This window comes from Abiotrophia defectiva ATCC 49176 (genome assembly GCF_000160075.2).
GTDB classification, from domain to species: Bacteria; Bacillota; Bacilli; order Lactobacillales; family Aerococcaceae; genus Abiotrophia; species Abiotrophia defectiva.
The window spans coordinates 173,015-230,685 of sequence record NZ_KI535340.1; the positions used below are offsets into that span (position 1 = coordinate 173,015).

At 46.1% G+C, this 57,671-nt stretch carries 49 protein-coding genes, 2 other RNA genes, 1 pseudogene and 1 riboswitch (2 of these 53 running past the window's edge); of the genes and pseudogenes, 9 read left to right on the forward strand and 43 right to left on the reverse strand.

Features of this window, described 5'->3' with window-relative positions; translation table 11 throughout:
• The 3 genes in view from GCWU000182_RS00820 to GCWU000182_RS00830 are tightly spaced (at most 46 nt apart) and all read right to left on the reverse strand, a layout consistent with a single transcriptional unit that may run on beyond the window.
• Window positions 1-12 carry the beginning of a gamma-glutamyl-gamma-aminobutyrate hydrolase family protein gene (locus GCWU000182_RS00820; protein WP_035363823.1) on the reverse strand. 720 nt of this gene lie to the left of the window's left edge, so 12 of the gene's 732 nt are visible here — the first part of the coding sequence; its start codon is at window positions 10-12; the stop codon falls past the left edge of the window.
• Window positions 13-58: 46 nt separating this feature from the next.
• Window positions 59-397: a glycine cleavage system protein H gene (locus GCWU000182_RS00825; protein ID WP_035363825.1), complete on the reverse strand. Its 339-nt coding sequence runs from the start codon at window positions 395-397 to the stop codon at window positions 59-61.
• Between the two features lie 24 nt (window positions 398-421).
• Complete coding sequence (locus tag GCWU000182_RS00830; protein WP_023390829.1) at window positions 422-1,618, reverse strand: FtsW/RodA/SpoVE family cell cycle protein; 1,197 nt, start codon at window positions 1,616-1,618, stop codon at window positions 422-424.
• A gap of 226 nt (window positions 1,619-1,844) precedes the next feature.
• Between GCWU000182_RS00830 and GCWU000182_RS00835 the strand changes: the two genes are divergently transcribed.
• Complete coding sequence (locus tag GCWU000182_RS00835; RefSeq protein ID WP_023390830.1) at window positions 1,845-2,540, forward strand: histidine phosphatase family protein; 696 nt, start codon at window positions 1,845-1,847, stop codon at window positions 2,538-2,540.
• 130 nt (window positions 2,541-2,670) lie between these two features.
• On the opposite strand, the gene GCWU000182_RS00840 is transcribed toward GCWU000182_RS00835, so the two are convergent.
• The 5 genes from GCWU000182_RS00840 to GCWU000182_RS00860 form a co-directional block, all read right to left on the reverse strand.
• Window positions 2,671-2,946 carry an HU family DNA-binding protein gene (locus GCWU000182_RS00840; RefSeq protein WP_023390831.1) on the reverse strand — a complete coding sequence of 92 codons (276 nt, stop codon included), beginning with the start codon at window positions 2,944-2,946 and terminating at the stop codon, window positions 2,671-2,673.
• Window positions 2,947-3,083: 137 nt separating this feature from the next.
• The gene (gene der / locus GCWU000182_RS00845; RefSeq protein WP_023390832.1) at window positions 3,084-4,397 is read right to left on the reverse strand and encodes a ribosome biogenesis GTPase Der; all 1,314 of its coding nucleotides are present in this window, start codon (window positions 4,395-4,397) and stop codon (window positions 3,084-3,086) included.
• Between the two features lie 77 nt (window positions 4,398-4,474).
• Complete coding sequence (rpsA, locus tag GCWU000182_RS00850; RefSeq protein ID WP_023390833.1) at window positions 4,475-5,728, reverse strand: 30S ribosomal protein S1; 1,254 nt, start codon at window positions 5,726-5,728, stop codon at window positions 4,475-4,477.
• Between the two features lie 158 nt (window positions 5,729-5,886).
• The gene (cmk, locus tag GCWU000182_RS00855; RefSeq protein ID WP_023390834.1) at window positions 5,887-6,558 is read right to left on the reverse strand and encodes a (d)CMP kinase; all 672 of its coding nucleotides are present in this window, start codon (window positions 6,556-6,558) and stop codon (window positions 5,887-5,889) included.
• Window positions 6,559-6,652: 94 nt separating this feature from the next.
• The gene (locus GCWU000182_RS00860) at window positions 6,653-7,330 is read right to left on the reverse strand and encodes a LysM peptidoglycan-binding domain-containing protein (protein ID WP_035363828.1); all 678 of its coding nucleotides are present in this window, start codon (window positions 7,328-7,330) and stop codon (window positions 6,653-6,655) included.
• Between the two features lie 191 nt (window positions 7,331-7,521).
• Between GCWU000182_RS00860 and GCWU000182_RS00865 the strand changes: the two genes are divergently transcribed.
• Window positions 7,522-7,734, forward strand: coding sequence for a ferredoxin (locus GCWU000182_RS00865; RefSeq protein ID WP_023390836.1), 213 nt, complete (start codon window positions 7,522-7,524; stop codon window positions 7,732-7,734).
• 49 nt (window positions 7,735-7,783) lie between these two features.
• Here the strand turns inward: GCWU000182_RS00865 and GCWU000182_RS00870 are convergent, their stop codons facing one another.
• From GCWU000182_RS00870 to GCWU000182_RS00920, 11 genes and pseudogenes are all read right to left on the reverse strand, one after another.
• Window positions 7,784-8,371 carry an ECF transporter S component gene (locus GCWU000182_RS00870; RefSeq protein ID WP_023390837.1) on the reverse strand — a complete coding sequence of 196 codons (588 nt, stop codon included), beginning with the start codon at window positions 8,369-8,371 and terminating at the stop codon, window positions 7,784-7,786.
• A gap of 105 nt (window positions 8,372-8,476) precedes the next feature.
• A riboswitch (FMN riboswitch) is annotated at window positions 8,477-8,603 on the reverse strand.
• A gap of 242 nt (window positions 8,604-8,845) precedes the next feature.
• A pseudogene (locus GCWU000182_RS00875) lies at window positions 8,846-9,544 on the reverse strand (pseudouridine synthase); the annotation flags it as partial.
• Window positions 9,545-10,183: an SMC-Scp complex subunit ScpB gene (gene scpB / locus GCWU000182_RS00880; protein ID WP_023390839.1), complete on the reverse strand. Its 639-nt coding sequence runs from the start codon at window positions 10,181-10,183 to the stop codon at window positions 9,545-9,547. It abuts the pseudogene before it with no gap.
• Window positions 10,184-10,993 carry a segregation and condensation protein A gene (locus GCWU000182_RS00885; protein WP_023390840.1) on the reverse strand — a complete coding sequence of 270 codons (810 nt, stop codon included), beginning with the start codon at window positions 10,991-10,993 and terminating at the stop codon, window positions 10,184-10,186.
• On the reverse strand, window positions 10,968-11,378 hold the full coding sequence (locus GCWU000182_RS00890) for a hypothetical protein (protein WP_023390841.1): 411 nt from the start codon (window positions 11,376-11,378) through the stop codon (window positions 10,968-10,970). Before GCWU000182_RS00890 ends, GCWU000182_RS00885 begins: the two co-directional genes overlap by 26 nt.
• 38 nt (window positions 11,379-11,416) lie before the next feature.
• Window positions 11,417-12,217 (reverse strand): purine-nucleoside phosphorylase, encoded by an 801-nt coding sequence (locus GCWU000182_RS00895; RefSeq protein ID WP_023390842.1) that lies wholly within the window; start codon window positions 12,215-12,217, stop codon window positions 11,417-11,419.
• Between the two features lie 26 nt (window positions 12,218-12,243).
• A complete protein-coding gene (deoB, locus tag GCWU000182_RS00900; protein ID WP_023390843.1) occupies window positions 12,244-13,413 on the reverse strand; it encodes a phosphopentomutase in 1,170 nt (389 codons plus the stop codon).
• A 79-nt stretch (window positions 13,414-13,492) separates the two neighbouring features.
• Window positions 13,493-14,401 (reverse strand): site-specific tyrosine recombinase XerD, encoded by a 909-nt coding sequence (gene xerD, locus GCWU000182_RS00905; protein WP_023390844.1) that lies wholly within the window; start codon window positions 14,399-14,401, stop codon window positions 13,493-13,495.
• Window positions 14,385-15,299 (reverse strand): S1 RNA-binding domain-containing protein, encoded by a 915-nt coding sequence (locus tag GCWU000182_RS00910; RefSeq protein WP_035363832.1) that lies wholly within the window; start codon window positions 15,297-15,299, stop codon window positions 14,385-14,387. The genes xerD and GCWU000182_RS00910 overlap by 17 nt, the downstream gene beginning before the upstream one ends.
• Before the next feature lie 210 nt (window positions 15,300-15,509).
• Window positions 15,510-17,072 (reverse strand): ribonuclease Y, encoded by a 1,563-nt coding sequence (gene rny, locus GCWU000182_RS00915; protein ID WP_035363833.1) that lies wholly within the window; start codon window positions 17,070-17,072, stop codon window positions 15,510-15,512.
• Window positions 17,073-17,447: 375 nt separating this feature from the next.
• Complete coding sequence (locus GCWU000182_RS00920) at window positions 17,448-18,434, reverse strand: aspartate-semialdehyde dehydrogenase (RefSeq protein ID WP_023390847.1); 987 nt, start codon at window positions 18,432-18,434, stop codon at window positions 17,448-17,450.
• Between the two features lie 135 nt (window positions 18,435-18,569).
• Between GCWU000182_RS00920 and ssrA the strand changes: the two genes are divergently transcribed.
• Window positions 18,570-18,933, forward strand: a transfer-messenger RNA (tmRNA) gene (gene ssrA, locus GCWU000182_RS09735).
• Between the two features lie 51 nt (window positions 18,934-18,984).
• Here ssrA and GCWU000182_RS00925 read toward each other — a convergent pair.
• The 4 genes from GCWU000182_RS00925 to GCWU000182_RS00935 form a co-directional block, all read right to left on the reverse strand.
• Window positions 18,985-20,142: a THUMP domain-containing class I SAM-dependent RNA methyltransferase gene (locus GCWU000182_RS00925; RefSeq protein WP_023390848.1), complete on the reverse strand. Its 1,158-nt coding sequence runs from the start codon at window positions 20,140-20,142 to the stop codon at window positions 18,985-18,987.
• A 124-nt stretch (window positions 20,143-20,266) separates the two neighbouring features.
• An RNA gene (gene rnpB, locus GCWU000182_RS09740) (RNase P RNA component class B) lies at window positions 20,267-20,660 on the reverse strand.
• Window positions 20,661-20,674: 14 nt separating this feature from the next.
• Entirely contained in the window at window positions 20,675-21,037 is a 363-nt protein-coding gene (gpsB, locus tag GCWU000182_RS00930; protein WP_035363835.1) for a cell division regulator GpsB, read from the reverse strand.
• A gap of 233 nt (window positions 21,038-21,270) precedes the next feature.
• Window positions 21,271-21,693: a ribonuclease HI family protein gene (locus tag GCWU000182_RS00935; protein ID WP_023390850.1), complete on the reverse strand. Its 423-nt coding sequence runs from the start codon at window positions 21,691-21,693 to the stop codon at window positions 21,271-21,273.
• A 105-nt stretch (window positions 21,694-21,798) separates the two neighbouring features.
• Between GCWU000182_RS00935 and GCWU000182_RS00940 the strand changes: the two genes are divergently transcribed.
• On the forward strand, window positions 21,799-22,776 hold the full coding sequence (locus GCWU000182_RS00940) for a hypothetical protein (protein WP_023390851.1): 978 nt from the start codon (window positions 21,799-21,801) through the stop codon (window positions 22,774-22,776).
• A 66-nt stretch (window positions 22,777-22,842) separates the two neighbouring features.
• Here GCWU000182_RS00940 and GCWU000182_RS00945 read toward each other — a convergent pair whose 3' ends face one another.
• Entirely contained in the window at window positions 22,843-23,244 is a 402-nt protein-coding gene (locus tag GCWU000182_RS00945; protein WP_023390852.1) for a DUF2187 domain-containing protein, read from the reverse strand.
• 191 nt (window positions 23,245-23,435) lie between these two features.
• Here GCWU000182_RS00945 and GCWU000182_RS00950 point away from each other — a divergent pair, with 191 nt between their 5' ends.
• From GCWU000182_RS00950 to GCWU000182_RS09535, 4 genes are all read left to right on the forward strand, one after another.
• Window positions 23,436-23,708, forward strand: coding sequence for a hypothetical protein (locus tag GCWU000182_RS00950; RefSeq protein WP_023390854.1), 273 nt, complete (start codon window positions 23,436-23,438; stop codon window positions 23,706-23,708).
• A gap of 92 nt (window positions 23,709-23,800) precedes the next feature.
• The gene (locus tag GCWU000182_RS00955) at window positions 23,801-25,156 is read left to right on the forward strand and encodes an MATE family efflux transporter (protein WP_023390855.1); all 1,356 of its coding nucleotides are present in this window, start codon (window positions 23,801-23,803) and stop codon (window positions 25,154-25,156) included.
• Between the two features lie 163 nt (window positions 25,157-25,319).
• Entirely contained in the window at window positions 25,320-26,306 is a 987-nt protein-coding gene (trhO, locus tag GCWU000182_RS00960; protein WP_023390856.1) for an oxygen-dependent tRNA uridine(34) hydroxylase TrhO, read from the forward strand.
• 33 nt (window positions 26,307-26,339) lie between these two features.
• Window positions 26,340-30,836: a transglycosylase domain-containing protein gene (locus tag GCWU000182_RS09535; protein ID WP_023390857.1), complete on the forward strand. Its 4,497-nt coding sequence runs from the start codon at window positions 26,340-26,342 to the stop codon at window positions 30,834-30,836.
• A 111-nt stretch (window positions 30,837-30,947) separates the two neighbouring features.
• Here GCWU000182_RS09535 and GCWU000182_RS00970 read toward each other — a convergent pair whose 3' ends face one another.
• From GCWU000182_RS00970 to GCWU000182_RS09540, 11 genes are all read right to left on the reverse strand, one after another.
• Window positions 30,948-31,865 carry a PTS system mannose/fructose/sorbose family transporter subunit IID gene (locus GCWU000182_RS00970; RefSeq protein WP_023390858.1) on the reverse strand — a complete coding sequence of 306 codons (918 nt, stop codon included), beginning with the start codon at window positions 31,863-31,865 and terminating at the stop codon, window positions 30,948-30,950.
• Window positions 31,866-31,879: 14 nt separating this feature from the next.
• Window positions 31,880-32,695, reverse strand: a complete 816-nt coding sequence (locus GCWU000182_RS00975; RefSeq protein ID WP_023390859.1) for a PTS mannose/fructose/sorbose transporter subunit IIC — start codon at window positions 32,693-32,695, stop codon at window positions 31,880-31,882.
• A 14-nt stretch (window positions 32,696-32,709) separates the two neighbouring features.
• Entirely contained in the window at window positions 32,710-33,699 is a 990-nt protein-coding gene (locus GCWU000182_RS00980; protein WP_023390860.1) for a mannose/fructose/sorbose PTS transporter subunit IIA, read from the reverse strand.
• Between the two features lie 304 nt (window positions 33,700-34,003).
• On the reverse strand, window positions 34,004-37,939 hold the full coding sequence (gene addA / locus GCWU000182_RS00985; RefSeq protein WP_023390861.1) for a helicase-exonuclease AddAB subunit AddA: 3,936 nt from the start codon (window positions 37,937-37,939) through the stop codon (window positions 34,004-34,006).
• Window positions 37,936-41,472: a PD-(D/E)XK nuclease family protein gene (locus tag GCWU000182_RS00990; protein ID WP_023390862.1), complete on the reverse strand. Its 3,537-nt coding sequence runs from the start codon at window positions 41,470-41,472 to the stop codon at window positions 37,936-37,938. Before GCWU000182_RS00990 ends, addA begins: the two co-directional genes overlap by 4 nt.
• A gap of 61 nt (window positions 41,473-41,533) precedes the next feature.
• Window positions 41,534-42,775: a peptidase T gene (gene pepT / locus GCWU000182_RS00995; protein WP_023390863.1), complete on the reverse strand. Its 1,242-nt coding sequence runs from the start codon at window positions 42,773-42,775 to the stop codon at window positions 41,534-41,536.
• Window positions 42,776-42,787: 12 nt separating this feature from the next.
• Window positions 42,788-43,594: a Nif3-like dinuclear metal center hexameric protein gene (locus tag GCWU000182_RS01000; RefSeq protein ID WP_023390864.1), complete on the reverse strand. Its 807-nt coding sequence runs from the start codon at window positions 43,592-43,594 to the stop codon at window positions 42,788-42,790.
• 7 nt (window positions 43,595-43,601) lie between these two features.
• A complete protein-coding gene (locus tag GCWU000182_RS01005) occupies window positions 43,602-44,327 on the reverse strand; it encodes a tRNA (adenine(22)-N(1))-methyltransferase (protein WP_035363837.1) in 726 nt (241 codons plus the stop codon).
• 154 nt (window positions 44,328-44,481) lie between these two features.
• Window positions 44,482-45,066: an energy-coupled thiamine transporter ThiT gene (locus GCWU000182_RS01010; RefSeq protein WP_023390866.1), complete on the reverse strand. Its 585-nt coding sequence runs from the start codon at window positions 45,064-45,066 to the stop codon at window positions 44,482-44,484.
• A gap of 14 nt (window positions 45,067-45,080) precedes the next feature.
• Window positions 45,081-46,763, reverse strand: a complete 1,683-nt coding sequence (locus GCWU000182_RS01015) for a ribonuclease J (protein WP_023390867.1) — start codon at window positions 46,761-46,763, stop codon at window positions 45,081-45,083.
• A gap of 154 nt (window positions 46,764-46,917) precedes the next feature.
• Window positions 46,918-47,475: a TetR/AcrR family transcriptional regulator gene (locus GCWU000182_RS09540; protein WP_023390868.1), complete on the reverse strand. Its 558-nt coding sequence runs from the start codon at window positions 47,473-47,475 to the stop codon at window positions 46,918-46,920.
• Window positions 47,476-47,621: 146 nt separating this feature from the next.
• Here GCWU000182_RS09540 and GCWU000182_RS01025 point away from each other — a divergent pair, with 146 nt between their 5' ends.
• Window positions 47,622-48,743: an alpha/beta fold hydrolase gene (locus tag GCWU000182_RS01025; RefSeq protein WP_035363839.1), complete on the forward strand. Its 1,122-nt coding sequence runs from the start codon at window positions 47,622-47,624 to the stop codon at window positions 48,741-48,743.
• A 134-nt stretch (window positions 48,744-48,877) separates the two neighbouring features.
• On the opposite strand, the gene purB is transcribed toward GCWU000182_RS01025, so the two are convergent.
• The 8 genes in view from purB to GCWU000182_RS01065 are tightly spaced (at most 28 nt apart) and all read right to left on the reverse strand, a layout consistent with a single transcriptional unit that may run on beyond the window.
• Window positions 48,878-50,182, reverse strand: coding sequence for an adenylosuccinate lyase (gene purB / locus GCWU000182_RS01030; protein WP_035363841.1), 1,305 nt, complete (start codon window positions 50,180-50,182; stop codon window positions 48,878-48,880).
• A gap of 28 nt (window positions 50,183-50,210) precedes the next feature.
• A complete protein-coding gene (gene purD / locus GCWU000182_RS01035; protein ID WP_023390871.1) occupies window positions 50,211-51,446 on the reverse strand; it encodes a phosphoribosylamine--glycine ligase in 1,236 nt (411 codons plus the stop codon).
• Window position 51,447: 1 nt separating this feature from the next.
• Complete coding sequence (purH, locus tag GCWU000182_RS01040) at window positions 51,448-52,977, reverse strand: bifunctional phosphoribosylaminoimidazolecarboxamide formyltransferase/IMP cyclohydrolase (protein WP_023390872.1); 1,530 nt, start codon at window positions 52,975-52,977, stop codon at window positions 51,448-51,450.
• Between the two features lie 13 nt (window positions 52,978-52,990).
• Window positions 52,991-53,563 carry a phosphoribosylglycinamide formyltransferase gene (gene purN, locus GCWU000182_RS01045; protein WP_023390873.1) on the reverse strand — a complete coding sequence of 191 codons (573 nt, stop codon included), beginning with the start codon at window positions 53,561-53,563 and terminating at the stop codon, window positions 52,991-52,993.
• Entirely contained in the window at window positions 53,560-54,564 is a 1,005-nt protein-coding gene (gene purM / locus GCWU000182_RS01050; RefSeq protein WP_023390874.1) for a phosphoribosylformylglycinamidine cyclo-ligase, read from the reverse strand. Before purM ends, purN begins: the two co-directional genes overlap by 4 nt.
• The gene (gene purF, locus GCWU000182_RS01055; RefSeq protein ID WP_023390875.1) at window positions 54,557-56,011 is read right to left on the reverse strand and encodes an amidophosphoribosyltransferase; all 1,455 of its coding nucleotides are present in this window, start codon (window positions 56,009-56,011) and stop codon (window positions 54,557-54,559) included. The genes purM and purF overlap by 8 nt, the downstream gene beginning before the upstream one ends.
• On the reverse strand, window positions 55,998-56,705 hold the full coding sequence (purC, locus tag GCWU000182_RS01060) for a phosphoribosylaminoimidazolesuccinocarboxamide synthase (protein WP_023390876.1): 708 nt from the start codon (window positions 56,703-56,705) through the stop codon (window positions 55,998-56,000). The genes purF and purC overlap by 14 nt, the downstream gene beginning before the upstream one ends.
• Window positions 56,706-56,708: 3 nt before the next feature.
• A protein-coding gene (locus GCWU000182_RS01065) for a phosphoribosylformylglycinamidine synthase (protein ID WP_023390877.1) crosses the window boundary here: on the reverse strand, window positions 56,709-57,671 show its end. Its footprint extends 2,715 nt past the window's final position; 963 of the gene's 3,678 nt are visible here — the last part of the coding sequence; its start codon lies beyond the right edge, outside the window — the gene reads right to left on this strand; the stop codon is at window positions 56,709-56,711.

Genomic DNA, 57,671 nt, shown 5'->3' on the forward strand with positions numbered 1-57,671 from the left:
TACTGGCCGCATGGTCATTCCTTCTTTCTATATCTAGCTAGAGAGCTAGTGAGTGGGGTTATTCCTCTTCAGCGAGTGCCTCAAAAGCCTGAGTATCCACTTGGCTTAATTCAATTAGCCAGTGGTCCGACGGATTCTTAGAATCCAAGAGGCCAGGATTTGTCTCCGCTGCCTCGTTCCGCGCTACTACCTGACCTTTGAGGGGACTAGCGACCTCAATGGCCGCCTTAGAAGCTTCTAAATTAACTAGGGTATCATCGACATCTAATGCTCCTAGTGGTGCAATATTGGCGTAAGAGATATCGCCTGCATCACATTGGAGCTGGTCTGTCATGCCGATACGGTAACGGTCAGGGCCAACTACTTGGACCCAAAGTTGATTGCCATAACGTTTCATAGTACTTAATCCTTTCTTCATCGGTTAGAATTCTGAGTCGTTCTGGCTAGAGAACATGTAGGAGCGATGGTGATAACGCATGGAAAGTATCAAGCCAATCCCTATCATATTTCCCAAGAGAGCAGAACCCCCTTGCGAAACGAAAGGTAGCGGAATCCCTGTAATAGGCAGGAGCCCAATATTCATCCCGATGTTTTCTAAAATATGGAACATAATCATAGTGATAACACCTGTAGCAATATAGGTGTAGAATTCATTTTTGGTCTCAAAGCAAGTTTGCACCATTTGGTAAATTAACATAAAGTAGACAAAGAGTAGCACCCCTGCCCCAATGAAACCAAAGTTCTCGCCAATGGTTGTAAAAATAAAGTCAGACTCACGGACTGGCACAGGTACTTGAGAGATACCAAAGCCCTTACCAGATAACTGTCCTGACCCAATGGCCTTAATGGATTGAGCCAACTGATAGGCATCCCCACGTGTGTCATCGAATGGACGGAACCAAGAGTCAATCCGGGCAATTTGGTAAGGTCGAACTAAGCCCGTACTCAACAAGAAATCACGTTGGAAGGCAGCTAAGTAAATGAGCGTCCCCCCTACAATGGTGACGATTAGGGTAATAGGTAATAGAATCTTCCAGGAAATACCTGACATTAACACCATACCCGCAGTAATAGCTAGCAAGACTAAGTTAGTCCCCAAGTCATTTTGACGTTGAATCAAGAAAAGGGCCGGGGCAGCGAATAGAAGAATTTTCCCTAGCAGTAGCCAGTCAGTTTTGATACTACGGTTGGTGTATTCATTATTATGTTCCGTAATAATCCGGGCCATAAAGACGATATAGGCAATCTTGAAGATTTCCGAAGGTTGGAAACTAATCGGCCCTAAGCGGAACCAAGAACGCGCCCCTGTATCGGCCGCTAACCCTCGGTCGTGGAAGAAGAGGACGGCAATCAAGAGGACTAGCCCCACCCCATAAAAGATAGTAGACAGCTTCCAATATTGTTCGCTATCAAATTGAATAGCCACTAAAATAGCAATGGCCCCAATACAGTACCAGAGTGCATGGTAGAGTGTCGGCAAAATGGATTTGTTCTCAATCATGACGGTTGTGGCATAAAGGCTCGCTAAGCCAATAATGGCCAAAATCATGACGTTCAGGATAATCCCATAATCAATGCGCGACTCTGAATGGTTATTCAGGCGTCTCACTGTTCTCATTAATAATCATTCCCTCGTTGTTTATAGTTTAATAGTTCTCTGTATTTTTGCAGAGTAGAATAGACAATATTAAGGTTACCACATTTTAGCCTAAAATGCACTTACTGGCCAAGTCTTTTAGCTGATTTTATTCCTATAGTTGGTTATAAGCAAAAAACATAACCTCAGATGACAGTCGGGGGCCAGAATGATATAATGAAACTGTATAAGATAAGGAGGCTATCCAATGACTAAAGGTGTTACTTTCTACTTCGTCAGACATGGCGAAACCTATCTCAATCGTTTGGGACGTTTCCAAGGTTGGGCTGATGCCCCTCTGACCCCAGAAGGCCTGGAAATTGTCCACCAATCAGGCCGTGGCCTTGCGGACGTCAAATTCGATGCGGTCTACACAAGCGATTTGGGTCGGACCATCAAAACGGCTCAGATTTTATTAGAGGAGAATCACCATAGCCAAGATTTAACCATTACCCCCATGCCAGAATTCCGTGAAGTCTTCTTCGGCTATTACGAAGGCCTTGAAGCGCAATCTATCTGGCGGGACATGATTGCTGAAACTAACCATGAATTGGGACTGCCACGTGATGCCGGCATCCAAGTAGAGGCGACCATGAACAAGATGAAGGCCTCTGATCCAACTGGCTTGGCAGAAAACTATCTAGAATTCTGGCAACGTGTCGAAACAGGCCTCTTAGAACTCTTAAATCGTCATGCTGGCAGCGACCAGATAATTTTGGTAGTCTGTCATGGCCTCACCATTCAGAACCTCATCCATGGTCTAGTAGCGGATTTCGAGTTAGGCGAACCCTTAGCCAATGCCTCCGTCACAACCGTTAAATACCTACATGGCCAATTCCAGCTCATTGCCTATAATCAGACTGAGCACTTTAAGGACATGGTGGATGTCATGGAGCTTTTGTAGCATAAAATAACTAGGGACCTGGGTTAAACTCCCAGGACCTTTTTTTTACTATCAAGTCACTTGTCCTAAACAGAAAAAGAGGCTGAAAGCTAAGTTTCAACCTCTGTTACTTACTTATGAATGACTGTTATTATTTAACAGCGTCTTTCAAGGCTTTACCAGCTTTGAAACCTGGAACCTTGCTTGCAGCGATTTTGATTTCTTTACCAGTTTGTGGGTTGCGGCCTTTACGAGCTGCACGTTCACGAACTTCGAAAGTACCGAAGCCGATTACTTGAACTTTTTCACCTTTTGATAAAGTTTCTTGGATGGTTTCGAACAACGCTTCAACAGTTGCCGTTACATCTTTCTTAGTTAAGTTAGTTTTAGCTGCTACTTTTTCTACTAATTCAGCTTTGTTTGCCATAATAAAACTCCTCCTAAAGTATGCGTGGTTACGCGTTTTTCCATAGCATATTGCTATTTCTTGTATAGATTACCACATAATAGGCTTTAATACAATAGATTCGCCCTTTAAAATTTGATTTTTTAGCACTTTTCGCCTTATTGTCGCGCTCTCGTAATCAATTTAATCGGGGTTCCCTCAAAATAAAATGATTGACGCAATTGGTTCTCTAAGAAACGCTCATAAGAGAAGTGCATGAGCTCAACATCATTAACAAACGCCACGAAGGTTGGTGGGTTGACAGCTACTTGAGTTAAGTAGTAAATCTTGAGGCGACGGCCCTTATCTGTTGGGGTTGGGTTCATAGCGACTGCATCCATTAAGACATCATTCAAGACTGAAGATTGAATGCGACGGTGACGATTATCGTAGATGGTCTTCAAGAGTTCAGGCAACTTATTGAGCCGCTGGCCTGTATGAGCACTAACGAAGAGGATTGGCGCAAAAGTCAAATATTGGAAATGCGCACGAATCTCCTTGGTAAAGGTCTCAAAAAGTTTATCACTCTTGTCTACGGCATCCCATTTATTGACCAGAATGACCATGCCCTTGCCTGCCTCATAGGCATAACCGGCTACCTTCTTGTCTTGTTCCCGAATCCCAGTCTCAGCGTCTAGGACCAAACAGACAATGTCAGAACGTTCAATGGCGGACATGGCCCGCAGCACTGAATACTTTTCAGTGTTTTCGTAGACCTTGCCTCGCTTACGAATACCGGCAGTGTCAATCATGGTATAGCGCGTTCCCTCTTCATCTGTGAAATGGGTGTCGACTGCTTCACGCGTGGTCCCTTCAATATTGGAGACGATGACCCGCTCTTCCTTAAGAATGGCGTTAACTAAACTGGACTTACCGACATTAGGACGACCAATAAAGCAGAACTTGATGACATCTTCTTCCTCAGCTTCAGCCAAGTCTGTTGGAAAATGGCTCACAACGGCATCCAAGAGATCCCCTAAACCCGTCCCATGGGAACCGGAAATAGGATAGGGATCGCCATGCCCCAAGGCATAAAAATCATAGACCATTTGGCGCATTTCTGGGTTATCTGCCTTATTGACAGCCAGGACAACTGGCTTATTAGTCCGGTGCAAGCGATGGGCAATAGCCTCATCTGCATCCGTCAAACCTTCTTGCATGCTGGTCAAGAAAACAATGACATCTGCCTCTTCCATGGCAATATCAGCTTGGTAGCGCACTTGATCCATAAGGGGCTCATCAATCATATCAATCCCACCGGTATCAATGACACGGAATTCACGGCCTAACCATTTACCCGTCGCATAGATACGGTCACGCGTCACCCCTGGATAATCTTCAACAATGGAGAGTCTCTCCCCCACCAATCGGTTAAATATTGTGGACTTCCCCACATTTGGGCGGCCTACGAGGGCCACGGTTGGCATGGACATAAGGTCTCCTCCTTCATTTTGGGTTTATGACACGAAAAAGACTGACGCTCAGGCCAGTCTTTCGTGGTTACAGTGGCTTATTCTTCGGTGTTAAGGTCGCCGAAAGCACCAGCTAACACATCACCTAAAGTGAAACCTTCTGCTTCTGCTACGATTGTAGGAGCTGGTTCAGCTTTAGCTCTAGGTTTACGTGGTTTTGATTCGCGTTTTGGTTTGTCGCTTACTTCGCCTTCAGGGCGTGCTGGACGTTCCAACAAAGCCTTGATAGACAATGATAAACGTTGGTCTTCTGGGTTAACGCTCAATACTTTCACGTCAACTTCTTGACCTTCTTGTAATTTCTCACCTGGAGTTGCAATGTGCTCGTGAGAGATTTGAGAAATGTGTACCAAACCTTCTACGCCAGGTAATACTTCTACGAAAGCACCAAAGTCAGTCAAGCGTTTAACAGTCCCTTTGAGGACAGTCCCTTCACCAGCTTTTTCTTGGATGTTATCCCATGGGCCTTCTAAAGTATCCTTGATAGAGAGGGATACACGGCCGTCTTCTGGGTTAACTGAAAGTACTTTAACATTTACTTTGTCGCCTACGTTCAAGACATCGCCTGGTTTGCGGATGTGAGAGTGAGAGATGCGGCTCAAGTGAACCAAACCATCTACATCGCCCAAGTTAACGAAAGCACCGAAGTTAGTTAAGCGAGCAACTGTCCCTTCAACGATAGAACCTTCTACCAAGTTAGCTAAAGCAGCTGCACGTTTCTCTGCACGTTCGCGTTCAGCGATTTCTTTGTGAGAGAGGATTAAACGGTTTTCTTTTTCATCAAGTTCAACGATGACAAAGTCTAAGGTTTGACCTACGTATACTTTGAGATCTTCTACGTAGAAAGAATCCACCATAGAAGCTGGCACGAAGGCACGTAAGCCTAAATCTACCACTAAACCACCTTTAACAGCTTCTTTAACAGGTGCTGTGATGATTTCTTTGTTATCGAATTTTTCTTTGAGCTCAGCCCAAACTTTCTTAGACTCAAGACGTTTTCTTGAGAGTAAGAAGTTCCCGTTTTCTTTATCACGGATTGGTTTTAAAACCACTACTTCAACTTCGTCACCGATATTTACTACTTCAGTAAATTCGTTGAATGGTTTTGCTGAAAGTTCACGACGTGGAATTACACCTTCTAAACCGCCACTTTCTTTAATTGAGACACGCACTTGGTTATCTTCAAAAGCCAAGACGTCCCCTTTTACGACATCACCAGGTTTGATGTCTAAGACGCTATCCAAAGCATCCTCCATTGTTTGTAATTGTTGGTTTTCTACAGTTTCTGTCATCTACCAGTTCCTCCTAAGGCAATACTCAAGCGTTGTTCAGAAAATTTTTACGATTTGTGAACCTACTTAGCATCTATTTTATCAAATTCTAGCCGATTAGTCTAGTCATAATTGCAATTTATTCTTTAATAGTCGAATTTTACTTGGCTTTTAAGGCCTTACATTCGCTTTTGAATCATCTCAGTGAGTTTGGCCAAGAGCGAATCTAGAGTCTCGTGGCTTGTATCCACTAAAATAGCATCTTCTGCTTGTTTAAGCGGACTATGTTCCCGAGTGCTATCGTATAAATCCCGCGCCTCAATGTCTGCTTCAATCTCTGCTAAGGTCTGATCGGTCATGCCCCGTTCAATGTTTTCCTTATAACGACGCGCAGCACGAACTGCTACATCGGCAACAAAGAAAAATTTAATGCTGGCGTTAGGCAATACCACGGTACCAATGTCCCGGCCGTCCATTACAACGGATTCTTTAGCTGCCATGGCTTGTTGCATGGCTACCAGAGCCTCACGGACCAGCGGTTGGGCTGATACCTCAGAGACTGCTTGCGTTACTGCAACACTACGAATAGCAGATGAAACATCTTCTTCTCCCAGATAAACGTGTTGTACTCCATCTTGACGACGGAAGGACAAATCAAGTTGGGCTAATAGGTTCTCTAAGGCCAACTGATCCTCTACACTCACTCCTTGTCGTTGCGCCGCTAAAGTCACTGCACGATACATCGCTCCTGTATCAATGTAAGTAATACCTAATTGGCCAGCCAATAACTTAGCGACGGTACTTTTGCCTGAGGAAGCAGGCCCGTCAATTGCAATTGTCAAATGTGTCATCTATGCTTCATCCTCTTCTATCTCTCTACAAAAAAATAGAGCTTAGTTTCCTAAGCTCTATTCTACCCTAAAACTAGGGAGTTCTCAATTTTTTTTATGGAATAACAATGGTTTGACCAGGCAATATGGTGGTTTCAAGTGAGGCACCATTCGCTGCTAATAAGGCGTCTAAAGAAACTCCGTTATTAGCTGCAATTCGATACCAAGAATCCCCTGCTTGTACCACATAAGTCGTACCACCTTGGTTTTGCTGTTGCTGACCTTGTTGGTTTTGACCCTGTTGTTGACCTTGCTGGTTTTGGCCTTGTTGTTGACCTTGTTGATTTTGGTTAGGTTGCTCACCTTGCTGGTTATTCAAACCATGGCCAGATTCACTTGCTTTGGATTCAAGACTTGAAGCTGAGGCTACAGCTGAGCTAGATTCGCTAGCACTGCTAGAGCTTGCACTTGAACTTTCAGCCCGAGAGATAGAAACTTGTGAAGCCGTCCGTGGTGATGGATTCTGTGGACGTGACGCATTGACCCAGAAGAAAAGGATGAATGGTACGATACATACGCAGATAACCATAAAGAGCAAGACCTTGGATAAGGTAGTTGCCTCACGTTCTGGCTGGTTACGAGCCGTCCGAGAGTATTGTCGATTTTTTAAGTTTTCGTCTTCGCCAAATTTGTTGTTCCATGGCATTCTAAACTTGCCTGACGTTTCCGATGATTGATTTGATGATTCATTCAAATTTTCTTGATCGAAATTTGATTTTTGTTCTTCAGACATCAAAATTCCTCCTAAAATATGATACAATGTGACTAGATCCATAAAGGGCACATGTTGCACATATTAGTATTTACTAGTTTATAGTACCATATTCTAAGCGACCTGTGCTAAAAATACGGTGGAAGTAAACGCTTTTATATGAATTTGATAAGGCTCTGTAACATTTCTGTAATATAAAAGGAGGTTTTTGTATGTCTAAGTTAATTGTTCAATCGGAAAAATGCATTGCTTGCGGTAAGTGTTATCTCAATTTTCCACAAGTCTTTGATTGTGAAGACGATGGAATTGCCTTTGTGCAAGAAGATGCCACTGAGCAAGCACAGCTTTTAGCACGGTCTGCCATCTTTGATTGTCCGACTCGAGCGATTGAGGAAGTAGACGATACCTCTGCCACTTCACACTAAGTATAAGCACATAAATAATGACCGGGACTAGTCCCGGTCATTTTCCTTCTTATTGGTAGTTTACTAGTATGAAGCCCCTCTTAATCAGATATGCCTTTAATTGGTTGTAAACCAAGGACAAGAGAATCCCTAAGATAGCTCCCTTAAGTAAGTTAAATGGCACAATGGCTACTAAGACCATTTCTACCATATTTTTGATTGGCCAATGCATGACCTCTACATAAATAGGGAGCGCAATGAAATAATTGAGCAAGCTCATAATAATAGTCAAGCTAACAGCCAAGCTGGCACATGTGAGCACAATCTGCTTAAGTTGCCATGTGCCCTTGTTGCGACGCAGGTAAAAATGTAGCATCAACATCATGGTCATGGTGCCAATGAAACTCATGCTAACCCCTAGCGGAATCCCTGCTTCTCCTCCCTTACGTAGGTATTCAATGAAATCGCGGATGAAAGCTACCACTGCAGCCCCAATTGGTCCATTAATCAAGAGCCCAATGAAGACTGGCACATCACTAAAGTCGAACTTAAGAAATGGTGCCGATGGCAACAAAGGAAAATCGAGCAGTCGGAAAACCACTGCCCAGGCTCCTAAAATAGCCAGTAATACTTGACGTGTCAATCGCATGTTTTTCATAGATATTCCTCCTTTTATTCGTCTTCTAGAAGCCAAAAAAATACGCTTACTTGGGAAAGTAAACGCAGCAAAGACAAATAAACCCTGTGAATCTATCTGTTAATTAGCTTACTTCTCCCATCCAGACTTTACTGTCGGTACTGGAATTTCACCAGTTCAACCTAGACCCTAAGGTACCAGGCTCGTGGACTTTACCACCGGTCGGGAATTTCACCCTGCCCTGAAGACTAATTGTATTATTCGATTGATACCTTCATTATAGCACAAGATGCCCGACTTGCCTAGCCGGGCATCTTCTTATTAAAAATTTCTGGCAGGTTTGGGCTTGGACTGCCCTTTTCTAGCCTTACGGGCTGAGCTAGACGCAGATGATTTGCGAGAAGGCTTTTGACCAGTTGGACGCCCCATTATACGCTTAGGTTTAGCTTTCCTTGCTTCTTGACCGGCTTGTCCCTCGCTCTGACTCATTTGCTTAAGCTTATTGACTTCATGAGCGGTTAACTCTCGCCATTCTCCTGGCAAGAGCTTGCCTAGCGTCAGAAAAGCATAGCGTTCCCGCTTGAGTTTGTTGACTGGGTGCCCCACCGCTTCAAACATACGCTTAACTTGATGATTCCAACCTTCACGAATGGTCAGCTCTACAATTGCCGTCTGGTTATCCAGATTCTGGCTTAAGAGCTGAGCCTTGGCTTTGGCTGTTTTCTTACCATCTAACACAATACCCGCTTCAAGTCGAGCAAGTGACTTTTCAGATGGAATCCCTTTGACTTTGGCTACATAGACCTTATCAATTTGGTGGCGCGGATGCATGAGTTGATTAGCAAATGCCCCATCGTTGGTCAAGAGCAGAAGCCCAGTCGTATCATAGTCCAAACGTCCGACCGGATAAATTCGCTCTTCAATGCCTTGAATGTAGTCTAGAATGACCTGACGGTTCTTGTCATCGGACACGGCACTTATGACATGTCTTGGCTTATTAATCAGAATATAGCGGGGTTCTTCTCGATAGATTGGAACGCCATCTACTTCTATACGGTCCTTACTGGATACCTGAGTTCCTAATTCACGCACTGTCTGGCCATTAACGCTAACCCGACCTTCCGTAATCAAGCTTTCGCATTTACGACGACTAGCAATTCCTGCATGAGCCATCACTTTCTGCAAACGATCCATCTAATCCTCCTCCCCTTCTTCTAAATCGGAATCAAGGAATGGCACATCCTGATAAGACACTTCGTCATCTAGACTAATCTGCCATTGCTTGGTATTAAATAATTCATCCGAAGTGACCTCATCATTGAGGTTAAGTGGCTCAATATTTGGTAAATCTTCCAAAGACTTGAGACCGAAATAGTCCATAAAGTAATCCGTCACCCCGTAGAGGACTGGACGCCCGGGCGCTTCAAGCCGACCCACTTCACGAATCAAGTCGCGAGCAAGCAACTTTTGTAGCATGGTGATACTGGATACGCCACGAATCTCATCAATCCCCATACGGGTAATCGGCTGACGATAGGCTACAATGGCTAGCGTCTCAACGGCAGCGCGACTGAGCTTCTGGGTAAAGGGTGAGTGAGCATAAGCCTCCACATCAGGCGCCAATTCTGCCTTAGTCACCAGACGGTACTGATCATTGTAATTAACCAGTTCTACCGGTGATAGCGGATCTTCCTGTAAATTCAATTGTAATTGTTGCAAGGCATCTGTCACTTGACTTAAGGGCACCTGAAGGCTAGCCGCCAAATCTTTACGACTGACACCTTCAATTCCTGTTACAAATATAATGCCATGCAGGCGGGTAATTAATTCCATCTATTCGACTCCGTCTATTTTTTCAATTTCAATTGGTGCCAAGGCCTCAGCCTGGTAGAAAACAATGAACTGCTTACGTACTAGCTCCAGAAGCGCCATAAAGGTCGTGATAATTTCTGGGCGACTGGCCTTGTCAATCAACTGCTCAAAAGACAAGCGTTCTTGCCGCTCTAATCGCTCCAAACGCGCCAAAATATCATCCATCTTCTGCTCCACTGTCAAAGGATCATGATGAATTTGGCGTTCTAAAGGCTGACGAGCTAGTTGGCGGGCTAAGACATCTTGCATACGCGCCACCAGTTGATCCAGGCTAATTTCCCCTTCTTGTAGCGGGATTTGGTCCTGGTAGTCCGACAAGTCATCTGCTTGCTTAGAAAAGAGGGCTGCACGAGCTTCTTGGCGCATTTCTAGTAGTGAGGACACATCTTGAAATTGTTGATACAAGAGCAGTTGTTGCACCAACACTTGACGTGGATCACCAGGCTCATAGTCGCCATCCAATTCAGCATCCGGCTCGATAGGTAGGAGCAGACGACTCTTGATTTCCAAGAGCGTGGCCGCCATCACTAAGTAATCACCAGCTTGGTCCAACTCTAGCTCTTGCATAGAGTGAAGATAAGCCAAGTACTGACTAGTAATTTCGGCCATGGGGATATCATTAATATCCACTTTCATCTGTTTAATTAAGTGCAGTAACAAGTCAAAGGGCCCCTGAAAAGAGGCCAATTGGAGCTTGAGCTGCTGCTTGTCCTTGGTCACGGAGCTATCTTGCCCCTGATGACCTTTAAGATTCTTGGTGTTCTTGGGCATAACGACTGCTCCATTTGACAAGAAGTTCTGAGGTCAGACGAGACCCTAAGAAGGCGCTATTAGGATAACGCTCCTTAAGTTCACAGAAAATCTGATAACCTACAGACTCATTGCGGAATGATGGTAAGAGGGCAATACGGTCAATAACGACTGACTCTGGATGTTCTGACTCGTTGCCAGGCGATTGAAAGGTTTCAACCCCAACTAAGCCAATGAAATTATCTTGGTCTTGCTCTCGATAGAGATAGATTTCCTTGCTATCAGATTGCCGGTAGGTTTCCAAAATCGACTGCAAGAGGTCGGTTTGGTGCTGCCCTTCCTCTAAGGTATAGGACAGCAGGCCGAGAATAATCTTTTCATTTTTATTTTTAGATTTAATGAGCACGGCGTACTCCTTTCTTCCCTAGCAATCTGGCAAGTCGCTTAAAGTAAAGCTAGGGTATTTTTAATTAAGTTCTTAAAGCGTGGTTTTACCTTAGCAGAGATTTCCATGACTTCCTCATGGTTGAGGCTAGACTGCATGCCACTTGCTAAGTTGGTAATGCATGAAATCCCTAAGACTTCCATACCACAATGTTTAGCCACAATGGCTTCTGGCACGGTTGACATTCCAACTGCATCACCACCAATGGTCCGCATGTAGCGAATTTCAGCAGGCGTCTCATAAGACGGCCCGGTAACCCAAGTGTAGACCCCTTGTTGGAGATGAATTCCTTCTTTGGCAGCAGCTTGACGTAAGATGGCTTGACCGCGCAAGCTATAGGTCTCTGTTAAGTCCACAAAACGTGGGCCATGAGCATCTAAGTTAGCCCCAATCAGTGGGTTATTACCCGCTAGGTTAATGTGGTCCGTGATAATCATTAAGTCCCCTGGTTGGAAAGAAGTGTTAATCCCACCTGCCGCATTGGTTACAATCACAGTTTCTACCCCAAGTTCCTTGAAGATACGAACTGGGTAAGTCACAGTGTTCAAATCATAACCTTCATAATAATGGAAACGGCCCTGTAAAATCAAGACTTTTTTACCTGCCAAGTCCCCATAAACTAATTGACCAGCATGGCCAGCAACTGTAGAGACTGGAAAATTAGGAATATTTTCATATGGAATGCGGATAGCATTTTCCACATCTTCAGCAAGCTCTCCAAGGCCACTACCTAGGATTAAACCAACTTGTGGATGAGTTAAACCCTGGTCTTGTAAGTATTGAATGGTTTCTGTAAACATTTATTTTCCTCCTTACTGACTATGCCCTAATTTAATTGGCTTAAGAATGAAGAACCTTGTTCAGTCTTGGCAACACCGAAGTTATCGGAAATGGTGGCTGCGATATCGCTATAGTAACGCGCCTTGAGCTCACCAGGTTGCTTGAAGGATGGGCTATAGGCCAGAATAGGCACATATTCACGGGTGTGGTCAGTCCCGCTATAGGTTGGATCGTTGCCGTGGTCAGCAGTAATCAAGAGCAAATCATCTTGACGCAGCTTGCTATAGATTTCTGGCAAACGGTTGTCAAAATCTTCTAAGGCTTGGGCATAACCTTCTGTGTTACGACGGTGACCGTAAATGGCGTCGAAGTCCACTAAGTTAGTGAAGGACAAACCAGTGAAGTCACGGTCCATAATCTTAAGCAGTTGATCTACCCCGTCCATGTTAGACTTGGTCCGAACGGCATCCGTAATCCCCTTAGTGTTGAAGATATCGTTGATTTTCCCAATGGAAATCACATCATAGCCGCCTGCCTTCAAGAAGTCCAGCGTTGTATCTGCAAAAGGACTTAAGGCATAGTCATGACGGTTGGCAGTACGAGTCCAGTTGCCAGGGGTCCCAATGTATGGGCGCGCAATAATACGTCCCAACATGTAGGGATCTTCTAAGGTAATCTCACGGGCATACTCACAGATGCGGTAAAGTTCTTCTAATGGAATAATGTCTTCATGGGCGGCAATTTGTAAGACAGAGTCTGCAGAGGTATAAACAATTAGGTCCCCTGTCTTCATTTGATGTTCCCCATATTGGTCAAGCACTTCAGTACCAGAAGCTGGGGCATTGCAGACCACCTTACGACCAGAAAAGGCTTCAATACGTTCAATTAATTCATCTGGGAATCCATCTGGAAAGACGCGGAATGGTGTTTCAATTTTTAGCCCCATGATTTCCCAGTGACCGGTCATAGTGTCCTTACCAGCTGACACTTCTTCTAACTTAGTCCAGTAACCCTTGGAGGATGCCACAGGTGTTAGGCCAGCTAGGGGCTCAATGTTCGCCAAACCTAGCTCCGCCATATGAGGAACCTTTAGACCCGCAACTTCTGCAATATGGCCTAGGGTATGGCTCCCTAAATCATTGAAGTCTGCAGCATCTGGAGCTTCACCAATCCCAACAGAATCTAAGACAATTAAATGAATACGTTTGAATTTCATACTTTTTCCTCTTTTCCTAGACGGTCAGTGAATGACCGTCTTGATTATTAGGCCACCTCTCCAGTCGGAGGATGACAAGTTACGCGCGCGGGAAGTACTTACGATAGACTTCCTGCAAACGTTGGGTGCTGATATGGGTATAAATCTGTGTCGTTGAAATATCCGCATGGCCCAGTAGTTCCTGAACCATACGCAAATCAGCACCATTTTCTAGCAGATGAGTTGCGAAAGAATGACGCAACATATGAGGTGAGACGGTTTGTTTAATACCAGCTAAAGCCACATACTTATTGAGATTTTTCCAGATTCCTTGACGGGTGAAGGCCTTGCCCCGTTCTGTCAAAAAGACTTCTTGCGGACTGGCAGAGCCAGCTAATCTTAGGAAACTAGGACGGACCTGCTCCAGGTAGGCCTCTAGCCATTCAATGGCTTCATCAATTAGGGGGACCAGACGCTCCTTGTCCCCCTTCCCTAGAGTCTGAATAAAACCTAATTCTAAGTGCAAATCTTCTAATTTAAGCTGAACCAACTCTGTTACCCGCAAACCAGTGGCATACATGAGTTCAAAGATAGCCCGATCACGCAAACCATGCGGGCTACTAGTGTCGGGCGCTTGAAGCAAGGCTTCAATCTCCGAAGCCGTTAGGACTTTAGGGAGATGTCTCCCTTGTTTGGGCCGATGGACCAAAGACATGGGATTTGTTTCCAGAATGCCCTCTTTGCGTAAAAAGAGGAAAAATTGCTTCAAACTGGATAGCATGCGACTAGTTGAGGAAGCCGCATAGGCATCTTGGCTGAGTTTTGCCAGAAAGGCTCGCACCGTGACCTCATCAATCGCCTCTACCTTGTCAATCCCCTGCTCTGTCAGATAGGCTTGGAACTTGGCCAAATCACGCCCATAACTCTGTATGGTATTGGCGGACCGGTTCATATCTAGGAGCAGATAACGTTCAAAATCCTGGACGGATTGGCTAAATTTCATAGTCATTGCCTAATGAATCAGTCTCTGAGCTTGAGTCTTGGACTTGCGTCAGATAGAGTCCATCTCCTTTGACTTGACGAATAAGTCCCTGTTTCATTAGAGTCCCAACGGCACGTTTGAACTGGGCCTTAGAAATACCAAGCTGAGCCTGGATAGTCGCTGGATCTGACTTATCATACAGTGGCAAATAATGTCCGGGTGCTTTTCTTAAGATGGCTTGAATCATACCGGCATCATCATCCAAGGCTTCATAAGCTCGTGGTTTAACCGACAAATTAAGGCCACCATCTTCACGCACGCCGATAATACGAGCTTGCAAGACTTGTCCGAGACGTGGAGTATCAAGAGTCTCACTTTCATGTAAGAAAGCCGAGTGTCCACCGTCTGTAATGCAAAGTGAACCCGCTAACTTAACCTTATAAACGGTAGCTGTGACATTGAGATTCTTCATAGCACGAGCTGCACGCTTAAAATAGGCTTGCATAGCTTCAGGTTCAATCAACTTGCCCCAGAAACGATTCTTAGCATCCACTTGATAAGTTAGGAAAAGCCGGTCACCCTTCTTAGGCCAGAGAGCTGTATTAAGGGGTAGGTCATCCAAGGATACGACTACTTCCTTATCCTGCAAGCCAATATCAACAAAGACGCCTAAATCCTTACGGGTGCTGACCACACTGCCCCAACCATAGATTTCAGGTCGGATAGTTGGCAAGTCAACTTGAATTACTTTCTTGCGGGCCTTGGTTTCATAGATAAGGCCTTCAATCTGGTCACCAACTTGGTACTTTTGTATATCTATCTGCCCCGGTAGAACGGTGAAGGTCTCACCTTCATATTGTGCGAAAAAGTGACGCTCATTTTTGTCACTGATGCGGGCCTTGACTATTTGTCCGTAACGAACCACCTCATCGCCTCCTTTTTTTCTTCTACATTTTAACACAAAAAGGTCAAAATATAAAGGAAAGTCCGATTTGTTTGACCTAAGAGTAACCCGAGGGTCTTAAATGAAATTTAGAAACCCTGCATCAGAGTAAGCGCCATCAAACTCAACTCGCAACCTCCCCCAAAAATACACAAAAAGAGAGATTGGAACAAGTTCCAACCTCTCCATCAATTATTTGGCGTATTCAACCGCGCGCGTTTCGCGAATAACGGTTACTTTAATATTGCCTGGGTAGTTCATTTCTGCTTCAATCCGGTTGCGGATATCACGAGCGATTCGTGAGGCGCCAGCGTCATTGACTTCATTTGGACGAACCATGACACGGACTTCACGCCCAGCTTGAATAGCAAAACTATTAGCCACGCCTGGGAAGCTATTAGAAATTTCTTCTAATTTTTCCAGACGGCGGATGTAGCTTTCCAAGGATTCACTGCGAGCACCTGGACGCGCTGCTGATAAGGCGTCGGCCGCAGCTACCAAGATAGCAATGGTTGAAGTTGGATCAGTATCACCATGGTGGGAAGCAATAGCATTCACTACGACTTCTGGCTCGTTATATTTCTTGGCAATCTCTGCCCCGATTTCAACGTGTGAGCCTTCAATCTCATGGTCAAGCGCCTTACCAATATCATGCAGGAGACCTGCACGTTTGGCTAGAGCCACATCTTCACCTAACTCACCAGCCATAACGCCAGCAAGTTTGGCAACTTCAATACTATGGTTCAAGACGTTCTGCCCATAACTAGTTCTAAAGGATAGACGACCAATAATCTTAATTAAATCAGGATGGAGAGAATGAATCCCCACATCAAAGGTCGCTTGCTCCCCGATTTCACGGATTTTCTCGTCAATCTCGCGACGCGCCCGGTCCACCATTTCTTCAATACGCGCTGGATGAATCCGGCCGTCCTGAATCAGTTTTTCTAGGGCCAACTTAGCAATTTGACGTCGAATTGGATCAAAACCGCTTAATACGACTGCTTCTGGCGTGTCATCGATAATTAAATCAATCCCGGTTAAGCTTTCCAAAGTACGGATATTGCGGCCTTCACGCCCAATAATCCGACCTTTCATGTCATCGCTTGGTAAGTGTACTACGGTCACTGTATTCTCAGATACAATGTCCGGAGCACTCCGTTGAATGGCTTGTAAGATAATGTTTTTGGCATTGCGATCAGCTTCATCTTTAGCTTTTTGCTCTGCATTCCGAATCATGACTGCAATTTCTTGGGACAAAGCTTGCTCTGTCTCAGTCATAATGATGTTTTGCGCCTCTTGACGCGATAGGGTTGCCACCCGTTCTAATTCACTTTGTTGGGCAACGACCAATTCTTGAACCTTCTCTTCCTGTTGGGTCAAGGTCTTTTGACGTTTTTGATAGTCTTGTTCCTTACTCTCAAGGTTGAGTTCACGTTTGTCTAAAATCAGACTCTTTTGGTCCAAGGTCTCTTCCCGTTGAAGGAGACGTTTTTCCATTCCAGTTACTTCGGTCCGGCGTTCCTTCAGTTCTTGTTCTAATTCATTACGGTACTTGAGATTTTCTTCTTTGGCTTCGAACAAGGCTTCCCGCTTGAGGGTCTTAGCCTGTGCAATAGCCGCATCAACAATGGATTCTGCATTTGCCTTAGCATTTCCGATGTGCTTTTCATCGCTTTTCTTCTTGAAAATATAGCCGATCACTACCCCGATAATTAAAGCAACGATTACTGCGAAGGTGAGCTGCAATAGGTCCATCGTATCACCTCCTATTAATCTATTCATTATTATCGTTATTCATTTCAAATTTTTTGATGATTTCAAAATAAATAATGTGTCAACCACACCCTCTATCATACGGTTTTATAGGCCGTCTGTCAATCCCTAGGCATGGCCAAATAGTCCTAACAAATCTCTTAAAACCCCTATTACGAAAGCCTTTAGCCATCCTTAATCAATTTATAGTGAAAACAATTCATTAAAAAGAACATTAAACAAACGGACTTGTCTTAATTAGTTCGAGGCATTAATTAAGACAAGAATACTTCGAGAGGGACTTATCCTAATTAGTACTATCAACCAAACACTTTACTAATAATATAAAAAGGCGCCGCTTGGGCGCCTAGTCTCTCCTTAGAGAATACCGTCTTTGATGAGTTGTTCTGCGATTTGAATGGTGTTAGTGGCCGCTCCTTTGCGGATGTTGTCAGCTACTACCCAAATATTGAGGCCATAAGGAACTGACTCGTCACGACGAATTCGTCCAACATAAACCTCATCATGGTCTTCCACTTCTGACTGAAGTGGATACTTAAGGTTAGCAGGATCATCCAAGAGGATAATCCCCTCTGCTTCTTGGAAGGCTTGACGAATGTCTGCTAAGTCAAAGTCTCGTTCCAATTCAACGTTAATAGAGACAGCATGAGAGTGTTTGATTGGAACTCGAACTGTAGTAGCTGTTACACGTAAGTCTGGCATACGTAGAATTTTCCGAGTTTCTTCAATCATCTTGATTTCTTCCTTGGTATAGCCAGACTCAGTGAAGACATCAATATGTGGCAAGACATTTTTATTGATTGAATAAGGGAATTTTTCAGTCGTATGATTTTCTAAGTCATTAATACCGGCTTGACCTGCCCCTGATACTGCTTGATAGGTATTGTAGATGACGCGCTTCAAGCCGTATGGTTGTAGAACAGCTAATGGCACGACTGACTGAATAGTCGAGCAGTTAGGATTGGCAATCAGATGGTCTTCCGCCTTTAAGACATCACCGTTAACTTCTGGCACCACTAATGGAATCTTAGGATCCATACGCCAAGCACTGGAATTGTCAATTACGTAGATACCACGACTAGCCGCAATTGGCCCAAAATGCTTAGAAGTCTCGCCCCCAGCTGAGAACAAGGCAATCTCAATCGGCGCTTGAAGAGCCTCTTCCGTTAATTCTTGAATGACATAGTCCTTACCAGCATAGCTAATGGTTTTACCAGCTGAACGCTTGGAAGCGAACAAGGTTAAAGTCTCAAATGGAAAGTTTCGTTCGTGTAATACTTGCAGCATTTTACGTCCAACAACACCAGACGCACCGCAGATGGCCACATGATATTTCTTAGTCATGGGGTGACCTCCTAAAAAATTATTTACCCTATTAGCTTAAAGATTATAGGGGCAAAAGTCAATCCCTTAAACCTGGCTCCCAAGCTGATTAATTGACAATTTAGCCCTTTATTGATAGAATCGAGCTATCCTTTAGGGGATGTCACGGTTTCGACAGGTATTGTTCGAGCTTTTGATGCGTCAGGAGGGTTGCGTCCGCCTTAAAACGCTACAGTTAAATATAACTGCAAACAACCAAAACAACTCTTTCGCTTTAGCAGCTTAATAACCTGCAGCGGAAAATCAGCCTAACATCGCCCATGTGCTAGTAGCTGGTTTTATTTAAGTGGGATACGCGTGATTTATCCGTCTGTTAAATCACGAAGAGATAATCAGACTCGCAAGGATGACAGCCCGTCTAGTGGCGGTCTCTGCGCTAAATCAAATAGCTAGACTATTGACGTAGACTCGATTGTGGCGAGATACTTGGACAGGGGTTCGATTCCCCTCATCTCCATAACAGACTAAATCCCTCAGCAGAATCTGCTGAGGGATTTTTTGCTATTAATATCTACTTATCATGGCTTGCTTGACGGGGTTTCCGCTCACCCCAATATTGGTAATAATCTACCTTGAGGGCGCCATTATAGAGCTTGCGTTTCTTAGTTGCCTTGGCTCCATAGTAGGTCTCGAAAGCTTCGTCACTGGTTAGAATATACTTACTCCAGGTCGGCATTTGGCTATAGAGCTTGCCCATGTCTGCATAGAGGGTGTGAACCTGCTCTTCCGTCAACATCCGGTCACCATATGGCGGATTGGCAATCAAAATACCGTAGTCAACCTTAGGACGGTAGTCTTTAAGTTGCATTTGCTTGAAGGAAATCGTATCTGCTACTCCAGCTTCTTGAGCATTGGCCTTAGCAATTTCAACCATACGGTGGTCAATGTCGCAGGCTTCAATGTCCATCATGACATCTGGTTTGGCTTGAGCTTGGGCTTCCTGGCGCGCCTGCTGCCAAACTTGGCAATTTGGATCTAAGCTAGTCCAATGCTCTGCCGCAAATTCTCGCTTAAGGCCTGGCGCAGTATTGCGACCAATCAAGGCTGCCTCAATGGCAATGGTTCCCGAACCACAACATGGGTCGTAGAGTGGTCGGTCAGGATACCAAGTCGTTAACATGACTAAGGCAGCTGCCATGTTCTCTTTGAGTGGCGCTGCCCCTTTTTCTACCCGGTAGCCACGCTTGAATAAGGAAGTGCCAGAAGTATCCAGGGTTAGGCTGACTTGGTCTTTGACCAGAGAGACTTCGATAGGATAGACTGCCCCTGTCTCAGGCAAATTGGTCCGACGATGGTAGTAGGACATGAGGCGACTAGCAATAGCCTTTTTGACGATTTTCTGACAGTTAGGTACGCTATGTAACTGGGACTTGACGGATTTGCCGGACACAGGAAAATTGGCATCCAAAGGCAAAATATCTTCCCATGGCAAGGCGTAAGTCAAATCATAGAGGGCTTCAAAGGTCTTGGCCTGGAAACTAGCAAATTCAATCTTAATACGGTCAGCCGTTCTTAGCCATAGGTTGGTCTTAGCAATATCCTGGACATTCCCTGTGAAGCGCACGCGCCCATTCTCCGTCTGCACTTGATAGCCTAGCTGCTTTAATTCTTGGGCCGTCACGGACTCAATGCCGGCGGCAACGGTAGCCAATAAGTTATAGTTTTTCATCAGGGGCTCCTCATCTTTATTTTGTCGTTGTGGGCAAGACACTCCTGCCCTTAGAAAAAAGGCCCTCCTCACCAGAGAGGGAGAAGCGCCTTTGTTGTATTAAGCAAAAGCCTATTAAGTAAATTTCGATAAGCCATGTTCTGTCACTTAAGGGAAATAGGCGATACACCTTAAGTGGGGTAATCATCTGTCTGCCGGCCACTAGGTGACCCGCCTCTTCCATCGGTTCATTTCCCTAGGAAAAGTGCCCCGACCAGTATACCTAGAAACTAGGTCACTATTTGGGTTGCTCGCTCGAGGGGTTTACCGCGTTCCACGCTAGTTGTTTCCAACCAGCCTCGTCTCTGTGGCACCTTAGAGGTTACTCAGTCATAGCCGAAGCCTTAGACCTTTTGCCTGCCGTTAGCGCTAGGCACTACCTTAGCTTATGGTTTCGCTAAGCACGAACACTACAGGCATCTCAGCCTGTGCGAGCATGGACTTTCCTCAACTATCGCTAGCCGCGATTACCTAAAATCTACTTGAGGTTCTTTTATTGGAAACGTGTCAGGTCTGAATAAGACATGGTGTTGTCTGTGCTACCAATCTTAGACCCGAAGACATGCTTCTCTAAGTTAGAGAGACGCTTGAGGATATCGAAGTTAGTAACACCAGAGCCTGGTGAGGTTGGCACGTTGTTCTTCTTAGCCAAAGCAAGTTGCTTGGTCAATTCGTCAATTTTGCTGATTAGGCGCTCATTTTCATTCTTCAAAGTCGCCACATCTTTTTGGTAAGAATCGTAGTCACGGATAATGCTATCCAAATACTCATCTACTTCAGATGCTTTATAACCACGAAAATCGCGGGTAAATTCTTTTTGTAAAATATCTTTAGCGGTTAAATTTTTTTCTGCCATATCGCTCATCTACCTCCATCAATGATTGCTTCTTTCTCAGAAGAATTAATGATTCTATCTTAAATAGAGAAGTCTATTCAATTTATTATGCCACGAAATGCCTAAGAATGCTAGCGAATATACGTTCGCACCCTAGTGAATTGTGCACTTTTAGTCACATAATCTAGCCTCATAAATCTGAGATCCAGACCTTGATTAACTATCTCTATTATGCCACGCAAAAGCCAACTTGGCTAGCGAAGCGATGTCCGTTTCCAGCTAACTGCCTTATTAAGGCTCGATTTTGCTAACTGGTCGGCCGCCTGATTTTCCTTTTCAGCTATCCATTTGACATAGAGATTGGGAAAGTGATCCAGTCGATTTAGGATATGATCCAAGATAGGGGCGTAACGTGAATCCTTAATATAAGACTTTTCAATGGCTCGAATGGCCACTTGACTATCTGCATGTAACCAGATAAAGTCCTGGGTCAGGCCCAATTCTATCAACCAGTCTAAGGCGTGAAGGATGGCCAAAAATTCTGCTTGGTGATTGTCGGCCAACTCTTGGAGGAAAACAACTTGTTCATAGAGTTGATTAGGCGCCAGAATCCGAATGGCTAGGCCGGCCGATTGATTTTTATAGGCAAAGGCAGCATCCGTATAAACCTTCAGCATTTTTTCGCTCCTTATCGGTTATTTGTCTACAAACTATTAATGTATTGTGCTATAATATAACTAGTATAGCACGGATTTAAGTATTGACAAGAAAGAGGTGGCAAAATGAGTGATGTAATTGAATTTCCGACCCATGCGGACCAATATTATCGCAAAGCACTCAGTGCCCTCAAGGTCCATGACTTTGGCCGTGCACAAGAATTGCTTATCAAGAGTTACGAGACGGATCCTCAGGTTCATGTCTTCGAGGAACTGATTAAATTATATATTGCTCGGGGACAAAAAGCTGACCTTTTGAACTGTTGGCAAACTTATTTCCCTGATATAGAAGCCGTTAATGATTGGAATGTTCTCCTCTTATATGGAGCTAGTCTGTCTCTCCTTTACGACTTAGACGCTGCCCTCTTGCGACTCTATCAGCTTCAAGCACGCTTCCAAGCAGCTGGATGGGACAATGAAGACCTCTTACCATTCATTCATCAACTCAATCATACCCAGCGCTTAGCCCGGCGCTTGGAGCAAGCCCTGGATCAAGGTCAGGAAGCCATTGAGACTTTTATCAATCAAATCTATGACGGCCAAGGCTTTGAGTTACTCAGTTTCCTTAAATATACCTACGACCTGCCTTTAGACAAGGCCTTGCCTTTCTTTAAGGCCATTCTGACTCATTCAGACCTACCTCAATATATCAAGAGTGACGTCTTACATTTCCTACTCTATCAGAACTATCCAGGTAAAGTAACCTACAACTGGTTTGGCCAAGTACATGACTTGACAGTAGCCAAACTCCAGGATTACCGTCACCAACCATCTTATGTAGCTGGTCTTCAGGTGATTGAGGACTACTGCGAACAATTCAATCCTCATCTCATGATTGAGTTTTCCCAGCAGTTTGTCCTTCAGGCCTTAACCGTTTACCCCTATTTTGAAGAAGCCTTCGGTTCAGCCAAGGAGTGGTTCCAGCTTTTCTTAACGGAAAATGACCTACCGACTCCCTACGATCTAGTACCAGATGCTAAGCATCGCCAGACTTATCAAACTGTCGCGGCTGAGCTCTATCAATTAATCTACCAAGAACAATAGTCTTCAGACCAAGAGCCTCCTATCGCAAACACGTGATAGGAGGCTCTTATGTTAGACGCTGTGTGCTTAAATCCCTTGTTGAGCAGCAGGACTTAGGGGCTCTTCCCCTTCCTCATCATCTTGAATGAGATGCTCACAGTTGATGTAGGCGACAATATCCTTGAAATTGACGATGGTGCGGCTAGTACAAATATCCTTCATGGTCGGATCTGACCGGAGCCAATCGATGTCGACAACAGCGCTGTTGGTCAGAAGTTTACGGATGGTCCCCCGCATATGGACCTGCCGGAAGGTAAAGCGTATCTGGTCACCAATCTCAGGCCGAATCTGTTCACGGACTCGCTGAATCATTTGGCAACCCGTCTCGAAATTGACATGCAAGAGGGAGGCTATCCGAGACTTAGTGGTCCCCCGTCTCAGCTCACGTTCTATGAGCTCACGCTCTGACTTAGTGACTTTGACTCTCATACGACCCACCCTTTCTGAATGAAACCGTTTCTAATTCTTATTATAGCACGTTTGGCGCGCTTTTTATAGCTTATAAGTCAAAAATTTCCCAATCCGACAAGAATTTGTAAGATAGTTTCGAATTTTTGTTTGAAACCGCCCCCATTTCCTTGTTATAATAGAAATAGCTTATAAAAAGAGGAGCGTTAACCATGAATCAATCCATTATTACGACCCTTGTTTATGAAACCAAAGTCTCCATCGGTTCCTATTTCCACTTAGTGACGGACTGGTTCGCTAGCGACCAAGAAATCAAAACCGTCATTATTGACCAGGACCATGTCTATTCCAAGATTCTGTCCCTCTACCCTAATGGTTTTGTTATGTACCTCGAGCAAGACCAAGACGGCTCTATTTACCGGACCAATTTTCCCCTGATTCAAGCCAAAGATGCTGACTACTATACCGTTCAGTGGGATGACTAAATTCCTGTTTGAAATAGCGCCAAAGCTACTTGATTTTGCTAAGTGACTCCTTTATACTCAGAGTATTCATTCTGACTATAAAGGAGTCACTTATGCATAATATGACCACTGGGTCCCCCCTCAAACGCATTATTAACTTCTCCATTCCGCTCCTAATAGGTAATATTTTCCAGCTTGTCTATAATATGGTCGACACCTTTATTGTTGGACGCACCATGGGGCGAGATGCCCTAGCCGGGATTTCAGCTTCTTCTAGCGTCATGTTCCTGATTCTGGGCTTCGCTCAAGGGCTGACGGCAGGTTTAACAATCCCTCTGGCTCAAGCTTTTGGTGCTAGGGATTTCCATAAGGTAAGACGTTCGGTCACTATTGCTTGGACCATCGCGCTCTGCGTCTCCATGGCCTTAACCTTCCTGTCTACCTTCTTCCTCCGCCAAATTCTAGAAATCATGATGACGCCACCTGAAATCATTCAATATACATACGATTATCTCATCGTTATCTTCAGCGCTTGTACTGTCACCATGCTTTACAATTTACTAAGTAATATGATGCGGGCCTTGGGTGATAGCCGGACGCCCCTCTACTTCCTCATCATCGCGGCCTTAACCAATATCGTCTTAGACTATGTTTTCATCGTGAACGTGGGCATGGGGGTTGCGGGTGCTGGCTTCGCGACAGTCTTGTCACAAGCTGTCTCGGTTGTCCTCTGCCTCTGGGCTATTCATCGCCGTTGGCCACTACTGCAGGTTTCCTGGCAAAAGGCCATGTTAGTAGCTGAAGAAATCCGTTATCACCTCAATATGGGCTTTCCAATGGCCTTCCAATCCTCTATTATTGCCCTTGGCTCCATTTCGGTCACGGTGGCTCTCAATCAGTTAGGTCCTCTAGCTATCGCAAGTTATGGCGCCGCATCTAAAATTGAACAGATTGTGATTTTAGTGCTCATGTCCTTTGGGATTGCCATGGCAACTTACGTGGGCCAAAACTTTGGTGCCGCCCAATTTGACCGTATCCGTCAAGGCGTCCGCCAAATGACCTTCTTATCTGTCGGTGTTGCGCTAGTGTCTGGCGTCATCCTAGCGCTGACCGGAGCACAGGTTGTTACCCTCTTTGCAGAGGGTAGCCAAGGGCTGGAAATGGCCCACTATGGTCAAGTCTTCTTCTACTGCTCGGCGCCTGCTTACTGGTTATTAGCTTTACTCTTCATCTATCGCTATACCTTGCAAGGGCTTGGCGACAGCCTAATTCCGACCATTGCCGGTATTATGGAGTTGACCATGCGGATGAGTGCTGCCCTGATTCTCAGCCAATATCTAGGCTTCGTCGGCCCAGCTATTGCCAGTCCTCTGGCCTGGCTAGGCGCATGCGTTCCCCTCTTTCTAGCCTATCACCATCACAAACATCATCTTCAAGAACGCTTCAACCAAAAGCTGGCCCAGAATTAGTCTGGCCAGCTTTTTTGGCATACTAGAGCCACTTGTGTAGGGAGGTTACAAGTTTCTTACAGATAGCGCAAAAACCGGCTCAAAAGTTGTCCTCAAGCCTTTTTTGCCGTATAATGATACTATCCATAAATTTATGTAGTTTGCAACTACAAGGAGGTAAATTATGACCAAACCAATTCGCGTACTTCTTTACTACAAGTACGTTAACATCGAGAACCCTGAGAAGTTTACAGCTGACCACTTGGCCTTCTGTAAGTCCATTGGCCTTAAGGGCCGTATCCTCGTTTCGAGCGAAGGGATTAACGGGACTGTCTCAGGTGACTACGAAACTACTCAAAAATATATGGACTATGTCCACTCCCTACCAGGTATGGAAGACCTCTGGTTCAAGATTGACGAAGAAGAAGAGCAAGCCTTCAAGAAGATGTTCGTTCGTCACAAAAAAGAAATCGTTCACTTGGGCTTAGAAGATAACGACTTCGATAATGATATCAACCCATTGGAAACTACTGGTGCTTACTTGTCACCACAAGAATTCAAGGAAGCTTTGCTAGACGAAAACACCGTTGTCCTTGATACACGTAACGACTATGAGTTTGACTTAGGTCACTTCCGTGGAGCTATCCGTCCTGACATTCGCAATTTCCGCGAATTGCCACAATGGGTACGCGACAACAAGGAAAAGTTCATGGACAAGCGTGTCGTTGTCTACTGTACAGGTGGTGTCCGTTGTGAGAAATTCTCCGGTTGGATGGTACGTGAAGGTTATAAAGATGTCGGCCAACTTCATGGCGGGATTGCTACTTATGGTAAAGATCCTGAAGTAAAAGGCGAACTATGGGATGGTAAGATGTACGTCTTCGACGAACGAATTGCGGTCGATATTAACCACGTAGATCCTGTTGTAATCGGGAAAGACTGGTTCGATGGCACCCCATGCGAACGCTATGTTAACTGTGGGAACCCAGAATGTAACCGTCGTATCCTAACAAGCGTTGAAAATGAAGACAAATACGTTCGTGGTTGCTGCCCAGAATGCCGTCGCCACCCACGCAACCGCTACATTGCGGAAAACAAATTGACTAATCAAGAATGGGAAGCTCGTCTCAATGCCTTAGGCGAATCCCTAAATGATCAAGTAACGGCTTAAGAGCCATACCCCATAAGGAAAGTAGGTGAATGAATGACACTAGACGATGACAAGAAGAAAGTGTCCGAACAATCGGACCAGCATTACTATGATGTCTCTTTTGACATCGAGCCTGATAAAGAGGATTCAAGGGGTCATTCTACCCCGCCTTCAAACGAGGCAACTTCTAAGCCATCACGCTGGGATAATTTCTACGAAGATTATTCCCGCAGACAAGCACAAGCTCGACAAGCGAACGCTGAAAGTAATGATCAAGCATCTACTTCAACTAACAAAGACCTGCTAGAGAGCAGTCAAACACCTGACTCAACTTCTAGTCAGGGGCAACAAGATCAAGATAGTTGGCATTACCAACCTAAGTCGGATGAAAAGACCGTCATGGCTCAATCTTCCGAGTTCATCGATCGCTCTGTCAAACGCGTCCGTGACTTCTTCTCTAACTTCAATCCAAGTATTGATGAAGCCAACCCTTATAAGCAGACTAACCAAGTGTCCGACCAGGACTTCCAATCTCATCTTTTCCAAGAGGAAACAGAAAAAGACCCTGTTAGTCCTGCCAAGGAAAAAGCCAAGAAGAAGAAAGTTCTTAAACCTTCAGAGCCTAAAGCTAAGCCAGAACTAGTGCAGCAAAGCGAGTTAAGCCCGGAGACTTCAAGCTCATCCGAGTCTTCTGACAAAGGCCCTCGTCGGCGTCGGCTCTTTGCCGGCATTGCCAATCGAGATAATCACGACCAAAATCCAGAAGAAGAAGCTAGCACAGACCTAGGGCTAGCAGGACCTGTTGACATGCCAGACTTATCTGCAGAATCTTCTGCTAGTTCTAAGCCTGCTAGTCGCGTTTACCAACCTCGCATTGAGCTCGACCAAGACAGTGCGGCTAGTCAACCCCTGCCAAGTCCTGCCGATATCCAAAAAGAACGCGAACGACGCCGTAACCTGGATCTTGAGCAAGCAAGAGCTAAGCAAACTCAGGAAAAGAGCTTGTTAGAATCAGACTCAGACGAGAAAGAAGAGGCTCGTGTCTATCAACCTTTAGATGCTGACTTATTAAGACCAAGTTCAGATCAGCCTAAAGAAGACCAAGTGGGCGAAGTGAAAAGCCCTGCCCCTACTCAATCAGTCACTAACTCAAATGACTCCAAGTCAGACTTGGAGCCTAGCAATACGTCACAGGCTGCAGATTCACTGGAAAGCTCTCAAGGCCAAGAAGAAGGCCCTCACCTTTCATCACGAGGTCGTGCCCGACTCAGTTCGCTCTTGTCCATTTTCGATGACATTACACCTATTGAGGTACCAAATCAGACCTCTGCTGTAGATGACTCAAGCCAAGGCCAAGAAGCTGGGCACTTAGAACAAAGTGCTAGAGGCTCAAGTTATCAAGAACCTAAAGCAGTATCTCAGGATAGACTTGAAATTGAGTCAGAAACTGAACAAGTGCCCGTTTCTTTAATCCATCCAGATGAGCCAAATCACTTGGATCAAGAAGTGGACGATCTATCTATCGAGCCAACAAGTTCCCAAGAGGAAGTTGAGGCTGAAGCTAACCTTCATCAAGAAAAATCTCATGATCAGCAATCAGATTATGAAGCGCCGTCACTCGTTGATAGTCAAGAAAACTTGATTCCTCAAACATCTGAACCAACAGATCTAGAGTCAAGCTTAGCTGGGGAGACCTCAGAGCAGCATGAATCAGACTATTCTGATTCAGACTCAAGTTTAGACGACTATGACTTGGATTGGACGGCTAAGACTAGCAAGCAAGCTAGTTTGGACCCAGATTACTTTGACCAAGCTCATACCAACGAGACTGAGTCAGACCTAAGCCATGATGTAGAAGAAGGGGCTCAAAGTCAAGATTCAGAAACTGAATCTGATGACCAAGCGCCCGCTGCCCTAGATTTGGCCGCTGCCGGACTAGGTGCTAGCCAAGATTCAGAACGCAAACGTCGTAAAGCCAAAGGAAAAGGTAAATCCAAGGCTAAGGTCATTGACCTGTCTAACTACACTGCCAGAGAAAAGATTTTCTTAGGTCTTAATGTGGCAGTCAATGTAGTTCGCCGCATTGCCCTCTATATCGTCTTGATTGGCCTCCTCTTAGGTTCCTTAGCTGCTGGGGCTGGGGCTGGTTACTTTGCCCACCTAGTCTCTGACACCAAGGTGCCTAATCGTGAAGAAATGGCTGCCAAGATTAACAAGTTGGAACAGCAATCCACCATTTACTATGCTAACGGGACACCGATTGCTAACGTCCAAGCCGATGTCATTCGGTCTGTGACTAGCCTATCTGATATCTCGCCTAACATCGTCAATGGTCTGGTATCGACTGAGGACTCCTCCTTCTATGAACATAAGGGGGTTGTGCCTAAAGCAATTCTGCGGGCTACCCTACAGGAAGTCTTGTCACCAGGTAGCGGGACCGGTGGTTCTACCCTGACCCAGCAATTGGTCAAGCAACGTCTCTTAACTAATGATGTCACCTTCTTCCGGAAAGCCAATGAAATTCTCTTGGCCCTCCGTCTGGAGCAATTCTTCAGCAAGGATGAAATCCTCACTGCCTATCTCAACGTGTCACCATTTGGTCGTGACCATAACGGGGATAACGTAGCCGGGATTGAGAAAGCTTCAGAAGGGATTTTTGGTAAGAAGCCTAGCGAGGTAAACCTGGCTCAAGCAGCCTTCTTGGTTGGCTTACCGCAGGACCCTTACAATTACACCCCTTACCAACAAAACGGGGAGCTTAAGACCGACTTATCAGCCGGGATTGGCCGGATGAAGGACGTCCTCTACTTCATGTACCGTAACCATAAAATTAGCGAGGCCGACTACCAAGCCGCTCTCAACTATGATATTAAGGCTGACTTCTTGCCAGCCGGCAGCCCAAGTGTCACACGCCAATCCTACCTCTACCGAGCAATGGAGCGAGGCGCTATCGAGCAAATCATGCGTCTCAATATTGAGCGTGATAAATTAACTTGGACTCAAGTTTATCAAGATGACAACTGGTACAACCAATACTATAAGGAAGCCGAAGAGCAACTTAAGACTGGTGGTTATAAGGTTTACACAACTATTGATCAACAAATCTACGACCTCTTGCAGGAATCCGCTAAGAAACACATTAATGACTTAGGGATGGCCTATGAAGGCGTCTATACAGACCCTGAAACTGGCCAAGAAACCTCCTATGTTGAGAAGGTTCAAAATGGGATGGTGGTCATGGATAACAACTCCGGTAAAGTCTTAGGCTTTATCGCAGGGACAGACTTTGAAAATAACCAAATCGACCATGCTTTTGGTATTCGTCGTTCCCCAGGTTCGACCATTAAGCCATTGGCCGTCTATGGCCCTGCTATTCAGGAGAACTTGATTCATCCATCAACGGTTATTCCAGATACGGAATTTACACAAACCTTCGAAGATGGTACGACTTGGTCCCCTACTAACTATGGTAACGTAGTCAGTGGTGGCGCCGAATCAGCTCGGGTTGCCCTCTATAAATCGGATAACTTGCCTGCTGTCCGGGTCTACCAAGAAATGCAAAAACGCTCAGTTGATGTCATGGGCTATTTGGAAAAAATGGGCTTTAACCCAGCTGCCTCCTATACGCCAGAAGACATCAAGAACTTAGCCTTTGCCATTGGTGGGGTTTCAAGTGGTCCAACTGTCCTAGAAGAAACTCGGGCCTTCGCGACCTTTGCCAACAATGGTAACTACCGTGACGGCTACTTCATCGACCGGATTGAAGATGCGGCTGGTAATGTCGTCTTCCAGCACCAAAGCAACCCTACCCAAGTTTTCAGTGAAGATTCCAACTACCTTATGATTGATATGCTACGTAATACCATGACAGAAGGTACTGGTCGGATTGCCAAGGGCTACATGACCATGGGTGGTGACTGGATTGCTAAGTCCGGGATTAGTGAGAACTCTAAGGACGTCTGGTTTATTGCTTCTACACCAAGTATCACTATCGGTTCTTGGATTGGCTATGACAGCCGTTTCCAAAACTATACCATCAATATCAACGACGGCTACGGTCGTGAAAGTGAACGGAGCCAACGTTATTGGGCTAATGTAGTCAATGAACTCTATGCTGCCCGTCCAGATATCTTCGGGGTAGACCGGAAATTCAACCGTCCATCTAGTGTCCAAGAAACGGACGTCTTACAACAAACTGGTACTAAGCCAGGGACCATGCGTCTAGATAATGGCGGGACTATTTCCATCACCGGTCCAACCTACAAGGATCTCTTTAAGGTCAGCCATCCAGCTCCAGAATTGAACTACAAGTTCTTATTCGGTGCAACGGATGAAGAATTGGCTAACTTCTGGTCCACCTACCGTGCGCAACTAGAAGAACAGCGACGCCAAGAAGATCAACGACGTCAACAAGAATCGTCAAGTTCTTCAAGCTCATCAAGTTCTTCTGCCGCTAACGAAAATCCGGGTAACGGCAACGAGACCCCAGGTGGTAACAATAATAACAACAACCAGAATAACAACCAAAACAATACACCAGGCCAACGCTAGGTAACATGAGATAGTCAGGAATATTCATTTCCTGACTATCTTTTTCTATATACAAAAAGAGACGGGCTCTATCATAGAGTCCGTCTACTTTATTAAGCTACTAGGCTACCATTAAGGAGCAAAGATACCTAAAACATAACCAATAATCCCGGCAGCAAAGAGACCGAAGATAATGAGGATTGGGCTAACTTTCTTCTTGAGTAACCACATGCAGAGGAAGGTCAAGAGAACAGCTGCTAAACCTGGAACTAACATGTTGAAGTTGTCTTGCAAGGTCGTCACTTTATTTGGAGTCAGTGATCGGTTGCTCAATTGTCCCAAGATGTTTTGTAGGGTTCCACCATCCACTGCCCCTTTAGGGAAGTGAATATAGGCATCCTCAGCCAATGGTACGTTCGACACCACAGGTGCAAACTTAATAGTTGTCCATCGTGGAACCAGAATCCCCATAACGAACATCCCTAAAATAGATGCCCCTTTGGTTAAGGTTTGCAAGATACCACCTGACAAGTCGTTGGTGATTTCAGAACCCTTAGCATAACCAAATTCTTGCGTATACCAGAGGAATCCTACACGAATGGCATTCCATACTACAAAGAAGAAAAGTGGTGCTAAGATAGAGCCACCCGTTGCCAAAGAGGCAGCAATCGCCCCAAGGATTGGGCGAACGGTAAACCAGAAGACTGGGTCACCAATCCCGGCCAAAGGCCCCATCATCCCAACTTTAACCCCTTGAATAGCTGCGTCATCAATTGGCACACCATTAGCTCTTTCTTCTTCCAGAGCCAAGGTTACCCCTAAGATTGGAGCCGCAATGTATGGGTGAGTGTTGAAGAATTCAAGGTGACGTTTGAGGGCTGCAGAAGCCTCATCACGTTGTGGATACAATTTTTTGAGGGCTGGAATCAAAGAATAAGCCCAACCACCGTTTTGCATCCGTTCATAGTTCCAAGACCCTTGGAGGAATTGGGAACGCAACATTACCTTAAAACGATCGGATTTCGTTAAGTGTTTCTTTTGTTCAGTCATCGTCAATTCCCTCCTTAGTAGTCATTGAGAATGTCGCCTAGTGGATCGCCGGAACCCGCTTGGCTCCCACCACCACCAGAACCACCCCTGTTTTGGCTGAGGCGAATATAAACAACGGCCAAGACTACCCCGATAATCCCGGTTGCAATCAAGGTCAATTGGTTAAGTGGAGCTAGGGCGAAGCCTAGGAAGAAGAATGGCCATACTTCAGGAGTTGCCATCATGTTAATAACCATAGCATAACCGACCGCTACGACGAAGCCCCCACCGATGGCCATCCCTTTGGTAAACCAATCAGGTAAAGCTGCTAAGGCACCTTGAACGGTTTCGGTTGGCAAGAAGAGCAAGAAAGTAGACGGAATAGCAATACGTAAGCCTTGGCACGCCAGTGCTACCATATGCCAGAATTCTACACCACGGAAGTCGCCCTTTTCAGCGGCAGCGTCAGCACGGTGAACAATGGCCACCGATAAGGTACGAACCACCATGGTCAAAGCCAAACCAACAGTCCCTAAGGTAATCGCTGCTACAATGGCCAAGTTCCGACCTTCATCTGTGAAGGTACCAGTTTTAACATAAATGATGGCAGAAGCCACAGAAGCTAAAGCTGCATCAGGCGCAATCGCTGCCCCAATGTTAGCCCAGCCCATCGCAATTAATTGCAAGGCTCCACCCAAGATAATACATTCGCTGAGATGTCCAGTTGCTAGCCCTACCAGAGAACAAGCAATAATTGGTTGGTGGAATTGGAACTGGTCCAGAACCCCTTCCATCCCTGCGAGAAATGCTACCACAATGACAGCAAGAATTGACAGAATATTAAAGTCCATTATGATACCTCCTTTTAGACTTTGAGGCCTTCGCTGGCCTTAGCTTGGATGCTCTTGAACAAGTCAGATGGCTTGTCATTTGGCACCTTGCGGACATCGAACTTAACGCCGAGATCACGAAGCTCCTTGAAGGTATCCACATCGTCTTGATCCATTGATAAGACGGTGGTTACTAACACCTTACCTACGGAGTGAGCCATAGAACCTACGTTAAGTTCTGTAATCTCTACTCCAGCCTTGATGACCTTGAGCGCATCCTGTGGATTTTCGAAGAGTACCAAAGCCTTGGTCTCACCGAAGCGAGGGTCTTTGGATACTGCAACAAACTTGTCAAGGGGTACTACGTGAGCACGCACACCTGGGGGAGCTGCTTGCTCAATCAGCTTCTTACGTAAGTCATCTTGAGCAACGGTATCGGACACCACGATAATTCGGTTAGGTTGAGTGGCTTTGGTCCAACCTGTTGCAACTTGGCCATGTAAGAGCCGCGTATCAATACGAGCCAAGACGAATTTGATTTTGCCGTCTCCTAAGACAGTTCCTTCTGGAATCGCACCTTGTGGCGCAGCTGGTGCTGCTTGAGCCACTGCTGGCGCTTCTTCTGGTTGTAAAGCTTCAGGGCGAACTTTGACACCGTCTTTGGCCGTTGGAATAATGGCTTTGGCGATATCGTGAGCCTTTTCCATAGAAAAGCGACTTGCATATGATTCAATCAGCATAGGCAAGCTAAGACCGGCTACAATGGCACGTGTCTCAGGTGCTTCTTCAAAGAGAATATTGGCTTGGTTGAAGGGACTGCCTCCCCATAAGTCTACCAAGAACAGAATCTCTTCGCTCTCAATACGGTCTACGGCTTCACGTAATTTACGCTGCAAATCATCTGGACCTTCACTTGGCATAAAGGTCACGGATTCAACGTTGGCTTGTTCACCAAAAATCATTGAACCGGATTGCTTGATACCATCAGCAAACTCACCATGACTTGCGATAATAATACCAACCATGATTCTACCTCCTAAATAAAAATTGAAATATATAATTTCAACTTCTAGTATAGTATAACGTTTACATAAATGCAATAGCTAATATTGATTCTCAAATATTCTTCTAGACATGTAAATAAATTTTTATATCAATTTATTTCTATTAATGAGCATTCCAACCCCCTGTGCCCCTTTTTAGCAAGTATCGGAACCCTTCCCACATAAGCAAAAAAGCTGGGAGCAAGGTCAACTGCCTTCAAAAGTTGTTAAGAGAAGACAACTTTTGACAAGCTTCAGTTTCCTTGTCCCAGCCTTTCAAGGCCTATTATTCAAAGTCATAAAGGTCGGTGACTGGCACCACCTGATCGAAATCTAATAAAACTAAGTAAACATCTGTCACTGCTTTGCCTTTTGCCAGACTTAAGGCCCGAGCATAGAGGCTCATTTGGAAGCGATACTTGTCTACAATCTGATCGATTTGGGCTGACTTTGTCAAGTTTGCCCATGGACGATAGCGGTCGGTCTTATAGTCAATTAAGATGAGACGACCATCTGGCAAATTCAGATAATTATCGACGACCCCATGGACCAGAAGCTGACTATCGGCTAGTTCTTGGAGCTGGTCAGCCCCCAGCTGACGAGCAAACAACTTGGCCGCTGGCAAACGATAAGAGAAGGCCTGCTCGCAATGTAGGGATTTAGCCTGTTTAATCAGGACTTGGCCCAAGTCACTAGCCAAAAATTGGCAAATGCTGGCTAACTTAACGGCCTCCCACTGACTAGCTTCCATAAAGCCAGCGGCTAGCCAAGCTTGCGCCTGCTCTTGAATGGCAGCCGGATAGTCCGACACATCCAGTCCTTCTAGCGCACTAAAGTCTAGCTGCTGCATAACATAGTGGGTAAAAGTCCCAATCTGGGCAGCTGTATAGGCTTGGCGCTCTCGGACAAAGCGCGGCGCTTGGAAGGTATCTCCAGTAAATCGAATACTCTGAATACCAGCCTTTTGGCCAGTCTCGGACTCTTCCGCCCTCTCCTCATCTTCTTGAGTAAGCCAATCCCAACTGATTTGCCCTGGCCGCCGGTCGGTGAAGTGAGATAGTTTTTCATTATGAGGTTCTTCATAGAGACGCTTGAGCTCCGACACAGATTGGTAGCTAGAGGTCTTACTAGCCAGACCGTAGTCGTACTGACTCTCTAGGAGACTTTGGATAAAGGCCCCTACCTCACTTGTCACCTCATGCTGATCGACTGTTAATTTCAAATCTGCCAACCAGTTTTGGTCATCTTGAAGCCAAGGTCTAGACGTAGACGCCTTGAGAAGTGGCAAAAGCTCTGCTTCCGCCACATAAGTCAGACGCACTTGTTCATTAGTAAAGTCAGTCGTAGATTGAGGATGACGTCCACTAAAGGCTGTCGCCATGAGCAACCAGTCTAGCCAACTTCCTGCTCCCTGGCGGAGGGCGCGATTCATGACCAATTCTTGGCCACTTGCAGCCACAACTTGCTCTTGTTTAGTCTGAACTTGGTCTTGGGATTTGACACTGCCTACAATCACCAGTTTTTGCTCACAACGCGTCAGGGCAACATAGAGCTTACGCATTTCTTCTGACTTCAACTGGCCACGCCGTTCTAATTTAATAGCTTCCTTAATAAAGGAAGGATACTGCAATTGATGCTTGATATCCAGATAATCCAATCCCAAGCCATAGCGTTTGGAAGGTACATAAACCTTCTGCGTATCCTGAATGTTGAAACGTTTGCCAGTCTGCATCAGGTAAACAAAAGGAAACTCTAGCCCCTTGCTGGCATGAACGGTCATGACACGCACAAAATTCTGATCCTCACTCAGTAAGAGGGGCTCAGCTAAATCCTGGTCGTGGGCCATGATTTGTTCAATAAAGCCAACGAAGGCCGTCAAGCCCTTATAGTTACCCGCTTCAAATTCCACTACCCGTTCATAGAAGGCATGGAGGTTAGCCTGCCGTTGATCTCCTTGATCTAAACCTGCCACATAATCTAAGAAGTAGGTTTCTTGATAGAGGGTCCAAATTAAGGTAACCAGGTCCACTCTTTGAGCTAACTGACGCCATTCTTTGAGTTTGCCCATAAAGTTGCCCAAAGTCTCTTGCAAGGCCACCAAGCTTGCTTCTTCTATGAGTAGCACTTGCTGGCAGGCTTCATAGAAGCTGCCGCTACTAGGCACCCGAATGCGAATCTGACTGAGTTGCTCATCACTTAAGCCCACAAAATGTGACCGTAAAATGGCCACAAGGGGAATATCTTGATGAGGGTTATCAATCAATTTAAGCAGGGCTAGCATGAGCCGAATTTCCTGACGTTGGAAATAATTCTCAACATTTTGACTTAGGAGTGGAATGCCTAGCTGTTCAAAGACTTGTTTAACCGGTTGGAAGGGATGTCGGGTCGAACTCAGAATAACAAAGTCCTGATAGGTTACCGGCCGTTGCTGACCTAGTTCTTTGTCATAAATCTGCCACCCTGCTTGGACGCGCGCTTGAATATCCCGACCAATAAGCCAAGCTTCCGCTTCAAGGCTGGTCTCCACTCCTTGTTCTAAGTCTAGTTCCTGGTCTTCAGGCTCCCCTTCATCTGCTGCAGAGGACTCATAGAGTAAGAATTCAATATCGAATTTCGGATCAGGAGGCGCAGGTAAAAAGCTGTGATTGCCTGTCTTAAGCGACTCCATAGCACCGTACTGCATTTCCCCAAAACCCGGGTCCATCAGACGCTGAAAGACAAAGTTAGTAAATTGTAAGATTTCATCACGAGAACGATAGTTGGCATCTAAGACAATCAGATGACCGCCTTTACCCTCTTGGTAGGCCTGATATTTGGCTAAGAAGAGGCTAGGTTCTGCCATACGGAAGCCATAGATGGACTGCTTGACGTCCCCTACCATGAAGAGATTACCACTTAAGTCTTGGCGGCGTTCACGCGACAGAAAACTTAAGATAGTCGCTTGAATATCGTTAATATCCTGATACTCGTCTACTAGGACTTCGCGGAAAAGATCCTGATAATAGAGGGCCGCCTCGGAAGGTTGTCGCTGCCCTAAGTCCGCATCATAAGGGGCCAGAATATCCAGAGTCAGATGCTCCAGGTCATTATAGTCAATACAGTTTTGCGCCACTTTGGCTTGCCAGAGAGCCTGGCGGAATTCAAGCGTCAAGTGGGCTAGGTCTTGGATGCTAGCCCCCGCCTGCCCTTCTACATAGACCGTCGTATCGTAATCTAGGACCATCAATTGGCGCACCCGCTCAATTTGCTCCTTGGCTTGATCTCGTAGGGCTTTTACTTGCTCCAAAAGCTCCTTGTCTTCTTCCGCCTTCTTACCGCTTGGCCATCTATCAAAGGCGATTTTTTGGAAGTGAGCAAAAACTTGGGCTAAATCTTGATTTGTCAAAACAGTCTGCAAAGCCTGCACTTGGCTTCGCTCGGCTTCCAGTAGGGGCTGTAATTTGCTTATCATAGCATCTGTCAGACTTTCTAGGCCAGCCAAGGCCTGTTCTAGCAGATGCTGAGCATGTGACAGACTAGCCTGCCATTCAGGCAAGAGGACTGCCTGATAGAGCCCGGTCTTAGCAAAATCCTCAAAATGCAAGGCCTGGTCTGCTAGCTGAGATAGCCAGACTTGGGGCTCAGGATGAGACGAAGCAAATTGATAAAGGTCTAAAATCAATTGATAGAGTCCTTGGTCGCTAGGCCCTGGACTGAATTGAGCTAGCAGATGGAAAAGTTTTTCCTGCCAGTCGGGATCTTGAGCTAGGTCAATCATTAGCTCCTGCCAAACTTCTTGATAGAGCAAGGATTTCTGCGTCTCATCTGTTAAGAGTCGGAAACTTGGGTCAAAATCAATAATATAGAAATACTGTTGGATAACCTGCAAGCAGAAACTATGCAAGGTTCGGATATGAGAAGCTGGCAACAATTGAAGTTGGCTGACCAAATGAGCTTGCTCGGCTCTATCGGCCGTCTGGTTGACGGCTTGTTTGAGCCGGTTCTCCATCCGCGCCTTCATCTCACTAGCAGCAGCCTCCGTAAAGGTAGACACCAGCAATTGGTCCATGTTGGCATAATGAGTCAACAAATGATTGAGGATCCGTTCAATCAAGACCGTGGTCTTACCTGACCCGGCTGAAGCGGAGACCAGAATATTGCTACCCCGTTGGTGGATGGCTTCCCACTGGCTATCATTAAATCGCGAATTCAAAGGTTTAGCAGGTAAAGTTCCCAAGGTCATAGCTGGCCTCCTTTCTCACTCGTCTCTGTGTCTTCTTTCTTACTTGCTTCTTTTTCGATTTGGGCTAGGACTTGATCCTTAGAGAGGCGTTTATGACGGTAAGCACCATAATGCACGGTTGCATCAAAGCCTGTAATAACCCGATAGTCGGCTTGCAGGCTAGGTGTAAAGCGTTCATCCTTAAAGGGCACCAAGCTGATATCCCCTCTTTGAATAGCATTCCCTGCCTGGGTCATCAAATGGAGTAGATGCTGATTGATTAGGCTTAATTCCGCTTGATTGACAGCCGGAACATGCTGATAGTAGCTACCATCTTTCTTAAGCTGAACAGGGTAAATCTGGCTCTTAGACTGATTGGCTAGGCCAGGTTCAATGGCCACTAATTCAGAGCCCGAAATGGTCATCAGCCCCCTATATGGATGAAGTTGGTTCTTAGCCAAGTCTAGCCCGTCTTGGCTCAGTCGAGCCATCTGCTTACCATCTACCTTGACGAAGCCACCTGCTAAGGATTGATAGAAGGCCCCTACCGCCTGGGCATGAGGATAACGTTGACTGGCAACTTTCAGATAGGTTAAGACCTGCAAATCCAAACCATAATAGAAGTCTACTAGGTTGAAAGTCTTCTTACCGGATTTGTAGTCCACTACCTGGTAGTAATTCTGGCTTGGATCCGCATCAATGCGGTCAATCTTACCTCGTAAGGTAAGGCTGCCCTTATCCAAAGGCAGGATTAACCCTGCTTCTTGCTTGCTACCAAAGACCAGCTCGGTCGCAACGGGTTGAACCGTCAAGGCTTGACTTTGCGCCAGACTGACATTTAAAAATTGCCGCAAATGCTGATCCAGCTTGCGCTTAATCAAGTGCATGCGAGGATTGGTGCCAAAGATATTAAAGCGTAAGTCTTCCGCCATAAGGGTCTGAATGCTAGCAAAGTTAGTTTCAAAATCAGGCCTAGCCTCTTGGGCTTGAGTAAATTTATCTAGGAAATCATGATAATAATCCCCTGCCCCTGCGGCATTTAGTTCCAGCTGCTGACGGGGACGAATTTTGAGCCCATAAAGCAAGAAATGGCTATAGGGATCCTGGTAATACTGCTCTAACTTAGAAACCGAGGCCGTCATCTTCTGGCCGAAGAGGGCCAAAGCTGTCTCTGGTGTCAGATTCTGAGGCAGTTGGTTAAATTGGAAGAGCTGAGCCAAGAGTACCCAAGTATGAGGATTTTGGCTGGCCATTAAGGTCAAAAAGTCTAGAAAGGCAGCACTTGGTCGGTCCTTTTGCTGCGAATAGTGATGGACTAGCTGCAAGAGTGAACTCATTTGGACCGGATAACGGCCAAACTCAAGTCGGCTTAATTTGACTTGATTCTGATGAATCAAGGTATGGGTATAGGTCTTGATTGGCAAATGAAACTGCTTAGCCAATTGCTGCAAATATGGCGATAACTTAACGGTCTGCTGGCCCTTCATCGCCACATAAGAGAGATAGAGTCGGTCGCTAGCACTGAGTAAGACCTGCTGGGTCATGAGCAGTTCTAAACTATAATTGTGCTGGCTAGACTGACGCAATTGTTGGTATGGCAGGAGACTTTCCCCCAGAGATTGGCGGTTGGCCACACTCAGTAGCGAATCTTCCTGATGATGCTTGGGTAGAGTCAGCTCGTCTGCCCCTAGCACAAAACAAACCTTATAGGCTTGAACCTGAGGACTTTCCATGCTAGTCACCATGACTTGGTCTAGGGCAGGTGGAATAATATGGAAGGTGGCTTCATTCAAACCCGTTAGTAGGAGTTCTTGGAACTCACTAAAGGTCAGCTCGGCCTCCCCATAAAGTTGATAGAATTCATCTAGGCTGGCGGTCAAGGTCTGCCAAACCTGTTCATACTGGCGAGACAAAGCCAGGTCCCCTTTTTCGATGGCTTGGTCGCGCCGGGCAATCAGACGGTCCTTAACGCCAACTTCTTCCAACCACTGATAGAGCCATTCAGCTGCTTTTTGGCCACTAAAGCTAGTCAGCTGCGCTAAGTCTTGGTAAGGGGCAAAATCAGCCAAGAAAGACTCCCGCAAGGCTTGGACCACCTGGCCATAGGTTTGGCCGGTCACCTGACCAGCTGCATTGACATAAGGACGGTCTGCTTGGTCAAAACGCCATTCAAAAGATAATTGGGCAAAGCGATAGCCTACATAGCCATTGGCCAGCACCACATTTTCGAGCAAGTCCACTTGAGCCTTAAATTCCTCTTCTAGGACTGGCCCATCCTGTGGATTTTCGGCCATAGCAGCCCTCAGGTCAGCGGGTAACCAGAGCCCTGATTTGAGAATGCCAAAAATGTCGGCTAGCTGGTAGCGATAGCGATAGAGTTTAAGCCCTGATTCCAACCACAGAACCAGAGGATGCTGGCCCATAATTACGGCATGGTCATAGAAATAAGGAATGTCATTCTGTTCAAAGAGAGCTGTCACCAAGGGGCGATAACGGTCCATATCCCGTGTGAGGACTAAGATATCACGGTAACGGTAGCCTTCCTGACTCACCAACTGATGAATCTTGTTGCTAGTATGACGGACTTCCGTCTGGATAGCATCATGCTCCCAAATCACATGAGTCTTAACTTGATTGAGAGGCTGGCTCAGTTCTTGAGGGGCCAGCCGTAAGTGATTTTCGAAGGCCTGAGCTAGCGTTAAGATATTAGCTTGATAGCCTTCCTGTACCTGATTAATGGTCCAATCCTCTGCCACAGGCAAATGGAGTGACTGGGCCAACAATTGCATTTGCCCATAGGTGTGGCGAGCTACCTCGATTAGTGGATCATAGGCTTTAGAACGAGCCGCTTGCTGGGATAAAGGCAAGGTAATCCAGACAGCCTGACATTGTTGAATCAAGGTGGTCAATAATTGTAGCTGCTGACCATTAAAGAAGTAATGGTGATCCACTACCAAATAGGTTGGTCGGTTCAAGGGGTGGGCCTTAAGGTAACTGTCCAAACGTTGCAAGTCGTGATAATGTCCTAGGACTTGCCCTTCAATTTCTTGGATGAAGCCTTGATAGAGTAAGGCCAACTCAGCTAGGCGCTTGGCTTCCTGCTGGTTCAAGTCAGGCACTTGACTCAGATTCTCTGGCTGAATTTGCCCTAGATAGAGTTCATCGAAGAGCTGTGCTAACTTCTCGGCAAAGCCCTGATGCTTGACCTGACCACGAAAGACCTGTAATTGGTCCTGATAACGCGCTAGCAAGCGTTTAATGAGCATAATCTGGCCTATACTAGAAATTGGCTTTTCTTCGGCTAGGCTGTTAGGCATGAGGAACCAGGCCAGGCGTTTGAAGGAAACTACCTGAATGTCGACTAGAGCCGCCTCATTGGAGCCATATTTGTCTTGGACAGCCGCTAGCAAATAGGACTCCATATCAAATTTTAAGTGTTCGGGTACTAAATAAAAGAACTGGGCCTCTGGCTCCTTGGCTTGAATGTCTAATAAGTGATCTAGCAAGACGCTTTTCTTGGCGCGATCCAGTCCCCCAAGGACAAATTGCAGCATGCGGGGCCCTCCTTTCTCTATCCATGGTGATGTCTATTTTATAGGGCAAGAAGCTCAGACCTTAGGCCTGAGCATTTGCTTGGATAATACCGACGATGACTTGGGTGGCTTTAACCATGGATTCCACTGCGACAAATTCATAGCGTCCATGCATGTTCTCGCCCCCGGCAAAAATATTAGGGGTTGGTAAGCCCATAAAGGAAATCTTAGAGCCATCGGTCCCACCACGAATGGGTTCAATAATTGGCTTGATCCCAATGGCTTCCATGGCAGACTTAGCTAGTTCAACAGACTGCATATCTTGCTCAATGACTTCGGCCATGTTGTAGTATTGGTCCTTCATTTCAAGGCTAAGAACTGGGACTGGATAAGCTGCATTCATCTTGTCGACAATGCTTTGGACTAGGTCCTTCTTAGCTTGAAAGGCTTGACGGTCATGGTCACGAATAATTAAGTCTAACTGGCCTTGATCCACGGTCACTTGGGCTTCCATTGGATGGATAAAGCCTTGACGGCCATCTGTCTTCTCAGGTACTTGATCCTCAGGCAAAGCAGAGAGGAAGTCCTTAAGCAGTTGTACTGCATTAATCATCTTGCCCTTGGCCGTCCCTGGGTGGATATTCTTACCGTGGAAATGCAAACGTGCCCCTGCCGCATTGAAGCTCTCATATTGAAGCTCACCAACCGGCCCACCATCCATGGTATAGGCAAAATCACAGCCAAAGTGCGCTACGTCAAAGCGGTCTGCCCCGCGACCAATTTCTTCATCTGGACCAAAGGCAACCCGTACCTTACCATGTTCAATTTCAGGATGGGCCGCCAAATAAGCCACAGCTGTCATGATTTCAGCAATACCAGACTTGTCATCTGCCCCTAAGAGGGTTGTCCCATCTGTTACAATCAAGGTTTGGCCCTGGTAACTGCTTAAGGCTGGGAAGTCCGCCACCTTCATGACAATATCTTGAGCCTGATTGAGGACGATGTCTTGACCATCATAGTTGGGAATAAGGCGAGGTTGAACATTCTCAGAATTGAAGTCTGCCGTATCCACGTGCGCGATAAAGCCGATGGTTGGGACTGGCTTGTCACTAGTTGCTGGTAGGGTCGCCGTCACAAAGGCATTTTCTGGGTTGAATTTCACTTCTTGGAGGCCAATGGCCTTCAACTCATCCACTAAGAGATGCAGTAAGTCTAGTTGGCATGCAGTTGAAGGCACAGTGGTGCTAGCTTCATCAGAGCGGGTATTAATTTTAGCGTAACGGATTAAACGTTCTTGGGTTTCTTGGAAAAATTGTTCTGTCATTAGATGTCTCTCCTATTCATAACGGAAGGGGTTAGTTGATGCTTGAGATGGAATAACTTGATAGTCAAAGCCTTGTTCTTGAGCTAACTGAGTCAAGAAGGCTGGCATTTTTTCTTTGAAGATGCTCTCGACATAGTGACCGACATCGACCGTCATCATGTCTTCTTGGTAGCAGAGCTGCGCCCGATGGTAGGAAATGTCCCCAGTTAAAAAGACGTCAGCCTGGCTTTGCGCCGCTGCTTGAATATATTCTGGCTGGGTCCCGCTACCGCCAATTAAGGCAATTCGTTGATAGCTATCCTTAGGCTTGGCTTCTACCACTGGTAATTCAGTCCGGCCATAGGTTGACTTCAAGAGATCCAATAAGGCCTGACGATTGAGCGCTTGAGGCAGATTGCCAACTCGCCCTATGCCAGGTTGACCTTCTTGCACGCCCGGTGTTAAGGACGTCACTTCTTCTAGGCCTAGCTGCTCTGCTAGCCAGTCATTCATACCATTATGGGCAATGTCAAAGTTAGTATGCATGGCAAATACTTTGATGTCATGCTTAATTAAGGCTTCATAACGAGCTTGTTCAGGACTGGAAAAGTCAAACCGTCTAATTGGACTGAAGAGGACCGGATGGTGGACGATTAGAGTATCTACGCCCTTTTCGATGGCTTCGGCTAGACTGGCATCATCTAAATCCAAAACGGCCATTAGGCGCTTAACAGGGGCCTCAGGCCGACCAAAGTGGTTGCCGACCTGGTCCCAGGACTCGGCCATTTGAGGCGGATAGTGGGCCTCAAGGGCAGACATTAATTGGCGAAAATTTGTCATGTTATCATTACTCCTCTTCTTGACATTGACTTAGGCTATCCGCAATCCAGCCTAATTTTTCAGCAATCTCGGCTAGCTTCGCTTGATCTGGTTGAGGTGCTGCTTGAATTTGGGCTTGAATGGCCTTGAGATTGGCTTCCTCTCGCGCCCATTTTTGTTTATATAAAGGTCCTCGCTTTTGGCTTAACATTGGCCCAAGATAGGCCTGACGAGGACTTAATTCTGAGGCGCCTGGTTGATGTTGGGCAACGATGATTTCATAGAGTCGTTGGCTGTCTTCTACAATGGTCTCATGGACAATCTGGTAGTCGTGTTGACTGAGCCAGGTTCTTAAGGTCGCTTCCCCGATATTGGGCTGAAGCACTAGCAATGGGCCCTGACTTAACTTATCTTGCCCCTCATCCAATATAGATCGAATGAGACTGCCTCCCATGCCACAAATACTGATAACATTAATGGCATCGTCAGCTTGGATTACGGCTAAGCCATCTCCCAGCCTTACTTGAATAATTGAATCTAAGCCTTGACTTTGAACCTCGGCTTGGGCAGATTGATAAGGTCCCTTTACGACTTCCCCTGCTACTGCTGCTTGAATTTTATGATTGAGGGCTAAGTGGCAAGGCAAATAGGCATGGTCACTGCCAATATCCGCCAAACGGATGTCACTGGCCCCATACTGGCAAATCAAGTCTGCCACGGTGGCTAAACGCCGCGATAATTGTTGAGAATTCAAGCTCCCACCTCCTAAAACTACTAGTTCTATTATACCCCATTCTTGTGAAAACGCCTATGAATTTACTAAGACTTTGACGACTTTTAGGCAACTTGTTAACAAATGATAAAAAAACGCCCTTGCCATTAGCAAGCGCGTTTTGTTTAAAGGCTAATTAGTCATTTAAGAGGCGTGAAACTTCCCGACGAGTCAGATAGCGACTGCGTTTTGGAATGATTGCCTCGACATTGGTGCGAGCCAAAACCACTAAGATAACGAAGGCTAAAGCCCAAGCCTCTAGGCCAGCTAGAGCGGCGGTCCCCCAGGTAAAGGGAATTTCTTGTTGCATAAGCCAAAGCATGCCGACCTTAATCGCTAGGAAGCTGGCTACCACTAAGAGACTGGCAGTCCCCATATTCAGGTAGGTTGAAGAATAACGGCGGTTGTTGAGAGTCTTTTGGGTATATTTGGCGAAGAAACCTGCCAAGCCCGCTGCCGTATAGGGCAAGACATCAATCAAGGCAGTTGAGACAATATCGCCAAAATGCCCCGCTATAGCGCCCGTGATTAAGCCAACCACCACGCCACTCACCACGGCATTGGCACCACCATGACGGAGGCCTACCCAAATGAGGGGCAAGACAACCAGAGCAGTATGGAGAGGCAGTTCACCCAGTTTCAGCCAGGCAATAGAAATTGCCAAACTGAGGACAATGGCTAGCAGAACATCTCGCAAACGACGTACTGTATGTTTATTCATTAAGGCGTCCCTCCTTAGTTCTTATTAGGTTGGTATTGCGACGCTTCCATAATGATTGGAAGCACAACTGGACGACGTTTGGTTTCCTTGAAGAAGTACTTGCTGACTTGTTCCCGCAAATCGCTCTTCAATTCAGCCCAATCGAATTCTTCGCTGGCCAAGTGTTTATCCAAAATATCTAAGGTCATGTCCGAAGCAGATTCAATCAAATCGATACTGGACTTAACATAGATGAAACCACGGGTTACAATTTGTGGTCCTACTAATACCTTCTTGAGACGGCGGGAAATTGTCGCCACGATGACACAAATCCCATCTTCACTGAGGATACGACGGTCCCGCAAGACCACACTCCCGATATCGCCGACCCCATTCCCATCGACCAAGATGTCCCCTGCTGGTACTTCTTGAGTCATTAGGAATTGACCCTTTCGGTATTCAATCACATCACCAGCGCTTGGAATGAAGATTTGGTCATCTTCATAACCTAATTGATTGGCAATATCGGCTAAAGCAGCTTGTTGACGGTATTCACCGTTGACAGGGATGATGATTTTTGGTTGTAAGAAATTAATCATGAGTTTGAGCTCATTAGGGGTCGCGTGACCAGATGCTTTGAAGCTGTCGGTTAAGACCTTAACTTGAGCGCCTGCTCGGTAGATCATATCTTGGGTCCGGGCCATAGCTGTCTCAATGGCAATCGACGGCGTAGAAGCAAAGAGGACCAAATCTCCCTCTTGCATCTTAACTTGACGATGACGACCTTGAGCCATGAGTTGCAAGGCTTGAATAGGTTCACCTGACATACCGGTCTCTAAGATAATAATTTCATGATCTTTGAACTTGCCAATATTCTTCATTTGGCCGAAGGTACGCTTACTTGGCATAATCAGTTTATCTAGCTTGATAGCCGTATCCACGATATCCATGAGCTCCCCGCCTGGAACGAAAATGGTTCGTTTAGAAGTGTGAGCAGCATCCATGACTTGTTGGAGACGCGCGATGTTGCTGCCTACGCAGGCCACAATGACACGACCATGGGCATTACGGAAAGTCTCTAGAATCTCATCCGCCGCCTGTTGGTCACTCACGTTTTCCACATGGCTCTCTGCTTCCGAAGAATCAGCCAAGAGGGCTAGAACGCCACTCTCCCCAATATCTGTCAAGCGCCCAAAGTGAGTCTTGTAAAGTGGCTTAGCACTTGGGTCAATACGGAAGTCACCCGTATAGACGATGGAACCTTCCTTGGTTTGGATGACAATCCCCACAGAGTCTGGAATGGTGTGGGTCGTGCGGAAGAAGGAAACATTGGCATCTTCAAATTCAATTTCTACTTCCTCATCAATTTTGAAGAAGTTCTCCAAACGGTCTGCCAAGCCCCGTTCCTTAGCTAGCAGCGAAGCCAATTCAATGGTCAATTCCGTCCCAAAGACAGGGGCTTCGATCACTTCTAGAAGATAAGGTAAGGCACCCACAGCATCAGCATGCCCATGAGTGAGGAAAATCCCCACGACGCGGTCCGCATTTTCTTCTAAGTAGGAGAAGTCTGGGATAACAGCGTCAATCCCTAGCAAGCCCTCCTCTGGGAAGACTAAGCCACAGTCCATTACAAAAATAGACTCGTTGACTTCTACCACATACAGGTTCTTCCCTGCTTCGCGGACCCCACCTAGGGGAATAATTTTAATATTGCTCATAATTCACCTCAAAATTTCATTTCATAAAGTCGATAAGTGCTGTCGTAAACCGGTCCAGCAATTATCACAACTGTTGTAGATGTTCTCCTTATTATATACTGTTTTGCCTGATTTTGCAAAGGACGAATCGAGCCTTCGCCCTCCGCCAAAAAGCCTAGTTGCCAAAGATTTTACTTGTTTCAATCACAGCCTTACACATAGCTTGAGCTAGTTTTGCATAAACTTTCATATCCTGACCAGCAATCGATTCTGTCACCATCAAATCCGTTGTTTTTAAGGCCATGGCACTGAAATACTGGCTGAGGATATGAGAAGACTTGAGATGGCCTAAGTGTTTCATAAATAATTCCTGAAAGGCCTGATCCAGTCGTGCCCGGAATCCATCTGGTCCTAAATTAATAGCTAACAAGCTTTGGAAGAAGAGACGGTCGGGTTCTACGATTTCGGTCACGAAGCCTTCCAGATACTGATAAAAGTCCAAGTGATTATCAAATCTTCTGGCAATCAGTCGCTCAATCTTAGCCATTTGCTCGTCAATAATTTCCTCTAGTAGCTCTTCCTTGCTTTCGAAATGGCTATAGAATGTTGACCTTGCACAGCCTGCCTCTTGGCAAATTTCTTCAATCGTCAAATGCCTAAATTCATCCACTTGGATCAGCTTTTGCAAGGCTAGTTTAAGTGCCTGTTTACTTTTGATAATTCGTCTATCCATGACTGAGCCTCCTAGTCAAACAACCTATTTAATCCAACAAATTAGGTTAATCTGTTGGATAAACAACAGATAGAGCTTTTCTGTTCTGTATTATTATACACCATTTGGCTATGCTAGTGACAGATAGACCAAAAGGAGTGAAACTTATGAAACACTATACTGGCGACCCGCAATTTGACTTCCAGATTATTCGCTTTACCTCTCGACTTAAACATCACCCTGAAGTTATGACAGATTTGAGTGAAGTAGGTCAAGCCATCACTGATTTTGAATCTTGGTACACTTGGTGGACTAGCAAAGCTAACTATTATGAAGCCCAAGGTAAATTAGATATTGCGGCACGCTACTTTCGGGCAGCAGCCTTCTACTTAGACGCCAACGACCCTCGCAAAAAGTCCACTTTAGATCATTATACGGCCCTTTTTTATCAAACTTACCAGGGTTCCCCTTATAGCTACCATAAAATTCCCTATCCTGGTGGATACTTGCCAGCCCTGCGGATAGAATGTCCCGGCGCTAGTCGAACCCTCCTCGTTCTTGGAGGCTTTGACGGAATGCTTGAAGAACTGTGTGATTTTGTGGCCCCCCTTCAAAATCAAGGATATCATCTTATCTTGTTCGACGGACCCGGTCAGGGCCAAACTTATCAGCAAGGCTTAACTTTTCAGCCCAATTTTGAAGTGCCCGTTAAAGTCGTCCTAGATTATTTTGGCCTTAAGTCCTGCGACGCGATGGGGCTATCATGGGGCGGATACCTTGTTATGAGAGCGGCGGCTTTTGAGCCCCGCATTCAGTCAGTTATTTGTTTGGATATTTTCTATTCAGCTATGGATGCCCTCAAATTAACCTTGGGCCCAGTAGCCTATTCTGGCTTTCGCCTACTCTATCATTTAAGGGCTAAATCATTGATTAATGCTTTAACTGAATATTTTACAAAATCCAATATACAACTCAAGTGGTCTCTACAGAATGGTTACCAACTGACTGGTGAGAAGACCCCTTATGATTTCTACCGAAATTTAGATCGTCACCAGGTAGCCCCTATCTTAAATCGTATTAGTCAACCTTGTTTATTATTAGCGGGACAAGAAGATCAATACGTCCCTACCTATCGTCTCAAGCAGATCAAAAGAAAATTAATCCATGCTAAGGCTATTGAAAGTCAGCTCTTCACTAGCCAGACAGGCGGGGCCCTTCACTGTCAAATGGATAGGCTAGACCTTGTCTATCCCCTTGTGCTAGACTTCATACGGAAATATAGTCACTAAAAAAGAGGCCTGTCGGCCTCTTTTCTTAATGCTATTGACCAAAAATATCCTGATAGAGCATGACTTGACCTAGAGCTTGGGTATGACCGCCTAGTTGGTCCACCAACTCATAGGCAAAAGCCGTGAAAGTTAAACTAGTCTTCCAAACCAGGAATCCGGTGGAAAGTCTTATCAATATTGACCAAATGAACTTCCAACTCGAAGCAGGAATCAAGTGTCGCAGCATCCATGGTGGCTTGAATGGTTGGGTCTTCTTGCAAGAGTTGCTTGAAAGGAATGGCCTCAAACCAAGACTTCATGGCCAGCGGTTGCACTAGGTCATAGGCCTGCTCGCGGGCAAAGCCGTATTTTTCAATCAAGGTCGACATGGTCCGCTGAGCGAAGATGACACCATGAGTGGCATAGATATTCTTAATCATATTGTCTTCGAAAATGGTCAGATTTTGGATAACCTTAGTGAAGCGCGCCAACATGTAATCTAAGAGACTAGTTGCATCCATAGATAAGATACGTTCCGCACTAGAGTGGGAAATGTCCCGTTCATGCCAGAGTGGAATATTCTCATAGGCTGCCAGCATATAGCCCCGCATCATCCGAGCACAACCAGCCATGTTCTCACTTGAGATTGGATTGCGTTTATGTGGCATGGCACTGGACCCTTTTTGATTTTTGGAGAAGAACTCTTCTGCTTCTCGCACTTCAGTCCGTTGGAGATGCCGAATCTCCACACCAATTTTCTCAATCGAACTCGCGATTAAGGCCAAGGTGGCATAATAATCAGCATGCCGGTCCCGTTGGAGGGTCTGAGTAGACACATGGCTAGACTCAATACCCAGGCTTTGGCAGACATAGTCTTGAACTTCCGGTGGTGTGTTGGAGAAAGTCCCCACAGCCCCTGAAATCTTACCGACTTCTACCATCTTACGAGCAGCCTTGAAGCGTTCAATATGACGATTAAATTCATCATAGTAGAGGGCGAATTTGAGCCCGAAGCTAGAGATATCAGCATGTACCCCGTGGGTCCGACCAATACATGGCGTGAATTTATACTTGAGTGCTTTTTCCTTGAGCGCGGCCTGGAAATCTAAGAGGTCTTGATAGAGAATATCATTGGCTTCTTTATAGAGGACACCATAGGCCGTGTCCACAACGTCGGTTGAGGTCAAGCCATAGTGAATCCACTTCTTCTCAGGGCCTAAGTAGCTGGAGACATTGCGGGTAAAAGCCACGACATCGTGCTTGGTTTCCTTCTCTAATTCTAGAATTCCCGCTAGGTCGAAGTCGGCCTTTTCAAAGAGGGCTTGGACATCTTCTTCAGGGACTACACCTAAGGTTGACCAAGCTTTAGCGGCATATAGTTCAACTTGGAGGGCAGCCCGCCAACGATTTTCATCACTAAAAATACTACGCATAGGTTCGCGACTGTAACGTTCTAACATCTTATAACTCCTTTACTTGAGCCTGCGCTTATAATGAGCGATAGCCGATATCCTGACGGTAGAATAAATCAGGGCAATCAATCTTCTTAATCTCATCATAAACCTTCTGTCTAGCGCTGGCAAGTGTGGTCCCCTTGGCGCAGACAATGAGGACACGTCCACCATTAATGGTCAGCTGATTGGCTACCTTGCGGGTCCCCATGTGGAAGACTGGTACACTTAGCTGATCCAAGCCCTTAATGACGCTACCTTTAACACTCGCTTCAGGATAACCTTTGGCGGCTAAAACCACGCCAATAACCGCATCTTGATCCCATTCCAAGTGGAAGTCCTGGCCATCAATGACGGCATTAGCTACCTGGTAAAGGCTGGACTTGAGTTGGAGAAGGAGGACTTCACATTCTGGATCCCCAAAACGAACATTGAATTCAATGGTTTTGACACCATCGGCACATTTCATCAGGCCAGCATAGAGGATGCCATAGAAAGGCATGCCTTCTTGAGACATAGCATCGACCATAGGCTGAACCACTTGTTCTAAGCCTTGGGCAACGTCTTGGTCGCTGATATGAGAAATGGGCAGATAGGCGCCCATGCCCCCAGTGTTGAGGCCACGGTCACCGTCTAGGGCCCGTTTATGGTCTTGGGCCACCTTCATAGGCACGACCTTGCGGTCTGACACGAAACACATGAGGGAAAATTCTTCCCCTTCTAGGAATTCTTCAATAACGACTGAGCCACCTGCGTCCGCAAATTTAGCTTCTTGCATCATGGCTTTGAGCGCTTCTTGCGCTTCTTCTTGAGTCTGAGCGATGATGACCCCCTTGCCTGCGGCTAGACCATCGGCCTTGAGGACAATAGGAGTTGCCTGCTGAGCAAGATATTGTTTGGCAGCCTCATAATCGCTAAAGCTCTCATGCTTGGCTGTTGGAATCTGGTATTTGGACATCATCTGCTTGGAGAAGACCTTGCTGCCTTCAAGCTGAGCCGCCTTAGCAGAAGGACCAAAGGCCCGAATACCAGCTGCTTGAAGGCGGTCCACTAGGCCATCGACTAGATATACTTCCGGTCCTATGAAGACCAAATCAATGGGCTCCGTCTGACAAAAAGCAATAAGCTCAGGTTCGGTAAGAGATAGACAGGTCCCAAACTCCGCTACGGCTGGGTTATCACCTAAGAGAAAAACTTGATGACCTTCTTGGTGGAACTTGTAAGCTATGGCATGCTCACGTCCACCGGCACCTACTACGAGTACCTTGGCCATCTTAGTGTTTAAAGTGGCGTGTGGTCGAGAAGACCATGGCCACACCTTTCTCATTTGCTACATCAATGGAAGCTTGGTCCTTGATGGATCCACCTGGTTGCACCACTGCGCTGATGCCATAGTCAGCAGCAATTTCAAGGCTATCTGGCATTGGGAAGAAGGCATCTGAAGCCAGTACGGCTCCCTTAGCCTTGTCGCCAGCCTGTTCGAGGGCTAGCTTAGCCGCCCCAACCCGGTTCATTTGCCCGGCACCAATGCCTAGTGTCTGGCCATTCTTAGCCACTACAATAGCATTGGACTTCACATGCTTGACAATTTTAAGACCAAATTCTAAATCAGCTTTTTGGTCCTCACTTGGGGCAAGATGGGTCACTTGACGCCAGTCTTCTGCTAGGGCTTGGTTGGCATCTTGAATCAAGAGGCCACCCCGCACACTCTTAATTTGAGCTTGAGCTAAGTTGCCACCTTGTGGAATTTGGTAGAGACGCAGATTTTTCTTCTTCTTAAGCAAGTCTAAAGCTTCCGCCTCATAGCCTTCAGCTAGGATGATTTCCAAGAAAATGGCATGTAATCGCTCTGCGGTCGCCAAATCTACTACCCCATTAATCGCAACAATCCCACCAAAGATCGAGACTGGATCCGCCTCATAAGCCTTATCAAAGGCTTCCTTGACACTGGCCCCTAGCGCTACCCCACAAGGGTTCATATGTTTCAAGACAACACAGGCTGTTTGGCCTTGAAACTCATTGAGGATATCCAAGGCAGCGCTGGCGTCTTGAAGGTTATTGTAGGACATTTGCTTACCATGAAGTTGAGTAGCTGATTGCAGGGTATAGCTTTCAGCTTGATCACTGACATAGTGCCAAGCTTTTTGGTGCGGGTTCTCACCATAGCGTAAGCTATCCTCTAGCTTGTAAGACAAGGTCAAAATATCTGGCACTAAGTGATCGACTTGATCAAAGTATCGCGCAATGGCCGCATCATAGGCCGCCGTTCTATGGTAAACCTTGATGGCTAGGCGTCGACGAGTAGCTGCAGACACCTGCCCAGTCTCTGCTAATTCCGCTAAGACAGCCGGGTAGTCTGCCACATCACAGACGACCGTCACATCTTGATGGTTTTTGGCTGCTGAGCGTAACATGCTTGGCCCACCAATATCGATATTTTCAATCACTTCTGCTTCCGTCACGCCTGCTTTCTTGACCGTTTCTTCGAAAGGATAGAGGTTGACACAGACTAAGTCAATATAATCAATTTGATTTTGACTGACTTGCTCACGATGCAAATCAGAGTCACGTTTGGCTAAGAGTCCACCATGGATAGCCGGATGTAGCGTTTTAACTCGGCCTTCCAAAATCTCTGGGAAACCAGTGACAGAGGCTACATCTAAAACTTCTAGTCCTGCATCTTTCAGAAAGGTGGCCGTCCCACCCGTACTAATTAACTCATAGCCAGCAGCCACTAGGCCCTTGGCGAAGTCTAGTAAGCCCGTCTTGTCGCTGACACTTAATAAGGCACGTTTTTTACTCATATTGCCCTCCTTCTCATGCTTGGGTTAGTAATTGATAGACAACCTGAGGCAGCAGTTCATGCTCCAAGTCGTGAATACGTTGCGTTAAATCCTCCAAGGATTCATCTCTTGGATGTTGGAGACTGGCTTGGGCAATGACCTGGCCACTGTCTAACTCTTCATTGACATAGTGGACACTAATGCCAATTTCACTATCGCCTGCCCGGTAGGCCTGGCCAATGGCGTCTACTCCTTTGTATTTTGGCAACAAGGAAGGATGCAAGTTAATCATGGGCCCCTTGTAATGCTCTAATAGGTAAGGAGAAACAATCCGCATGTAGCCCGCCAAAATAATCAGGTCAACTGGCTCAATGGCCTCTAGAATGGCTGCTTCAAACTCGGCCTTGCTAGCATACTCCTTAGGACTAAAGACAAAGCAGTCAATGCCACGGCTTTGGGCCTTGGCCACAACCGGCGCGCCAGGCTTATCACAGACTAATTTGCTGATGGTCATGACTTCCTTCAGTCGGTCGTCATCGGCTAGGGCTTGAAAATTAGACCCGGTCCCTGAGGCGAAAATCGCAACTCGTTTTTTGGCTTGGGTCATGAGATAACAATCCCTTCTTGGTCAGTTACTTGGCCTAAAACAAAGGCATCTGGCAGGAGGTTCAAGACGGTTTCAACATCTTCAGGCTCTAGAACAAAGGCTAGACCAACCCCCATATTGAAGACATGGTACATTTCCTCCCAGTCTACCTGGCCTACTTGACTCAAATAGTGGAAAATTTCTGGCACTTGATAGGCCTTGCTATCAAGGCTCATACCCAGCCCAGGTGCCAAGCAACGAGGTAGGTTTTCATGGAAGCCACCCCCTGTAATATGAGCAATACCGGCCACTTTGACTTGGGCCATGACGGCTTCTACTTCTTTGGCGTAGATACGCGTAGGCGTTAGGAGGGTCTCACCTAAGGTCGAGTTGCCAAAGGCTGACTTGAGGTCCAAATCATGGTCGCTAATAATCTTACGAACAAGCGAAAAACCATTTGAATGGACTCCACTTGAAGGGAGACCAACCACAACTTGACCAGCTCGAGTATTGTCAGGAGAAAGTAGGAGGTCCTTCTCTTGGGCCCCTACACAGAAACCTGCAATATCATACTCGCCGTCTTCATAGAAGCCCGCCATCTCAGCTGTCTCACCACCTACAATGGCACAGCCGGCTTGGACGCAGCCATCGGCCACGCCACTGACAATGGCTTCGATTTGCTCTGGATAGTTCTTACCTACCGCAAGATAATCTAGGAAGAAAAGTGGCTTAGCACCTTGAGCCAAGATATCGTTGACACACATAGCCACCACATCAATCCCAATAGTGTTGTGGATATCTAATTCAAAAGCAAGCTTAAGCTTGGTCCCCACGCCATCAGTACCACTTACCAAGACGGGATTCTTGAAATGATAGGCGCTCAAATCAAAGCAGCCACCAAAACTCCCGATGGAGGCTAGCATGCCAAGATTCTTGGTTCTAGCTACATGTTTCTTAATACGTTCGACAGATTCATAACCGGCTTCAAGGCTCACGCCACTGGCTGCATAGTGTTTACTCATGTTGGGCCTCCTTTTTGGCTAAATAGGCTTGTTGGATTGGGGTCAGCGAGTCATAGAATTGCTGCTCATAATCGTGTAGACCAGCTACATAGTCGGCAGAAAAGCAGTCCATGCAGAGTCCCTTGTTAGGACCTTCAGTTTCTAGGCCAATCGCGTCTTTGAGCCCTTCTTCACTGAGAAAGGCCAAGCTATCTGCATTAATAAGTTGGCAAACTTCCTCCAAACTGTGATTGGCGCAAATCAATTCCCCTGAAGTCGACATATCGATGCCGTAGAAGGATGGGAAGAGAATAGGTGGTGCCGCGATCCGCACATGAACTTCCTTGGCACCGGCCTCCTTAAGTAATTGGACAATCCGCCGCGAGGTAGTCCCCCGCACGATGGAATCATCTACCATGACGACTCGCTTGCCGCCCACAATGGATTTAACGGCAGATAGTTTCATGCGAACCCCTTGCTCCCGTAATTCTTGAGTAGGTTGAATAAAGGTCCGGGCAACGTATTGGTTCTTAATCAAGCCCATTTCATAGGGCAATCCGGATACTTCAGCATAGCCGGTAGCGGCTGAGAGTGATGAATTAGGTACCCCAATTACCATGTCGGCCTGAGCAGGGGCTTCTTGCGCTAGGAGACGGCCAGCACGTTTGCGGGTGGCATGGACATTCTGACCGGCAATGACTGAGTCAGGTCGAGCAAAATATACATATTCCATAGCTGTTACAGCAGGCGCTTGAGGTGCCGCATAGGCTTCAATCCGAATGCCTTGATCGTTGATGACAACATATTGACCGGCCATAATATTGCAGACGAACTCTGCCCCGACCACATCAATGGCACAGGTTTCACTGGCAGCAACATAGGCCCCATTTTTCATCTTGCCAATTACTAGAGGACGTAAGGCATGCTGGTCCACCGCTCCATAGAGGGCATCCTTGGTGACAATCAGATAGGTAAAACCGCCACGCAGTTGATTAAGGCCCTCTTGAAGTTTACCTTCGAAGGTCTCCGCTTGGCTGTGGCGAATGAGGTGAACCAAGACTTCCGTATCAGAGGAAGAATGGAAGATGGCCCCCCGCTCTTCAAGGCGCTTGCGTAAAGCGCGAGCATTGACCAAATTCCCATTGTGGCAAATCCCCAAATCCATATCATAGAAATGAAAGAGAAAGGGTTGCACATTTTCAATATGATTGCTACCAGAGGTAGAATAACGAACATGGCCAATGGCCCGGTCACCTGACAGACGATCCAAAATACTATCGTCACGAAAGACCTCACTCACCAAACCGTGACCGCGATGGTTATCCAATCCCTGGCTGGAACCCGCTACAATCCCAGCCCCTTCCTGGCCACGGTGTTGGAGACTATGGAGACCAAAGTAGGTCACATGGCTAGCTTCGGGATGGTTCCAAATCCCGAACACCCCACATTCTTCATTAATTCCGCGCATTTTCTAATCTCCCTAATACTTCCTTGTAGGCTGCCATGACATCACCTAGATCGCGTCTAAAGCGGTCCTTATCTAACTTGTCGCGGGTATCCTTATCCCAGAGACGACAAGTATCAGGTGAAATCTCATCGGCTAGTATAATCTGTCCGTCGCTAGTCTTACCAAACTCAATCTTGAAGTCTACCAAAATCAAGTTGGCCGCTAGGAATAAGTCTTGCAAAGCACGGTTAATGCGAGCGGTTAAGTCCTTAATTTGCGCTAGTTCTGCTTCCGTCACTAGTTCCAAAGCCACTGCATGGTCGTCATTAATAAGCGGGTCGCCTAGCTCATCATTCTTATAACTCAATTCAAAGACTGGTTTGGCTAATTGGCGTCCTTCTTCTAGCCCATATTTCTTGGCCATGGAACCTGCCACTATATTACGGGTAATAACTTCTAAGGGAATAATGGTCACATGGCGGCAGACTTGGTCGGTTTCATTGACCTGCTTAATAAAATGAGTTGGGATGCCTTGTTCTGCCAGGTAGGTAAAAATCAAGCTGGTAATGGCGTTATTGAGTCCACCCTTGTCATCAAATTCTTCCTTCTTAACCCCGTTAAAGGCAGTGGCACTATTCTTATAGTGAACATAGACTTCCTCAGGATTACCGGTATCAAAGAGTTGTTTAGCTTTGCCTTCGTATAAGAGTTTCATGGTTTATTTTCCTCCCTTAAAGTAGCGAACCCCATTTGCGAAGATGGATTGCTGACCTAAAATGGTGTTGGTCTTATAAAGTCCTTGATGATAACGTTCGCTGTGCCCCATCTTACCCAGAATCAGGCCATCAGGGCTGACTAAACCTTCGATGGCTAGCTGAGAACCATTAGGGTTAAAGCGTCCATTTAGCGTTGCTTGACCCTCATAGTCACAATATTGGAAGGCCACCAAATCTTTGAAAGCTGCCACGGACTCGCCAACCAATTTCCCTTCCCCATGGCTAAAGGCCACTTCATGCAATTGGCCTGGTTGGAAGCCTTGGGTCCAAGGCGAACGAGTGGAGGCCACACGAGTCACGGCTGTGGTTGAAATATGACGATAGGAATCGTTGCGATAGAGAGTCAAATCGCTAGGGGCTAGGTCTTTGATTTGCCCATATGGCAAGAGACCTGACTTAATAAGGGCTTGGAATCCATTACAGATACCGAGGATTAACTTCTTGTCAGCCAGATGGGCATGGATGGCAGCTGTCACTTCAGGATGCTTGAGGAAGTTAACGATAAATTTAGCTGAACCATCCGGCTCGTCCCCACTTGAGAAACCACCTGGGAAGAAAATAATGTGGCTGGCCTTGACAGCTGCGACAAAGTCTTTGACAGAGGCTTCAATATCACCTGGCTTTTGGTTACGAATGACCACTGACTGAGCATTTGCCCCCACTTCTACAAAGGCCCGCTCACTATCGTATTCACAGTTGGTACCTGGGAAGACAGGTATAACCACTTGAACTTGGTCCACATATTCTGGGTAGGCATAGACTTGGTCTGCCTCTTGCGTCAAGTTTTCAGTCGCGCCTGCCTCTTGGTTTTGGTAGAGAGGATAGATGTCTTCTAGTGTTTGCGTGTAGGCTTGGTAAAGTTCCTCCTTGCTAAAGGTTAAACCATTCACTTGGTAGTGGCCCTC

Bases quoted from the DNA above. Each gene is read 5' to 3' on its own strand.
- xerD (WP_023390844.1), bottom strand. From the start codon at position 14,401: ATGACTATGAAATTTAGCCAATCCGTCCAGGATTTTGAACGTTATCTG.
- GCWU000182_RS09540 (WP_023390868.1), bottom strand. From the start codon at position 47,475: ATGGATAGACGAATTATCAAAAGTAAACAGGCACTTAAACTAGCCTTG.
- GCWU000182_RS00870 (WP_023390837.1), bottom strand. From the start codon at position 8,371: ATGAAAAACATGCGATTGACACGTCAAGTATTACTGGCTATTTTAGGA.
- GCWU000182_RS00825 (WP_035363825.1), bottom strand. From the start codon at position 397: ATGAAACGTTATGGCAATCAACTTTGGGTCCAAGTAGTTGGCCCTGAC.
- der (WP_023390832.1), bottom strand. From the start codon at position 4,397: ATGTCCATGCCAACCGTGGCCCTCGTAGGCCGCCCAAATGTGGGGAAG.
- deoB (WP_023390843.1), bottom strand. From the start codon at position 13,413: ATGAAATTCAAACGTATTCATTTAATTGTCTTAGATTCTGTTGGGATT.
- pepT (WP_023390863.1), bottom strand. From the start codon at position 42,775: ATGACAGAACAATTTTTCCAAGAAACCCAAGAACGTTTAATCCGTTAC.
- GCWU000182_RS01010 (WP_023390866.1), bottom strand. From the start codon at position 45,066: ATGAATAAACATACAGTACGTCGTTTGCGAGATGTTCTGCTAGCCATT.
- GCWU000182_RS01015 (WP_023390867.1), bottom strand. From the start codon at position 46,763: ATGAGCAATATTAAAATTATTCCCCTAGGTGGGGTCCGCGAAGCAGGG.
- GCWU000182_RS00945 (WP_023390852.1), bottom strand. From the start codon at position 23,244: ATGAGAGTCAAAGTCACTAAGTCAGAGCGTGAGCTCATAGAACGTGAG.
- GCWU000182_RS00990 (WP_023390862.1), bottom strand. From the start codon at position 41,472: ATGCTGCAATTTGTCCTTGGGGGACTGGATCGCGCCAAGAAAAGCGTC.
- cmk (WP_023390834.1), bottom strand. From the start codon at position 6,558: ATGACACATTTGACAATTGCAATTGACGGGCCTGCTTCCTCAGGCAAA.
- GCWU000182_RS00840 (WP_023390831.1), bottom strand. From the start codon at position 2,946: ATGGCAAACAAAGCTGAATTAGTAGAAAAAGTAGCAGCTAAAACTAAC.
- rny (WP_035363833.1), bottom strand. From the start codon at position 17,072: ATGGACCTATTGCAGCTCACCTTCGCAGTAATCGTTGCTTTAATTATC.
- GCWU000182_RS00895 (WP_023390842.1), bottom strand. From the start codon at position 12,217: ATGTTTACAGAAACCATTCAATACTTACAAGACCAGGGTTTAACTCAT.
- GCWU000182_RS00970 (WP_023390858.1), bottom strand. From the start codon at position 31,865: ATGACTGAACAAAAGAAACACTTAACGAAATCCGATCGTTTTAAGGTA.
- purC (WP_023390876.1), bottom strand. From the start codon at position 56,705: ATGAAACTCTTATACGAAGGCAAAGCTAAACAACTCTTTGATACCGGT.
- trhO (WP_023390856.1), top strand. From the start codon at position 25,320: ATGACCAAACCAATTCGCGTACTTCTTTACTACAAGTACGTTAACATC.
- gpsB (WP_035363835.1), bottom strand. From the start codon at position 21,037: ATGGCAGAAAAAAATTTAACCGCTAAAGATATTTTACAAAAAGAATTT.
- GCWU000182_RS00865 (WP_023390836.1), top strand. From the start codon at position 7,522: ATGTCTAAGTTAATTGTTCAATCGGAAAAATGCATTGCTTGCGGTAAG.
- purN (WP_023390873.1), bottom strand. From the start codon at position 53,563: ATGACCCAAGCCAAAAAACGAGTTGCGATTTTCGCCTCAGGGACCGGG.
- purH (WP_023390872.1), bottom strand. From the start codon at position 52,977: ATGAGTAAAAAACGTGCCTTATTAAGTGTCAGCGACAAGACGGGCTTA.
- GCWU000182_RS00950 (WP_023390854.1), top strand. From the start codon at position 23,436: ATGAATCAATCCATTATTACGACCCTTGTTTATGAAACCAAAGTCTCC.
- purB (WP_035363841.1), bottom strand. From the start codon at position 50,182: ATGTTAGAACGTTACAGTCGCGAACCTATGCGTAGTATTTTTAGTGAT.
- GCWU000182_RS01000 (WP_023390864.1), bottom strand. From the start codon at position 43,594: ATGACAAATTTTCGCCAATTAATGTCTGCCCTTGAGGCCCACTATCCG.
- GCWU000182_RS01025 (WP_035363839.1), top strand. From the start codon at position 47,622: ATGAAACACTATACTGGCGACCCGCAATTTGACTTCCAGATTATTCGC.
- GCWU000182_RS00830 (WP_023390829.1), bottom strand. From the start codon at position 1,618: ATGAGAACAGTGAGACGCCTGAATAACCATTCAGAGTCGCGCATTGAT.
- GCWU000182_RS00955 (WP_023390855.1), top strand. From the start codon at position 23,801: ATGCATAATATGACCACTGGGTCCCCCCTCAAACGCATTATTAACTTC.
- purM (WP_023390874.1), bottom strand. From the start codon at position 54,564: ATGAGTAAACACTATGCAGCCAGTGGCGTGAGCCTTGAAGCCGGTTAT.
- purD (WP_023390871.1), bottom strand. From the start codon at position 51,446: ATGGCCAAGGTACTCGTAGTAGGTGCCGGTGGACGTGAGCATGCCATA.
- GCWU000182_RS00925 (WP_023390848.1), bottom strand. From the start codon at position 20,142: ATGAAAAACTATAACTTATTGGCTACCGTTGCCGCCGGCATTGAGTCC.
- GCWU000182_RS00885 (WP_023390840.1), bottom strand. From the start codon at position 10,993: ATGCCCAAGAACACCAAGAATCTTAAAGGTCATCAGGGGCAAGATAGC.
- scpB (WP_023390839.1), bottom strand. From the start codon at position 10,183: ATGGAATTAATTACCCGCCTGCATGGCATTATATTTGTAACAGGAATT.
- GCWU000182_RS00980 (WP_023390860.1), bottom strand. From the start codon at position 33,699: ATGGTTGGTATTATTATCGCAAGTCATGGTGAGTTTGCTGATGGTATC.
- GCWU000182_RS00860 (WP_035363828.1), bottom strand. From the start codon at position 7,330: ATGTCTGAAGAACAAAAATCAAATTTCGATCAAGAAAATTTGAATGAA.
- GCWU000182_RS09535 (WP_023390857.1), top strand. From the start codon at position 26,340: ATGACACTAGACGATGACAAGAAGAAAGTGTCCGAACAATCGGACCAG.
- GCWU000182_RS00920 (WP_023390847.1), bottom strand. From the start codon at position 18,434: ATGACTAAGAAATATCATGTGGCCATCTGCGGTGCGTCTGGTGTTGTT.
- rpsA (WP_023390833.1), bottom strand. From the start codon at position 5,728: ATGACAGAAACTGTAGAAAACCAACAATTACAAACAATGGAGGATGCT.
- addA (WP_023390861.1), bottom strand. From the start codon at position 37,939: ATGACCTTGGGAACTTTACCTGCTAAACCTTTGAATTCGCGATTTAAT.
- purF (WP_023390875.1), bottom strand. From the start codon at position 56,011: ATGCGCGGAATTAATGAAGAATGTGGGGTGTTCGGGATTTGGAACCAT.
- GCWU000182_RS00935 (WP_023390850.1), bottom strand. From the start codon at position 21,693: ATGCTGAAGGTTTATACGGATGCTGCCTTTGCCTATAAAAATCAATCG.
- GCWU000182_RS00940 (WP_023390851.1), top strand. From the start codon at position 21,799: ATGAGTGATGTAATTGAATTTCCGACCCATGCGGACCAATATTATCGC.
- GCWU000182_RS00835 (WP_023390830.1), top strand. From the start codon at position 1,845: ATGACTAAAGGTGTTACTTTCTACTTCGTCAGACATGGCGAAACCTAT.
- GCWU000182_RS00975 (WP_023390859.1), bottom strand. From the start codon at position 32,695: ATGGACTTTAATATTCTGTCAATTCTTGCTGTCATTGTGGTAGCATTT.